The organism is Methanocalculus alkaliphilus (assembly GCF_024170505.1).
Lineage (GTDB): Archaea > Halobacteriota > Methanomicrobia > Methanomicrobiales > Methanocorpusculaceae > Methanocalculus > Methanocalculus alkaliphilus.
Genome location: NZ_JALJYG010000009.1, coordinates 1 through 57671 on the forward strand (window position 1 = coordinate 1; position 57671 = coordinate 57671).

Below are 57671 nucleotides of genomic sequence, written 5' to 3' on the forward strand. Positions count from 1 at the left end.
CGTGTCAGTTACTTGATACTGCTTTGACACGCATTATTTTATGCTTTACTAATATATTGATCTTTTGGCTCAACTAAAATTGTGCGTAAGTCCTATCCTGATATGGCGGCCCCACCAGGATGACGAGCGGATATCCAAGGGATTCTATCGTATGAATGGTCTTCTGGAGGTTTTCATCGTCTCCCGCCCGGAATGCCCATGATCCCTGCCTGAGGAATATAACATCCGGATCAAGCGAGGCAAGGGTTTCATAGTTCATCCCGGTGCCCGTTCCCACGAGGACAGGAAGATCGGCGAGATGCGGTATGAGATACCTGACCGGATTCATACCATTTGTATATTCATATGATTCACCAGTGATTGAATCAAAAGAATAGGTATAATCCTTAATCCATTCGCCGCCAATCCCGACGACCTTCTCATGCTCACCGAACCGGTACATGACACCTTCGACAAATCCGTCGTCGATACAGACAACCCGTTCTATGGTCGAGGGGATCTCCACCGTCCGACCACGCATGTCAGTGATAATCCTGGTATCTGCGGAGTCAGAACCTTCCAAATCTGCTCCCTGTCCCGTGCATCCGGAGATGAACACTCCAGCGATAAGTAGGGAGGCAACAATAAGAAGATATTGTAAACGCTTCATACCTTATCTTTTGTTCCGTATTATTTATGCATGCCGAATTAACACATAATATCAATATTACAAATTTAAATATCATAAATAAGAGATGAAGTGCTTTTATATAACATATAATAAGCATGTATTGTATTTAACTATTATTTAAGAACAGATTATTAGGATTAATTACGATCTCGTATTCTCTTTTTTGAAAAATTATTGGATCAAATGTTATGAATTTATATCAATGTCATACTAAGCATAGTATGCGTCCGGGGGATTTCCTATCTTATGACAGAATCAAAGAATTTACGACAGTTACTCATCAATCTCGGGTACGATCCTGTTGATGGTTTTAATGAAGGAAGAAAAATCGGCATTCTGATTCTACTTGCAGGTTTGCTCCTTCTTACGGCATGCATTGCAGTTGTCATGGGTGCATACAGCATCACAACAACCGATGTATACCGGGTAATTCTCGTCCATCTCACATTCGGTGATGTCAGCACATTACCAAGGCTTCATAACACTATCGTCTGGGATATTCGTGTACCAAGGATCATTCTCGCGATCTCGGTCGGTGGTGCACTGGCCATTGCTGGTGCGGTATTCCAGGGCGTCTTTCGAAATCCGCTTGTTGAGCCCTATATCCTCGGGGTCTCATCAGGAGCGGCCTTTGGAGCGGCACTTGGGATTGTGTTCCCTCATATCTTCTTCTCGATCCAGATCTCTGCCTTCATCTTCGGGGCACTCGCAGTAACACTTGCCTATATGCTTGCCCGGGTACGGGGTGAGACCCCGATCGTCACCCTGATCCTTGCAGGTGTCATCATAGGTTCAATTTTCGCGGCATTTGTCTCACTTCTCAAATATATCTCTGATGATACGGCACTCAGGGAGATCGTCTTCTGGCTGATGGGAGGGTTCTACTATGCAACGTGGAGTGATGTCTGGCTTCTGACACCGTTTGTCATCATCTGCTTCATTATCCTCTGGGGGCTGGGCTGGAAACTGAACATTCTCTCGATGGGTGATGAGGAGGCTCGGACACTTGGTGTAAACCCTGAGCGCTACAAATTCATCGTTGTTGCCCTGGCAACAGCGGTGACCGCATTTGCGGTATCCCTTGTCGGAATCATCGCATGGGTCGGCCTGATGATGCCCCATGCGGCGAGGATGCTGCTGGGTCCTGATAACCGGTATGTCATACCGGCTGCACTGATGATGGGTGGAACGTACCTGATCATCTGTGATACGCTTGCACGAACACTGACGACGGCCGAGATTCCTGTCGGGATTTTAGCTTCCATCCTTGGTGCTCCGTATCTCTGCTACCTGCTCCGCCATAAGGGGAGAGTTATCTTTGGGTGATGAACCATGCTGGATGTAACAAATATCCATTTTAATTACGATGATTTCCCCGTTCTATCGGGTGTCTCGTTTTCAGTCGGAGAAGGAGAGCTCTGTGGTCTCTTTGGTCCAAACGGATCCGGAAAGACGACACTCTTCAAATGCTGCCTGCGCTTTCTCCAGGCACGAGATGGAACGGTGCGTATGTGCGGCGAGGATACATATACCCGTTCAATCGAGGAGATGGCACGGATGGTTGCCTATGTGCCACAGGAGCACAAGCCACCGTTCCCCTACCTTGTCCGTGAAGTTGTCCTGATGGGCAGGACACCTCATCTTGGAGGTTTCTTCGGGGTGAGGAGGCGTGACAAGGAGATCGCAATGGATGCCCTTGCAGAGCTTGGTATTACCGATCTTGCCGATCGTCCGTATAACCAGCTATCCGGAGGTCAGCGACAGATGGTCCTGATGGCCCGTGCACTCGCACAGCAGACACCGGTACTCTTCCTTGACGAGCCGACAAGTGCTCTTGATTTTCAAAATCAGATGCGTATCTGGAAGATTATGCGGGATATTGCGGAGGATGGGAAGACGATCCTTGCCTGCAGCCATGATCCCAACCATGTCGCCTGGTTCTGCGACCGGGTGGTTGTCGTAGGGGATGGGAAGATCGTGGCTGATGGAGCTCCAGCAGATGTCATCTCGGAAGATATTCTCTCACAGATATACCGTGACACCTGCTGTGTCCGGTCAGTCAATGGAGTGCAGATGGTGATGCCCCAGAGTGTCGCAGAACGATGCTGCTGCACAGGGCACCTGCATCACGGAAATGGGCATGACCATCCCTTCCCACCAGACGGAATGAGAGTCGAAGACCAATCATAGAAACTGTGCACAGGAGACTACAATGGAATATAATGAGATTGACTGGAATCAGATCTGGCAGAAGATGTATCAGGAAAACCTCAAATGCCGTGGAACAAATGATTGTGCCTCGATCTGGGTATCAAAAGAGAAGGCACAATCCTTTATGAAGCAGTCCAGGGAGAACCCGGAGCGGATCAGGCACGTGATCGAAGGCCTCCCGATCCATTCGGGCTCCCGTGTGCTTGATATTGGAGCAGGTCCCGGGACGATGGCGGTGCCGATTGCAAAGGTTGCCGCTCACGTCACCGCTGTTGAGCCATCTCCCGGAATGACCTCGGTCCTTGCGGAGTATGCAGAGGAAGAAGGGGTCTCGAATATTCAGATAGTCCAAAAACGATGGGAGGATATTGATCTCTCATCTGATCTGGATGGACAGTATGATGTCGTCGTGGCATCGTACTCGCTTGGGATGCCGGATATTAAAGAGGCAATTTCCGCGATGTACAGTGCCTCCTCTGGCTGGGTCTGCCTCTACTGGTTTGCCGATACGACAAGCTGGGAGCAGGCGATGATCGACCTCTGGCCGAAGCTTCATGGGAGGGAGTACCGATCCGGGCCAAAAGCGGATGTCATCTTTAATCTCCTCTACTCGATGGGTATCTACCCCAATGTGGAGACTGCGGATATGGATCATGTCAGGAGATTCCCGGATATTGCAGCGGCTGTTGACGAGTTCCGGGATCAGTATGGCATACAGACTCCGGAGCAGGAGGCGATCCTGCGGGAGTATCTGAAAGGAGTCCTTGTTCAGAAGGGGGATGAACTGATCCAGTCAGGGATGACGAAGCGGGTGAAGATCTGGTGGAAGGTGAATGGATGCGTGTGATTGGACCATATGCAGGATGGAGCTGTCTGCTCCTTGTCATCATCCTCCTGGTCCTCTCAGCAGGCTGCACTGACCGGGGAGCGGAGCAGGGGAGTACGACAGTAGCCGGAGAAGATTACCGGACAGTCGTCGATTCCCGTGGCGTTGCGGTGCAGGTCCCGATGACTATCGAGCGTGTTGTCACGGTTTCAGATGGTCTCATAGAAGGGACGATGACATCACTTGGGGTTCAGGATACTATTGTTGGACTGGGCTCATCCTGCCTGCAGAGAAACTTTAATTATGAATTTCCAACAGTTCATGGCGAATCGTACTGGTATCGGGATGGTATGAACCCGGTGACATACCTGAACCGCTGGATGATGGATCTTCCTCTTGCCGCTCAGTCCGGAGCTGGAGCAAATTTTGAAACAATCGCTGCATTAGATCCCGATGTTATTATCCTACGCGTTGGATCATGTCCTATGCGTTCACCGGACGATGAAGGAGTAATAATGACCATCCAGACGATAGAATCTCTTGGGTATCCACTCATTGTTATCTATGGTCCGCCTGCATTTGACAACCCGGATCTCACAAAAGTATCTGAGGAAATAAAAATTATTGGAGAGGTCTTTGGGAAGGAAGCAGAAGCAGAAGTACTTGCAAACTATCTGGAATCTCAGACACATATTGTTTATGATCGGACAAAAAATATTCCCGATGCTGAAAAACCAACTGTTCTTGCCTTTGGAGCGTCTCCAAATGCAAGGAATGCTGGTGGGGCAGGGAATGTAAAAGGAACCAATACCTTTGAGTCATACTTTATTGAGGATATCGTACACGCAAAGAATGCATTCCAAAACCCGGGAAGTCCAACAATCTCTGCCGAACAGTTACTTGCTCTTGATCCGGATGTGATTGTCCTGGGCACAGCAAACGGGTATCACCCACCGGAAGAGTTGTACTCTGCTCCGTATTATCAGAATGTGGCAGAGCTTCAGGCAGTGAAAAACCAGCGTGTGTATGCACTTCCCTGGACACCCTGTAATTGTGCAAAACGTCTTGAGTATCCGATTGATATAATGGTATTTGCAAAAGCGGCATATCCTGATCTATTTGAGGATATCATTCTTTCAGAATGGCTGCTCGACTTCTACAAGAATGTGTATGGCGTGGATCATGATACGGCAATTGCGCTTCGTTCAGCCCAGTGGATGGACTGGTGTGTAGAGGATGGAATATAGTATGCGGACATGGCATGTTGAGCAAAAGCGAAAAATTGGTGGGATTTATGAGAAATAAATTATTACTACCAGGATCGATCATTCTGATCGCTCTCCTCCTCTCCACAGGATGTGTCGGATCAACCGATGGCGACCAGTCACAGCAATCTTCGGGTGCAGAGTATCGTACTGTTGTCGATTCCCGTGGCGTTGCGGTACAGGTCCCGGTGAATATCGAGCGTGTTGTTGGTGTCTCTGATGGTTTCATAGAAGGGACAATGACGGTTTTTGGCGTTCAGGATACAATAGTGGGTGTAGGCTCAAAATGTCTTCAGAGGGGGTATGATTATACCTTTCCAACAGTTTCAGGCGATTCATACGAATATACAGGTGGTATGAACCCGGTTACTAATCTTAACCCATGGATCAAAGACCTCCCTCTTGTTGCAGAATGGGGAGGTGCCATGAATTATGAGACACTCGTCTCCCTCGAACCAGATATCGTTATTCTCCGAGTAGGAAGCGGAAGCCTGTTGAGTAAGGATGATGAGAGAACACAAAAGACCATTGATGTCATCGAGTCCCTTGATGTCCCCTTGATTGTCCTTTATAGTCCAAACTGCTATGATTATTCTGAACTGAGGCGTATTTCCGATGAAATACTAATCCTGGGGAAGGTTTTTGGTAAGGATGCAGAAGCCGTTCAGCTTGCACGCTACCTTGAGTCCCAGGTGGATCTCGTGCAGAAAAGGACAGCTGGAATCCCCGAATCGGAGCGTCCGACAGCACTGATCTTCGGACTTTCCCCCAAGCATCGTTCAGAAGGTGCATCGGGCACAGCTCATGGGCTGAAGACAACTGACTCCTATATGCTCGAAGGAATAGTGAATGCAAAGAATGCATTCCAATCTGAAACCGGTATATTTCAGATATTGAGTACGGAACAGGTTCTGGCTCTTGATCCCGATATCATCCTCCTCTGCACTGCATGGGGGTATCATCCGCCAAAGGAGTTGTACACAGCTCCATACTACCTGAATCTTCAGGAATTAACAGCTGTGAAAAACCAGCGTGTGTATGCACTTCCCTGGACGCCCTGTAATAGCGATAAGCGTCTTGAGTATCCAATCGACGTGATGGTCATGGCAAAAGCGGCATATCCTGAGCTCTTTGAGGACATTGTTCTTTCAGAATGGCTGCTTGACTTCTACAAGAATGTGTATGGCGTGGATCATGATACAGCAATTGCGCTTCGTTCAGCCCAGTGGATGGACTGGTGTGTAGAGGATGGAATATAGTATGCGGACATGGCATGTTGGACAAAAGCGAAAAATTGGTGCGATTTATGAGAAATAAATTATTACTATCAGGATCGATCATTCTGATCGCCCTCCTCCTCTCCACAGGATGTGTCGGATCAACCGATGGCGACCAGTCACAGCAATCTTCGGGTGCAGAGTATCGTACTGTTGTCGATTCCCGTGGCGTTGCGGTACAGGTCCCGGTGAATATCGAGCGTGTCGTTACTGTTTCTGATGGCATGATCGAGGGGACAATGACCTATATCGATAAGCAGGATCTGATCGTCGGGCTTGGATCATCCTGTCTTCAACGGAACTTCAACTATGAATTTCCGACGATCCATGGGGAGACATACTGGTATCGGGATGGTATGAATCCTGTTACATACCTCAACCGCTGGATCATGGATCTCCCGCTCGTTGCCCAGTCGGGATCTGCACTCAACTATGAGTCTCTTGTCTCGCTTGACCCTGATGTTGTGATCATGCGGATCGGTTCCTGCACAGTCAGGCATATTGGTGACGAATCGGTGATAAAGACGATCAGCACGATAGAGTCCCTTGGTATTCCTCTTGTCGTCATCTATGGACCGCCTGCATTTGATGATCCCGATCTCTCAAAGATGTCCGATGAAATAAGAATCATCGGGCAGGTCTTTGGAGAAGAGATGAAGGCTATGGAGATTGCTGATTACCTTGAGGAACAGGTCAGCTTCATTTATGAAAGGACGAAGGATATTCCAATGGAAGAACGGCCGACCGTCCTTGTTCTTGGACTGTCGTCACGGGCACGGGATGCCGGGGGCTCCGGGCAGGTCTTTGGGCTTGACACCATCGAGTCCTACTTCATCGAGGAGATCGCTCATGCAAGGAACGCTTATGCCGAACCAGGATACTTCAGGACGGTCTCTGCAGAGCAGCTTCTGAGTATCAACCCCGATGTAATTATCCTCTGTACAGCCAACGGCTACCACCCGCCGGAAGAGCTGTACTCCGCTCCGTATTACCAAAACCTGCAGGAACTTGATGCAGTGAAGAACAGAAATGTCGTCGCATGGCCGTGGACACCCTGCAACTGTGCAAAACGCCTGGAGTATCCGATTGATGTGATGGTTATCGCAAAAGCGGCATATCCGGAGTTATTTGCGGACATCGAACTCTCAGAATGGCTTCTTGATTTCTACAAGAATGTCTATGGGGTGGATCATCAAACGGCGATTGGACTTCGCTCTACCCAGTGGATGGACTGGACTGTTGAGGAGTGCCCTGGCTGCGGGTGATACTCAGAAACAGTAATATGACTGAATTGAAGGGGAGGGAAGAGGCGTAATCTTTACCCCCTGGTGCCCTTCCATATTTTCCAAAGAGAGTTCAGTATCACAATGAGATCCTTTTTTTCGATTCTGTGTATTATTGTCATTCTCCTCTTCAGTGGAACCACTGTTGTCTCAGGTTTGGAAGAAAACCGGGATCAGCAATCCCTCTCCACTGAGGAAGGTGATGAAAGGATACAAGCGTCCTTTTTTTACAGCCTGACCTGCGCAAACTGCAACCGTGTGCGACCACTAATTGAAGAGCTTGAACAGGTATATCCCTGTATTGACGTGAATTATCGTGAGATCGCCCATAGCAGGACGAACCGTGATTATTTCTTTGCCATCTCTGAAAGCTACCAGATAGAAAATCCGCTGATACCTCTCTTTGTGATCGGGGGAGCGGTGATGGTCGGAGAAGAACAGACGAACTCAGGTCTCCGGAGACTTCTGGAAGCAGCAGAGACTGAACCGGTGACCAAAGGGGATACCGACAGAAGAGGTCTTGTACTCCAGGTTATCAATTCGTTTCACGACGGGACGGCTGTGTGCAGGGGGGATGACCTGCCATCCCCCGCCCCTGAGGCCATTTTCCCTGGTGGCAAACCTTCTCACGCCACACAGGTGACAGTGGCGGCTGTTCTCATCGGAGCAGCAGTTGACAGTATCAATCCCTGTGCATTTGCGGTCCTCTTCGTCCTTCTTGCATATCTCTCCAGTCTCAATGACAGAAGACGGATGCTTCAGGTTGGATTGGTCTACATCGGGACGGTATTTATGGTTTATCTTCTTGCAGGGCTTGCTCTCCTTGGCTTTGTCCATTCCCTTGACATATCGAGTCCTTTTTTCTCGCTTGCCGCAATCATCGTCATACTCGCAGGTCTGATCCAGATTGTCGAGGTTCTCAGGCAGAACCATGCCTTCTCACTTTCGATCCCCGAACAGTTCAAAGAGAGAATCGGAAGCTATATCAGGCGTGCCACGATCCCCTCTGCACTTCTTCTCGGTGCGCTTGTCAGCATCGTTGAACTGCCCTGCACCGGAGGGATATATCTGGCCATACTTGCTCTTCTTGCCGACCGGATGACCATGATGGAAGGGCTGCCATATCTCATTCTGTACAACCTCATCTTCGTGCTCCCCCTTCTGATCGTCCTTGCCATTGTATACCGGGGGTCAGCACCTGGGCAGATGGATACATGGAGACAAAAGTACAATCGCCCTGTCCGGCTCGGCATGGGAGTATGTATGATCGTGATCGGGATGATGATGCTTGCCGGTATTGTGTAGAGCACGGGTATCCGGGGTGCTGGTAGGGGTGATCTGAGGATGAGATGGTTGAGCTTAATGAATACTATGCCGCATCGATAATGAACCCCTATTCCAGAAGCTGTTCGATCAAATCTCCACGTCTAAACGTTGCTGCCAACTGCTGGAGTGAAACTTCCCGTGTTCCGTACAGCTTGTGTAGTGCAGAATCAATAGCTACTATAGCACGTTCAAGATAGTCCTCTCCTCTTTCCCTGATGAGCATCTCAGCTTTATTTAGATGTACATGACCAAGATCTTCAAGGACCAGTTTCATATCCTCAAGAAGGTAGTGTCCCATCTGCATTGCAAGAAAACAGGATGCATATCTTATAAATGGTGGATCATTATCTTTTGGTCTTTTACGACGATTCTCAGTTATTCGATATATGAGGGTTGCAATGATAACCTGAGCTCCGGTCAGATCTTCTGAGAAAATATGGTCATAAAGCTTCCCAAAATGTTCTCGGGAGAAGAATTTTGCCTGATGTGGCTTCTGCCTCCAGACCGATAAAACCGCTTCTGCTGCAACTCCTGAGGTGATATCTACGGGTTTAATCGTTGAATCAGTTCTTTTTCTCCGATATGAATAACCGAGTTGTTCGATATCGACCTCAAGGCGTTTCTGGAGTTCGTCATTTGCCCGGAGATCCTTGAGATCAACAGGATTCTGGCTGTTTGTTGCATAGGTTATCTGCCGAATGAGATGATCATTGTCACGAGGAAGTTGGTAGAGGCGAAGAAGTATATATGCATCTGAGGGTGGCTCGAACATATGGTCTTTGAGTGTTTTGTATATTGTCATACAGGTTTGTCCACCATTGATTATCTGAAGATTTTCAACATTCACCTGATAATCCCCTCGCTGTAAAGCGTTATAATCAAACTTCTCACAAACGAGTGTTATACCATTGTTATAGAAATAGAAATTATTACTTTCCTTAGATAAAAGAGTGTCACGAATCGCTTCATTTACCCGGTTACCTTGCAGTCCAAGATAGCGGCGGATATTTCTGTCGAGTAATCGTTCTCCATGTCTATGCATTAGAGAATATATTCCTTTAATATGTATTCTTCCAATTAAAACACGGCTGAAGTTGAAATCCTCGATTATTGCTGAACCTGTGAGATGAAGGGTGTCATTGATGGGTTTTGTTGATTGAAGAATTGAAACCAGACGATCATGGTTGAGATACTCCCATGTAACTTGATTGTTAAAACCTGCCTGTTTGATCAGAATGTCTGCTGCTTCATTCCAGTGCAGGCCGTTATTGCATAGTACTGCTCTGACCTGAGGTATATATCCATCACGAATCAGAGAGCGAACCTCTTCTACACGGGAGAGAAGACGGGGATTAATTGGCTGAAGTTGGGCTTGTGGATCGAAGAGAACCTGTATGGCACGAATCAATGAGCTAACTCCACTCTCAGGAAATGTTGAGTTCCCATCAAGATTCTTATGTTTATACTTTCCCTGAAAAAGAGTTACTACGAATTCCCCATCGAACTCTTCTGAAATCTGCATGGCATCAACTCCGAAATCCTGTGTGCCTTCAGTGAGACAGTCAAATGCCTCATCAGGGGAAATGTCCAGTAGAGTTTGTACAGAGAGGTGGACAAAGGCAAGGGATTTTAATCGAGTAGGATCGGTGATCGATAATTCATCCTGTGCTCGTTGCGCAATAGATGCAGAAACTGCAGAAAGCCTCTGATCAATAATTGATGCGTTAATATTCATCCTATTCTCTCCGATATACATTGGATGTTACTTATAACCTGTTCTTTTTGTAAAAAATAAGTACATCCATATTCGATGCATTTAGTGGCCTTTCGGAATCATGGGTGTTTAAACTTCAAAAGGTTTTACCTTATTGAAGTTGCCAAATGATTTTTTAGTATTGAAAATAAAATATATTATTTATCAGACCGTTTATTTTACATCCATCTTCCCATCAGATATCTCTGCTGCCCCTGAGCGTATCATAAGCGTCTGCTCTGGATCTCCGGGATGCCTTACCTCTCCGATGACCGGTAATTCGTGATGATCAGCTCGTTGATCGCCCCTCTTCCCGCACCATTTGCATTGATCATCCGTGTTGCAGGCACCCGTTCGATGGTGAAGCCGGAGTAGAGATCATCAAAGAAGCAGTCATCGGGATCGGTGTTTTTGGGATCCGAGTTGGAGAGCATGACTTTTGCTCCCTTCCGGTCAAGCTCCCGGAAGAATTCGGCGAGCCGGATCTGGTCCGCTTCGTCAAACCCGTCCTTTGCATATGAGGTGAAGACGGCGGTCTTCTCGTTGAGGGGGCGGTAGGGGGGATCGAAATAGACAAACGTCTTCTCATCCACGACATCCCGGCAGCCCGTGAAGTCCCCCTGCCTGATGGTCGTCCCCGCAAGGAGTTTTGCGACATTGCGCAGGTTCTCTGCATTCAGGATATCGGGGTTTTTGTACTTTCCAAAGGGAACATTGAACCCGCCACTCCGGTTCACCCGGAAGAGTCCGTTGAAACAGGTCCGGTTCAGGAAGATGATCCAGGCCGCACGGGTGATCCAGTCCGGGTTGTATCCTTCAAACGATATTTCGGAGAGCTGCCTGTTGAAGCTGTCACGGATCTCGTAATAGAAGGCTTTCCTCTCCTCCTCGTCACACTGGTAATACGCCGATTTCAGGTGATCCAGTCTCTCGATCAGCGCCTCTGTATCCTTCTGGATGACGGAATAACAGAGGGTGAGCTCGCAGTTGACGTCAGAGAGATACGACTCTTGTATAGTGTGATGCTCATGCAGGGCAAAGAAGAGCGCCCCTCCCCCGATGAACGGCTCGACATATCTGGTGATCTCCCCGCTGGCAATCCCTGGCGGGAGGCGGGAGATGAGGTCGGGCAGAAGCTGCGTTTTGCCGCCCGCCCATTTGAGGAACGGGTGGGCCTGTCCGGGGGTTCGTTTTGGTCGTGGCATGGTTTGTATTTCCGGGGGAGAGGATCTGGTCTCTTTGGTATCTATGTGTCAGGAGAACAAAAAAAGTCACCAGATTGAGATCCGATTGCCAGCTTCCCGGCTGATTGAATACGGCTTCTGATGGAGGAATGCGCGAGCCTACTGCGGTGAAAGTCGCAAGGTGGGTTCCTGGAAGACGGTGTGGGAGTAATCCCACCTTGTTATTCGACTACAGGCAGAAAGCAGATGGCACAAAAAAAGGAAGGGACCTCTCCCCCTCACTCCCGCCGCCTGTATGCAAAGACAAGAAGGGCGGCAGCAACCAGACCAAACGGAGCATACATGATTGGCGCCGGGGTTGGCTCAGGCACCTCTGCGGATGGCAGTTGTGTCGTCTCAACACCAATCTGCTCACCCTCAATGCCGGGCTCTATCTCAATGCTTTCGGTTCCATTCCGCGGCTCTGTACTCTCCACAGGAACCGGTGTTGGGTCAGGGATAGCGACTACAGCCCCATTCTTCTCAAGCACGATGGCAAAGATCGAAAAACCGGGTGTGGTCGCCCTGTATTGTGCCATATCCCCGTCCATACCGATGAAGACCGTCGGCAGTTGTACCCAGGTGCCATCAACAAAATGCATCAGTGCAACATCGGTCATCTTCATCCCGTTTGCGGTCAGATAGCCGACAGGGATATGGAATGTAATCTCTGCCCCCTCCGGGATATGCTCTTTCGTATTGCGGCTCGGGGTGATCATCAGATACCTGTATACTTCCGGCCCCGGCTGAGGGGTGCCATCCGGAAGGAAGCTGATCTGATAAACGGTGATGAGCGCAGTAGCGAGATCTGCATCGGTCGTAAACGCAATCGATCTGATCGGAAGACCGGAGTATGTCAGGACTGTGCCAACACCTGACAGAACACCTGAGGCAACAGCAGTATTATCATGACCGCCTGAGCCATCAGAGGGTTTTGGTGGAGCCGGAGTCTGCTGGAATGAATACCCGGAGAGTGTTGTGAAGACACGTTCAGGCGTTCCTGCTCCGATCTCCCACCAGATGTGGCCATCTTCAGGAACATTCATCCTGAGCGTCGCGGTCCCGTCTGCCCTGGTGGTTTTGATATCCACACCCCCGTAATCTGAGAATTGATCGACGTCGGATACGATATAGGGATTAACACTGGAATAGGTCAGGTAGACGGGAACACCCGCTTCTCCATCGGTCATTCTGACCCGCACATCTACCGTACCTGCACGTGTGATACGCTCAGGAGGTGGAGTCTCAACAACGAGCGGAGTCGCGCCAATCACCTTGTAGTATGACCACCAGTTCCCCTGACTGTATGCCCCTCGGTAGAAGTAATCCTTCAGACTAACAGTGGTCTGATAGGAGCCATGTGGCAGATCAGCCATATATCCGGATGAGCCGGTGATATGCTCCGAGAGAAGAGTGGCTGATTGTGCCAGATACTCGATTCGGAGACCACTATGACTGTAAATATCCTGCCGTGAAACTTCCAGGATTGCAGGCCATGTTGTCTCTTCCGGCCCAAGAATCGAGACACTGCTCGTCAGGAGTCCTCCCGATTCCTGGTTGGTATACGCACCGCTTAAGATCACACGTTCATACGGGGGATATACAGATGCATAGTCATAGGAGTCTCCCGAAAGCCCGACGATCTGGATTTCATTCTTCTTCCATGCATCCTCAAACCGGATCGAGACCGGGAGCGTCGCATACCCGTACCCATCAGACCCGGTCATCACAACAGCAGACTGATCAGCGGTATACAGGTACACCTGCCCCTGTACCGGCAAACCTGTCAGTGGGTCCTCAAGATAACAGGTGACATGCACCCGTTCTCCGGGGACGATACTCCGCAGCTCTGGTGAGTAACTCCCCTGCCATTCAGCACTGAGAGAGAGGAAGCGGGCTGGTTCGGAGGAGGGAGCGATCCCATGATATAAAAATGGCCAGAGATCGACGACGATGTATGTACCACTCTCACCATACAGGGCAACCCCCATATATGCACCAGCAGGTACCGGCAGATCTACCTTTCCGATACCATTCCTCAGCTCAAAAGGAACAACGGTGATATCCAGGTCCATACTCTCAATCTCAGCACTGAGCTCATGATATTTTGGCATCGTCCGTCTGTTGTCACCACTCATAATCCGGGCCATCTCGTCTGGGAACTTGGTCGAGAGGGACTGGACCTCTGCTTCAGAAATCCAGATAACCAGAAGCTCGCGAACCCCGTCCTGAGCTGGTATGGCATTCAGGAAGGAATATTCTTTCACAAGAAGCGTTGCATTGCCCCCTGAAACTGCTCTTGTTATACCAGGGCTCATCACCCTGATGGTGTGATCAGAGTCATAGAGCTCAAGGCGACCTGCAGAGAGAACCTGGGATTCGTCAGCAACTGGTGATATCTCGATTACGCCCTGGCGTGAGGTGATGGTTGATCCATCGATACCAAGCTGAATCATTCCATTGACCGGAGTGAGAACCTCATTTATATACTCCTCATCATCGTGGCGAATAACAACCCGCAGATCACCAGAATAGGGTTCCATAGTCTCTGGATTGACGATGGTATAGCTGATCGGAATAACCGAATCTGCTACTGCCTCGTATACCTTCTCTGGCGTATCGATCAGGAGGGTCCGAACGGGATCCAATGCTTCAGCAGTTATCCGTCCGGAGACTGAGTTGCCATGGGCATCAGTCACCTGGTACAGATATCCTGAAATATCCGGAACAAACGACGCTGTCGCCATACCTGAGGCATCTGTCAGAACGGTTGTGTTGAGATACTCCACTTCCTCATTCCAGATAACGAAGTGAACCGGTTCCCCGGAAGAGGGCATACCATCCCATGAGATTGCTGTGATGGTATTGGGCTCACCAATCTTCAGGATTTCATACCCAAACCCGGCATGAAGACGTGGGCCTTCATAGACAGGGGGATCAAGCGGAACAACCGCATTCACTGCTGCCCATGCACTCACCCGGCCGTGCCCATACGTCACATCAGGGCCGTCATCACCGAGATCAACGGCTGTCGTCGTCAGGATGGATCGGATCTCATCGGGGGTAAGATCAGGGTTCACCTGAAGCAACAACGCCACAATCCCCGAAACATGTGGACACGCCATGGAGGTCCCCGACAACGTCCTATACAATTCGCCGTCCCGTGTGGAGGCAGAAAGGATATATGATCCTGGTGCAACAACGTCAGGTTTAATCCGCATGCCCTCACCCCAGCCTGAGGGGCCCCGACTGCTGTATTCGGCAATATAATCTGCTGAACGATCTGTCGCGCCAACAGCAATCACTTTTTCAGCAGCCGCCGGACCACCGATTGTCCGAAGGCCAGACGCCCCCTTGTTCCCTGCAGACGCTACAAATGTGGTTCCACCACCAACAACAATCTCATTCGCTACTTGGGAAGGAAGACTGGAACCATTATCAGCATAGAAGATGATCCATTCGACCGATACTGGTCGCTCCTCCTGATTCCGGGTCCACCCATCTTCCGGATCAGCTATCCACCCGAGATCTTCTGAAGCATCATCATAAAAGCCAATCTCCGGGATTGCCATCCAGTCGATATACCATCCCTGCTCCACAACTGAATCATCGGTCTCATATCGGAGCCTGAGATCCAGGAATGCCTGATCTTCGGTGGTACGGTTAATGTACTCCATCAGATCGGCAGAGTAGTTCCCCTCACCAACACCGGTAAATTGGAGTACCTGAACCCACTGATCCTCTTCATCTGACCAGACCTCGACAAAACCATAGTCCCAGTCATCCTCGATCTCATATATGGTGTAGAACTCAAACGTAAGACTGTCCAGGGTATCTATCTGATCGGTCAGGTTGAACCTCTGGTGGAGAGTGTTATTGAGATTATTGCCTCTCCCCGAATGCCAGACCAGATTGCTCTCGTTGACAGGGGTACCGGTAAGATGCAGGGTCCATTCACCGTCTGCTAACGGCTCATCTCCAATGTATTTGAGCGTTACTATGTCAGAAGGCAGGAAGAAAACATTCCCGCCAAAACTGACACCAGGATAGACGGATCCATCCGGTTTTTTCATGGTGATTGTGAGATCTTCATCCGATCGCGTATCTGCCCTTAGCAGAATAAATGAGGGATCGAAACCGTCCCCTTCAATATTTATATGGAAGGGTATGTCCATCTCACCCGTGCTGTTGAGGGAACCAGACCACGTATGAAGGTCATACTCTAGCGATCCGCCGCTGAACGAGATAACATCGGCACCAAGCTGAAGAGCGGTTTCAAATCCTTGAATGACGGTGGACATGTGCGCTGACCCGTACTGATTGAATACCTTGATGCCGATCAGATCTGCCCCCGGCGCAACCCCGGTGAGTGTACCCCCGACACCAGTACCGGCAATCGTCCCGGCACAATGAGTGCCGTGCCCGTTGTCATCATAGGGATCTTCCAGCCCGTTGACGAGATCGGCCCAGCCGACGATCTTCCCGGCAAGATCCGGGTGGTTTGGATCAATACCGGTATCTACAACAGCCACCGTCACCCCGGTACCATTAATCCCATTTGACCAGACTGCTGGCGCTTCGATCCAGGAGACACCCCATGCAATATCCTCTGTAACATGGCCAGAGGGATCTATCGAATCAACCGTACTCGAGAATGGTGTAAAAAACCGCGTCATCCCTTTCATCGTCCCGGGGTCAGGTGCCCGATCAAGTGTGATGATTCTATCCCGTACCACTCGTGCAACATCATCCCGTGCAGCAACCTGCTGCTGTTGTTCCGGGGTAAGAGTCGTTGCCAGTGCATTCACAGACCAGAGTGGGGTCACCTCTTCAGCGCCCATGCTTTTGAGAGAATAAACGAGATCTTCTTCTGATGCGACTGCAAATAGAACGATGTCTGATGCTGCCTTCATTGAAGGGGGCTGCTCCTTCATAATAATAATTACATGCTGCGATTCGGAATCAAGCGGTGCAGCAGCCCCAATTCCCACAATAAGCAAAAGAGAGAGGAGAAGAAAACATATTATAATTCGTATGGACATAGAGATCAGATCCCTATAGTATGATAGTTTTATAAGTATCTATACCTTTCAGTCAGGTTAGCGTTTATCTTGAATAAAGCAATTAAATAGCAATAGAATGGAGAAAAGCTATGAGAGTGACATATTATAGCAATATTAAGAAGAAAATTTTATATAAATTATCAACAATCAATAATCTCTCCTTTTTTGCATTCTATACTAAAATTATTTTACCTTCTATACTAAAATTATTTTACCTTCTATACTAAAATTATTTTACCTTCAGGAATCATTTTCAGTGACAGATGGGGATGATCTTTTTGTAGGATACGAACAATTTCATTTCTCGTGTCAATAATATCTTTCCTGAGATAACCAGGCTCATTGGTTGTAATATATATCATAATACTATAGTGACTGCCATTTTTACTTATGAATATATCCTGAATTATCAGGTCTTTTGGCATAGTTGAATAAATGACATCTTCAAACAATTTGCGTTTATCTTTATCCTGCAAAGTCCCACCAGCCATCTCGATTATTGCCTCCCTGATAATTGAAACAGCCTCGCTAATCAGCAGAGATGAAAGAATCAGTACAAATATTGAATCTGCTAAATACAGAACAAAATCGCCGCCACGTTCTGCTCCTCCCATTATTAAGAATATGGCTATTACAACAACGCCCAGAGACAAAGTTCCGTCAACGAAAGAAGACTTTTGCTCTGTGCGTAAAAGTATACTCATATTGCCAATTGACAGGTTTTGTTTCCTGTAAAAATAAACAAGACCATAACTAAGAACGGTGCAAACCACGGCGTAATAGAGAATTGGCTCAAATATAAGCATAGGAATTTCTTCTTTGCGGCCTGTGAAGAACATGGCAATACGGATGAGAGCAGTCGCCATGGACATTAACAGAATTCCGAGTATCATCAAGCCTTTAATGAAGCTGTAGAGTGATTCGTAGAAAAACTTTCCATGTGGAAATGTTTCAGTTGTATGAGTCTTTACTACTGAAATTTTCAGTGCCACTAATATACCCAGAAATATGATAAAGCTATAATTTCCATCTAAAAAAACTGCCTCAGAATTAGAATAATAGTACGCAATCCATGCAACTGCGGCCATGATGAAGTTGGCTGCTGCCCCAAAAAGCAAAGCATGTTTTTCCTTTTTATCTAATTCAGATATTCTTTGAACTCTTTCTTCTCGCTCTTCTTCTCGTTTTGTTGTAGTAACCATTGTTGTACCTTCAACTATTGCTCAAAACCTGTACGTTTCTTCAAACCCAAATTTTAAAATTTGGTTAATTCTTTGCTTAATGTATTGAATTCTTAGTGCCAGTAGATCAGTCACAATCTGGTTTCCAGAACCCTTATGGAGATGGTGGGGGATGTACACCTTCTATCCCAAGATACCTGTACAGCGGCTCGATCCCCGGCTCTTCTCCGAGGAAGTTGGTCAGGAGTACCATGCCGTCTGCCATATTGCCTTGTTCAAGGATCGCGGTTCTGTATGCCATTCCGGTCGTCCGGTTGGTCATACCGTCTTCCTCGAAACGGTCGACGATGTTCATCGCATAGACCTTGGACCAGAGATAGCTGTAGTACCCGGCGTCGTATCCGCCCATCAGGTGGGAGAAACTTGCCGGCTGTTGTGTTCCCTCTGGTGCAGGTATGCCCCGGAACTCTTCATACAGCTCCCGGTAGATCCGGACGGTGTCAACGGGGCCGTCTGTAGTGTGGTAGATCATATCCTGGAGAGAACCGAGGAGGAGTGAGGAGTATGCATATCCTTTTCCAAAATCCTGCGAGGCGATGACCTGGTCCCGAAGTTCAGGCGGGATCACCTGGTGTGGATCTGTATAATGGCCGGAGATCGACTCCATGATGACTGGATCGTATATCCACTCTTCGAATGCCTGGGATGGGGTTTCCACAAAGTCCCACTCGACATAGAATCCTGAGAGTGTGCCATATGGTGCACGGGTGAGGAGGTTATGCGTGGCATGCCCCATCTCGTGGAATAAGATCCAGACTTCATCTGTTGTTAACAGGGCAGGCTTCCCCTCCTGCGGGGGGTTGAAGTTTCCGATGATCGCCGCAGATGGTTCTGCATACCCTTCTTCAGTCATCCGTCCGCCTGTGAGGCCAAAAATGATGAAGTGATTGTACTTCCCCTCACGCGGATAGAGATCAAGATAGAGGTGGCCGATTGTGGTATCATTCACCTCATCGCTGATCCGGAAGAGCCGGACATCGGGATGCCATGCCATCGGATCATGCATCTCCTCAATGGTTATTCCATAGAGGAATTCACAGATCCCAAACATCCCATCAAGCACCCGGTCAAGGGGGAAGTACTCTTTCACCTCATCATTGCTGTACCCGTACTCCTCGGTTCTGTAGATCTCGGTGAGGTAGGTGATATCCCATGGATCGAGTGATTCTGCGCCGGGATCAGTCCGCTGTTTGATGGCAAGAAGGGTGGTAGATTCAGCCTCTCTCTTCTCCTGGAGGGGTTCCCTGAGATCATTGAGGAACACCATCACCGATTCCGCATCTCCTGCCATCCGCCCGTCGATCTGGTAGTCTGCCCAGGTAGCATAACCGAGGTCACGGGCAACCTTCTGGCGAAGCTGGATGGCTTCTTCAAGAAGCGGGATATTGTTCTCTCCCTGTATGGTATGGTCTGCAACAAGCATCCGCCTGCGTGTCTCACTCTCATCTGCATACCTCATGACTGCGATATAATCGGGATAGCTTGTCGTGACGATGTAGTCTCCTGTTTCTGTCCGGCCAAAACCCGCCAGTGCAGATGGGGGGAGGCCGCGGAGTTCTTCCTCTGAGAAGAGAAGGGTTGTGTCATCACTGTTGAGGTTAGCGTTGTACTCTGCCTCGAGTGCAGCAATCCTGTTTTTCATCCCGATGACCCGCTCAAGCCGATCATTGTCGAGGTGGAGCCCCTGCTTCTCGAATCTTCTCACAATAACATCCTGCAGACGTCTCTCATCTGCGGTGCGGGGCACCTGATCTGCTAAAGCAACATAGAGATCCCGCCGTGCATAGGTCTCTGTTGTGAATATCGATGAGGCTTCATCGATGGCCATCCCCTCTTCCCGGACGGTTGCATCGGGATGGACATATCCCATCACTGACATGGGGTATACTGCATCCGTATAATCGGTGATGATGGTATCGAATGCAAGGAAGGTATTCTCAAATGTTCGCTCATCATGTGGGATCCCTGCGATTGCATCGAGCCCGGATCGTGCAGCCGCCTCTGCCTCTGCATAGAGGAGGGGTATCTCATCCGGAGCATAATCAGCCTTCATCGGCTCTTCTGTATGGGTGGCTGGGATCCGGGGCTGCTCATCACTAAGGCATCCCGCTGATCCCACAAATGCACAAAGGAACAGGAGGAGAGAGATCATGAAGATGAGTTTTCCCATGGATCGTCCCGGGTGTATGGGATTCATTGAATAATCATCAGCCCTGAAGATACTTAACTGTAGATCTGAGAACCCTCTCCCTCGTATCCCCGCCCTCTGTATCTTCACCTTCTCAGTCGGTCGGCAGGGGAATCCGAAGAAGATTGACAGGCAGGCATGATCCTGATGAGAAACCCTATCTTCTGCGAAACCAATATTTCTTAATGCTTAATCGTATCTCCATCCGCGAGCGGAAGGAGCTTGGCATCGCCTGGTTCGCCCTCGCAATCGCCTTCTCCATCGCACTCGTCGGAGGCATCTCAGGTGGACGGGTGGACCTCGGGACGGCGGCACTCCTCATCCTCCTCTCGATGCTCACCGTCGGGGTCGGCTTCGTCCTCCATGAACTGGCCCATAAGTTCACCGCCATCCACTATGGCCACTGGGCAGAGTTTCGCAAAGACAACCAGATGCTCCTCGTCGCCGTCGCCCTCGCCGCCCTCGTCGGCGTCGTCTTCGCGGCCCCCGGTGCAACGATGATCTACGGCCCCGGCCTCTCGAAGAAGGAGAACGGGATCATCTCGGCGGCCGGCCCGATCACCAACCTCCTCCTCGCCATACCCTTTGGAATCATCGCCCTTGCAAGCATCACATTCGGCCTCTCCCCGTTCCTCGCCCTCCTCGGCGCAGTCGGGGTCAAGATCAACGGGATGCTCGCCGCCTTCAATATGCTCCCCGTCGGCCCGCTCGATGGGAAGAAGGTCCTTGCATGGAACAAAGGCATCTTCCTGCTCCTGATCGGCCTGTCGTTTGCGCTGCTGATCGGGGCGATGGTGTATCTGTAAATTGTGGGGGGACAAGGACGGTGAGCGTTTCTCACCCATCATTTTTTTGTTGAATCACTGAAAGCCGGCTTTTTATATCCCCAATCTCATGGGTGACAACATCCCATACAATAATCAGGTTTATTGAAAAACAGATGGAACATAAAAGGCATCTGTCTTATATCCAGATAACCTCATCAATGACACCCGGCCGGATTGCGGGATCGAGTGCATGTTCTGCTATCAGCTCGACGTTCTTGCCGAAAATATCCTCAAGATAAAAAATGCATTGCATAAATGTACGAAACCGCTCTTTCTCCCCTTCAAAAGAGACCAGAAGATCGATATCACTCATCTCACCAGCTTCGTTCCGTGCATATGATCCAAACAATCCAATCTTTTTGATACCAAATAATCTCTGAAGTCTCGGCATCTCCTGTTTCAGCCTGTCAATAATCTCCTTTTGACGGAGGGGGCGTCTACCCCCCTCTTCGATTTCATGCATCGCCTCAATTCCCACGATGAAGAGATGCGTATTTCACAGTTAAAAAATCTTCTTCCGGTGAATCGTCACAATGAAGAGGCCCCTCTCCCCGTCATCCAGAAGATCAATATCCGGCCATTCCTGCAGGGCACGCCTGAACCCTGAACCGGGCCCCCGATAGGGAAGCAGCCCCTTAGCAACGAATGATACAAGAATTGGGTTTCTCATGACAGAGTTCCCTGACCGGATTTTTGGAACAGTCAGGTTATTAGGCAGATTGCCGGGACTGACGATCTCAATTCGATTATCAAAGACGAAGAGGCGTATCGGCGCATTGATCAGGTAATCCCGGTGAACGAGAGCGTTTACCAGCAGTTCCTCAAAGACAACCTGCGGAATCTCGGGCACTCCGAGGGCATTGACACTCTGGCCGGCCTGAATTTTATAGAGGCTTCGCATAATGAAGAGGAGTGACCCCCGAAAGATCTCCGGAAGAGGTCCGATAAAATCCTCTGAATCATAAAAGGAACTTTCATGAAAGATCTCCCCGGGATACCGGATTGCTTTTACAATGAATTGCGGTTTGATCCACTCCGGCCGTTCCGTAAAGAACAGAAGACCGGCAAGGGTCAGCATACCGTCCTCCGTCGCCAGGTTCATGTTCCGGAGCAGCCGCAGGAGATCATCATCCGTCTCCGGATACGGGAGATCATAGACACGCTGCAGAAAGGGGCGAAACCGGAGCTTATCAAGGTGATCAATACCTGCCTTCGTCGGCAGCTCATCAGTATGAACCTGGCTGGCACTCTCAAAAATCAAACTGCACACCCAAATCCTCCATAACGATACAGCGGGAATATTCCCGCTTCATCTCCCGGATCCCCCTACTTCTTCCGGATCGTCACCGCGGTCCCAAACGCCACAATCTCTGCCGCACCCGGCATCGTCTCGGCGGTCGTGAACCGGGATGCGACGACGGCATCGGCACCAACCCTGCGGGCCTCCGCAACCATCCGGGAGAGCGCCTCGGCCCTGGCTTCAGCGAGCATCTCGGTATAGGCCCCGATCTCGCCGCCGACGAGGCTTTTGAGACCTGCAAAGATGTCCTTTCCGATATGCTTTGCCCGGACGGTATTGCCAAAGACAACCCCGATTACTTCAACCTCATATCCTGGTATCTCATCGGTCGTGGTGACCAGTATCTCAGTCATACCAGAATATGGACGTATCAGAAAGTAATACCTCCGTTATCAGATCAGGAGAGCTTCGCAAGCTCGGCAGCGATTGCTGCCCCGGCCTTCCGTGCATCCGCAAGGGCTGTCGGGTGGCCGTGTATCCCTTTGAATTCATCCATATTGCCTGCGATGATATTATCCCGGTACTCAAACCCGATATCATTGAAGAAGGCCGTCATCACCGGGTAGGCCGCAGAAAAGACATGATCCCAGTTCTGCCCTGCGGTCGATACGAAGAAGCCCTTATGCCTCCGGGTATGCTCATCATCGAAGGAGAGGTCCTTCTGGATGAACGTCCTCGCCCAGAAGACCTGCCCCCGGTCGATGAACGCTTTCATCTCTGCCGTCACACTCATCGAGTAGATCGGGGAGGCGAGGGCGAGGATATCCAGCGAGAGGATCTCCTCAAAGATTGCGGTCAGATCATCCTCCAGCACACAGACCCCGGTCTTATGGCAGGCATTGCAGCCTTTGCATGATGAAAATTCGAGATCACGGAGGACGATCTTCTCGGTCTCCGCCCCCCCTTCACCGGCACCCTCAAGAAACGCATCAAGGAGCGTCTCGGTGTTGCCGCCCCGCCGGGGGGAGCCTGAGATCCCAAGTGCCTTCATACCCCTTTCATCTCCCGCATCGTCGTGATGACCTCATCTGCAAGGGCGACGGCATCCTTTTCTGCATCCGGGTGATCATGGATCGCCCCCTTCTCATCGACATTATTGACCATCAGATACCGGATATCCTTATTCTTCACATCGATCACATTGAAGAGGCATTTCACCGATGGTATCGCGGCATCAAAGACATAATCCCAGTCCTGGCCGGCGGTTGCAAGGAAGATCCCGATCCGCTTCCCCTTCCGTTCAGGTGGCACAACCGGGAGCTTCAGGACGTACTTCCGGGACCGGAAGACCTGGGCCCGGTCGATGAGGGCTTTTGGCTGTGCGGCAATTCCCATGCAGAAGATCGGTGCCGAAAGGATGATGATATCGGCATTGATGATCTTTCCCTCCACCCAGACGAGATCATCCTTCTGGACGCAGGTGTTGAGCTTCTCGCAGGCGTTACATCCTTTGCAGGGAGCGATGGTGATCTCGTCCAGGGGATACTTCTCCACCTCGACATCAGATTCAGCCCTCATCGCATCGAGGACCCAGTCGAGGAGGATCTCTGAATTGCCATGCCGCCGTGGCGAGCCGGCAAACGCAAGCACCTTGATACCCATACCAGATGGTCATCCTGTACACTGATAAAGACTCGGGATCGCCCTGCCCACCAGGCAGGTAGCCACGAAAAAGAAAAAGGACAGGGTGGAGGTGATCTGGCCTTATGCGAGGTAGTCGTTTGGCGTTGGGATCTGTTCCTTCAGTCCCTTCCGCTTCCGGATACCGATGACGACGTCATTAACGAGGGATGCGGGAACCAGCTGGAACCCGGCAAACTCGGTACTCCACATTGCCCGGCCCTCGGTCGCGGACCTGAGGTCGCCTGCGAACCCGAAGAGTTCGGCAACCGGTGCCACACCGTTGACGACGATCTGGTCGCCTTCGGATTCGGTGGTGGTGAGCTGGCCACGGCGTCCCTGGATCTGGGAGATGGCTGCGCCCATCTGATCCTGGGGGACCGTGATCTGGATCTTCTGGGCCGGCTCAAGGAGCTGGTCATTTGCCATCAGGATACCGGCCTTCACAGCTGCCCTGACCGCCGGGATGACCTGTGCGGGACCACGGTGGATAGCATCCTCGTGGAGCTTGACATCCATCAGACGGATCTTGACGTTCTGAACCTGCTCATCTGCGAGCGGGCCGCCATCAAGTGCCTCATGGAGACCATCAAGGATCAGCTCCATGGTCTCGTTGAGGTACTGGATACCCTTTGTCATGTCAATGAACATGTTCGAGTTGTACATGTCCTTGACGTTCTTTGCCTCATCCTTCTCCATGCCAAGAGCAACAAGAGCATCACGCCGTTCGATGGCGTTCATCGTCATCGAGACGGTACCGGTCTTGATTGCATCGACAATAGTATCCTCAAGAGGCTCAAGTTCGATATAGAACCGGTTGTGACGGTTGGGCGACTTCCCTTCGACAGGCCCTGCCTTCTTCGTGACCGTCTCCCTGTAGACGACGATCGGCTCGGAGGTGACGATATCGACGTTCTTGTCACGGCGGATACGACCGGTGGAGACCTCAAGGTGAAGCTCTCCCATACCGGCGATCAGGTGTTCGCCGGTCTCTTCATTGATATTGACGCGGATCGTCGGATCCTCTTTCGCAACCTGCCGGAGAACCTCGACGAGTTTTGGAAGATCCTTCATATTCTTCGCCTCGACGGCGACGGTCATGACAGGCTCGGAGTAGTGCTTCAGCGACTCAAATGGTACGATATCCTGATTGGAGGTGACGGTTGAGCCGACGAAGGCATCTTTCAGACCGGTGACTGCGGCGATATTGCCACCGACGATCTGCTCCACCTCAACACGGGTCGGACCCATGAAGATACCGACCTGCTGGAGGCGGTTGGGCTTTCCGGCAGTCCCGACAACATAGAGTTCCATTCCACGGCTTATCTTTCCTGAGAAGAGACGGCCTGTTGCCACCTCACCGGCATGAGGGTCAAACGAGATGTCAGTGACCATCATGGTGACCGCACCCTTGTGATCGCAGGAGAGCATCGCCTTGCCTTCAGGGGATTCCTTGTCACCATGCCAGATGATCGGGATACGCCGCTTCTGGGCATCGACAGGGTTGGGAAGGTGCTTGACGACGATGTCAAGGACGACTTCATGGAGCGGGCTTGACTTTGCAAGACCTTTCATATCTCCGGCATTGCACTTGTCAATGACTTCCTTGAAGGAGATACCGCTCTTCTGCATGTACGGGATCGAGACAGCCCAGTTGTAGAGAGCAGATCCGAAGGCGACGGTGCCATTTGCGGCATCCAGTTTCCAGCCACCCTCGTTGTACATCGTCTCGTTCATCCCTTTGATGAGCTTGTTCACCTTGTCAATGACTTTTCCAAGGCGGATCATCATCTGCTGCGGGTCAACCTTCAGCTCGTTGATGAGACGGTCAACCTTGTTGATGAAGAGGATCGGGCGGACACCCTCCTTCAGCGCCTGGCGAAGAACAGTCTCGGTCTGGGGCATCGGCCCTTCAACCGCATCGACAAGGACGATGGCACCATCAACCGCACGCATTGCACGGGTGACATCCCCACCGAAGTCGACGTGGCCAGGGGTATCGATCATGTTGATCAGGTACTCCGTGCCATTGTATTCATGCACCATCGAGACGTTCGATGCATCGATGGTGATACCACGTGCCTGCTCCTCTGCATCGGAATCCATGAAGAGCTGTTTACCGGAGAGCTCCTCTGAGATCATCCCTGCCCCTGAGAGGAGGTTGTCGGAGAAGGTCGTCTTTCCGTGGTCAATATGTGCAACAATACCGATGTTCCGGATGAACTCTGGTTTGTCCATCAGTTCCGAAACTTTCTCTACCATCTTTTTGCCGCGTGACATAGATCACCTAAAAAAGGTATGGATTAGCGGGCGGACTTTGCGATCCGCTCAACCTCTTCTTTCTTTCCGACAGAGAAGCACTTTGAGTCGCCCTTTGCCGCTGCAATAAGCTCATCGGCGAGAACCTGTGATGCAGACCGCTTCGTCTTGTGCGAGCCTCTCCAGACGCCGGTTGCGATATACTTCAGCGCAGTGTTCACCCTGCGGATCGGTGCGGTATCGACCGACTTGGGGACATTGATACCACCGTACTTCAGCCTGACCGTCTCCTCACGGGGTCCGGTGTTGCCGATTGCATCGACGAGAACCTGAATCGGGTTCTGCTTCGTCTTCTGGTTGATGATATCGAAGGCCTCCATGACGGTCCGCGTGCAGAGCTGCTTCTTGCCGGAGTTGTGCTCTACCTGCATCAGCCTGTTGATGAGCCGCTCGACGATCGCCATCGAGGACTTGGTAAACTGCTGCTGGGTGAGCCGGCCGCAGGAGTGCGGAACTGCCGTTGAGGTGATGGTGACGTACCGCTCAAGGCCCGGGTCCTTAATGACGACTTCTGATGGATCCCACTTGTTGAAGAGGAGGATGGAGTTTGCAACAACCTGCTGCTCTTCTTCCTGTACCATGACTTCTTCTGTCACCATGATCACCTGCGCGCCTTCTCCTTGCGTCCCATAACAAGTTCATTGAGTGAGACGTTGTTCACTGCGGTGACGACGAACCGGACACCGGGAATATCTCCCATGGAACGGCCCATACGACCGCCGATTCCCTCTACTGTGACCTCATCGTGTTCATCGATGAAGTTAATCGCACCGTCGCCGACCGCAAAGGCGGTCACCTGACGACCGTTCTTGATGAGCTGAACACGCACACACTTCCTGATAGCCGAGTTTGGCTGTTTTGCCTCGACACCGACCTTCTCAAGGACGATACCGCGTCCCTGTGGCGATCCCTTCAGCGGATCGGCCTTCAGTTTGAGTTCAAGTGCACGGCGTGCGTATTTCGGATCACTCCAGCGGAACTTCTTTGAGTCGCGCTGAAGCTTTCTCGCTGCAAATTTTCCCTGTCCCATGTATATACCTCGATATGCTGGTTTTTGATCCGGTGGAGGTTCCAGAATCTGGAATACTTATTGCGCGGAGGTGTTTTATATACTATCCGCAGACCACACGTTCCTACATTCATGAGTGGTCTTCAATAATAACCTTATACATCCTCTCCGCCAACTGATAACCACATGTCCACCCGCATCTACAAAGAGGTCCACTTCGATGCAAGCCACCGTCTGCTCCATTACGACGGGAAATGCGCCCGATTACACGGACACCGATGGCGCACCGAGGTCTGGCTCGAGGGGACTGTGGATCCACGGACGCAGATCCTCATTGATTACAATTGCATAAAAAAACTTGTTGAGATCTATGATCATCAGGTGATCCTCAATGCAGAGGACCCGATGGTCGCGTGCCTCTCGGAGTTCCAGGATGTCGTGGTAACAGACGGCGATCCGACGAGCGAGCTCCTGTGTGTCCTGATCGCCGATCAGATCGATGAGGCATGCCGGATGATGGGCCTTGACTGCAGGATTACCACGGTCCGTGTATGGGAAGGGGCAACCTGCTACTCCGAGGTCTCCCGGTGAGAGTCTCTGAGATCTTCGTCAGTTTCCAGGGAGAAGGGAGGGAGCAGGGGAAGCGCTGCACCTTCCTCCGGCTTGCGGGATGCAACCTCGCCTGCCGGTGGTGCGACACCCCGGCGACGCAGGACCCCGCAGGTGGGGAGGAGCGCTCAGCAGATGCGATCCTCGATGAGATACGGTCACCGGGAGTCCGGCGGATCTGCATCACCGGCGGCGAGCCGCTCCTCCAGGCAGATGAACTCCTCCCCCTTCTCATGGACCTGGCAGGCGAGGGGTACAAAATCGATATCGAGACGAACGGCACGGTGCCGTTTGGTCCGGTGCTCCCCTGGGCGACGATCTGTATGGATATCAAGTGTCCGTCATCAGGAGAGGAGAGCGATCTCTCCCTCCTCCCCCTCATCCGGCCGGCTGATACCGTCAAGTTCGTCGTCGCTGATCAGGGAGATCTCGATTATGCCGCCGGGATACTCAGGGAGCACCCGATCGCCGGAGAGGTGATCATCTCCCCGGTTCATGGCGCAGACTACCATGCCGTGGCACAGGAGATCATCGGATGGACCCATGATATCCGGCTTCAGCTCCAGCTTCACAAACAGATAGGGATGCGATAAGATGAAAGCAGTATGTCTCCTCTCAGGAGGGATGGACTCGGCCACCCTCGCGTATTATGCACGGGATATGGGATATGCACTCCTCCCCCTCCACATCAGGTACGGCCAGAGGACAGAGTCAAAAGAGCTTGGATGCGCCCGGAGGCTCGCCGCACGCCTGGATGCGGAGCCCCCGGTCGTCATCTCCCTCGACTACTTCAGGGTATTTGGCGCAAGCAGCCTCACCGATCCGGAGATGGCCGTCGAGCGCCATGAGGATGCATCGCCACAGCATCCGACCACCTATGTACCCTTCCGGAATGCGAACCTCCTCGCCATCGCCACAAGCTTTGCCGAGGCACGCGGTGCAGAGGCGATCTTCATCGGTGTCCAGGCAGGCGACTATGCAGGATACCCGGACTGCCGGCCGGAGTTCATCGAGGCATTCCGGAAGGTCATCGATCTCGGGACGATGACGGATACCCCGATACGCCTCTTCGCCCCCTTCGTCGGGATGAACAAGACAGAGATCCTCAGGACCGGTTTTGCCCTTGATGTCCCCTATGAAGAGACCTGGTCCTGTTACGGGGAGGAGGAGCTCGCCTGTGGAACCTGCTCCTCCTGCCACTACCGGCTGGAGGCATTTGCAGAAACCGGCCGGCCGGATCCCATACAGTACCAGGAGCGGCAATGACGACGATCTACCAGGGGAAGAGGCTCTCGGTCGAGCTGCGGAGGGTGGACCTTCCAAACGGGACCAGCAGGGAGACGATCATCATCCACCCCGGCGGCGCCGTGGTGATGCTCCCCCGTGACGGCGATGACTGCTATCTCATCAGGCAGTATCGCCCGGCACTCGGGGATTATATCTACGAGGCACCCGCCGGGACGATGGAGGATGGGGAACGCCCCGAGGAGACGGCAGACCGGGAGATGGTCGAGGAGACACGGCTCCGGGCAGGCACCCTCATCCCCCGGGGTGTCATCAACACGACCCCCGGATACACCGATGAGGTCCTCCACCTCTATGAGGCACGCGATCTCACACCGGCTGATCATCACCATCCCGACGAGGATGAGGTGATAGAGGTCATCCGCCTCCCATTTGCCGAGGCTGAGGAGATGGCTCGGGACGGGCGGATCACTGACGCAAAGACGATCTGCCTCCTCTTCCGCTGCCGCGACTGAGGAATACTCACCTTTATTGGATGAGAAAGAAAAATTATGAACAGTTTTTAATGGTGACTGACCCCCATGGCTGAGACAGAACAGACAGGAAAGGATGAGGCACGGCGCCGGTATGAGTTCAGGAAGATGCTTGAACGACTCCAGGAGAAGGAGGGGAGCGGAACTGAACTCATATCACTGTACATCCCCCCGGATAAACAGATATACGATGTGACGGCACAGCTCCGCGACGAGTTTGGCCAGTGTGCGAACATCAAGAGCAAACAGACGAAGACGAATGTCCAGAGCGCCCTCTCCTCTATCCTCGCACGGTTAAAGAATGTCAAAAGCCCTCCACCACACGGGATGGCGGTATTCTCGGGTGCTGTCAATACCGGAGGGGACAAGAGCACGTTTGAGACGATCATCGTCGACCCCCCCGAGCCGCTTGGTACCTATCTGTACCGGTGCAGCTCAAGCTTCGAGCTTGAGCCTCTCAGGCAGATGCTGGAGGAGAAGTTCGTCTATGGCCTCCTCGTCCTGGATCGGCGGGAGTCGTACTGGGGGTTCCTCCGTGGAAACAGGATCGAGCCGATCAGCGGAACGACCTCCACGGTTCCGGGGAAACAGCGGAAAGGTGGTCAGTCGGCGGCCCGTTTCGAGCGGCTCCGTCTCATCGCCATCAATGAATACTATAAGAAGGTCGGAGAGCGTGCAAGCGAGACCTTCCTTGCGGAGAAGGACTTCTTTGAACGGTTCAAAGGAGTGCTCATCGGGGGGCCGACACCGACGAAGGAGGAGTTTGCCGCCGGCGACTATCTCCATCATGAGGTGAAGAAGAAGATGCTCGGCCTCTTCGATGTGGCATATACCAATGAGAGCGGCCTTGCCGAACTCGTCGATGCCGCCGGGGAGGCCCTCAAGGGTGTCGACCTGATGCGGGAGAAGGCGATCATGTCGAAGTTCTTCAAGGAGCTGACGAAGGACAATGGTGTCGCCGCATATGGTGAGGAGAGCATCAGGAAGAACCTGGAAGCGGGAGCGGTCGATATCCTCCTCCTCTCGACAAAGCTCCGTGAGTCACGCCTTGAGATACGGTGCGGAGCCTGTGGATATACGGAAGAGCGGACCATCCGGATGGAGCCGGGGAAGAAGGTCTCTGATATCGACTTTGGGAACTGCCCGAAATGCACATCGCCGCTCATCCTTGATGCCGAGACCGATATTATCGAGGAGCTGACGAACCTTGCCGATCAGAGCAGCACCACCGTTGAGATCATCTCCGACGACTTTGAGGAGGGGGCGATGCTCGTCAACGCATTCGGTGGAATCGCCGCGATACTACGATACAGGACGGGATTATAGATGTACTTTGAGACAGTTGAACGGATCAGCCGGATACTGAAGGCATGCACCGGTGAGGACGAGCCGCTCCTCGTCGATGGAGGGGACCATGCGGATATCGCATCGACGATCGCCTTCTCCCTTGCAAAGAAGCAGAAGAGGGCACCTGCACAGATAGCAGCCGACCTTGCAGAGAAGATACAGGCGATGCCCGAGGCGGAGGGGATGGGGGTCCTCGCCGTCGGGCCGTACCTGAACTTCACCTTCGGGACGGACTATATCGCCGGATCGGTCGCCGCCGCCCAGATTCCGGGGTATGGCAACCTCCAGAAGAAGCATGAGCGGGTGCTGATCGAGCATACAAGTGCCAATCCCAACGGCCCCCTGCATGTCGGCCATATCAGAAACACCATCATCGGCGACTCGCTCGCCCGGGCGTTCCGCAAAGCCGGCTATCCGTCCGAGGTGCAGTACTATCTCAATGATATGGGCCGCCAGATCGCCATCGTCGTCTGGGGGCTGGAGAACCTTGGGATCGTTCGGAACGAAGGGGAGAAGCCGGATCATTACATCGCCCGCGTCTATATCCAGGCAAATCGTGCCATCGAGGCAGATCCATCGATCGGATCTGAGATTGAGCGATTGATGCGCGAGATCGAGCGGGGGGAGAAGAAGGCGGAGGAGAGCTTCCGCACGGCGGTCGATACCTGTATGGAGGGGATCAGGGAGACGCTCCTTGCCCTCAATACCGTCCATGACCGGACCGTCAGGGAGAGTACATTTGTCAGGATCGGCGATATGGAACGGGCACTCGTCACCCTCTCCCGGCTGGATGAGGCCGAGAATGACGGTGAGCTCTTCTCCCTCAACCTGGCGGCATTCGGGTTTGAGAAGAAGTATGTCCTCCGGCGTGCGGATGGAACAAGCGTCTATGCAGCCCGTGATATCGCCTACCATATCTGGAAGGACAGAAACTATGACCGCGTCATCGATGTCCTCGGAGCCGACCACAAACTGATCGGAGCACAGCTCTGCGCAGCCATGAAGCTGATGGGGGAGCGGCCACCCGAGATCCTCCACTTCGAGTTCGTCTCGCTCCCGGAGGGGTCGATGAGCACCCGTGCAGGGAAGTTCATCACCGCCGATGAGCTGATCGGTGAGGTGACCATCCGCGCCCTTGAAGAGGTGACGAAGCGGCGGCCGGAGCTATCAGAGGAGGAGCGTGCCGCGATTGCCCGGTCGGTCGCCATCGGTGCGATCCGGTATGATATCGTCCGGGTCTCGCCGGAGAAGAGCACCGTCTTTGACTGGAAGGCTGCACTCGACTTCGAACGGCAGAGCGCCCCGTATATCCAGTATGCCCATGCACGGGCATCGTCCATCCTTGCAAAAGCCGGGGAGTTTGAGGAGGTGTACGAGTATGAGGAGCCGCATGAGATCGCCCTTGCAAAGGCGATTGCACGGTTCCCGGCGGTCCTCGATGCCGTCGTCACCGATCTCCGGCCCCACCTTCTTGCAACCTATATCCGGGATCTCGCCGACCTCTTCAACACCTTCTACCGGTTTGTCCCTGTGCTGAAGGCAGAGGGCCGGAGCCGGGATGCACGGCTCTGCCTGGTGCGGGCGACGAAGAACACGCTGAAAGAGTCGCTTCTGACCCTCGGTATCGATGCACTCGAAAGCATGTGATGCCCTGCGCAGGCAGGGATACAACTTCATCTCCCCCCTCTCTTCTGCCGCGGTCAAACCGTGTCTCTGGAGCAAGCGTGCCCTGGCCGGGGGAGATATGTGTTATAAACACCAGTTTTACGGTATCGAGAGCCACCGGTGCATCCAGATGACACCGACACTCCGGTGCAACCAGCGCTGCCTCTTCTGCTGGCGATCCCATGAGCTGCCGGCAGAGGAGGAGAAGGAGCTCCTGCCGGAGGAGATCGTCGCCAGTGTCAGAAAACTCCATAAAAAAGGGCTCTCAGGATACAAAACCCATGCCGGCACGACAGAGGAACGATGGCAGGAGGCGACGGAGAGGCCAAACCAGGTCGCCATCTCGCTCTCGGGTGAGCCGACCTGCTACTCCCACCTCCCCCAGCTTGTTGATCAGTTCATGGAGACGGGCCATACCGTCTTTGTCGTCTCAAACGGAACCCGTCCGTGGGTCATCCGGGATCTCCATCCCACCCAGCTCTATATCTCGCTCGATGCGCCGGACGAGGAGACCTACCGGCTGGTATGCCGGCCGATGGGCGATTATTGGGGGCGGATCCAGGAGAGCCTCTCGTATCTGGCTACCCGGCGATCCGCTCTCCGGGTGACGGTTGTCAAAGGGATCAACGATCACTCGCCGGAGAAGTACGGGCGGATCATCCGTGATGCCGCCCCGACGTTTGTCGAGATCAAAGGATATATGTATCTCGGATACAGTCGAAGCAGATTAGCAGCAGAGCAGATGCCCGACCATGCATATCTCCGATCCTTCGCCGAGGAGGTCGGCCGCCATGCCGGATACAGGATACGGGATGAGAGTCCCGTCTCCCGGGTCGTCTGCCTTGAGGAGGAACCATGAGATTTGATCCGGAAGAGTTCAGGAGACGCGGGAAAGAGGATTTTGAAGGGGCATGGCATGCCGGGACGACGGTGCTCTCAAAGCCGCCGTCCGGCCGGAAGTACCCCCGGTACACCTATACCCGTGCAGAACCGCACCCGGTCTTTGATACCATCCAGAGACTGCGGCAGGCATATCTTTCGATGGGTTTTTCCGAGGCGATGAACCCGGTCATCGTGGAGGAGCAGGAGGTATACCGGCAGTTCGGACCCGAGGCGATGGCTGTTCTTGATCGCGTCTTCTATCTCGGCGGCCTGCCACGGCCGAATGTCGGGATAGCGCGGAAACAGATCGAGGAGATCGAGGCGATTGCCGGGATAGCCATCACTTCTGAGAAGGAAGAGGCGCTCCGGACAACCCTTCATGCCTACAAGAAGGGCGACTTCGATGGCGATGATCTCGCCCATGAGATGGCGGCGGTCCTTGCTATCGATGATGCGGTCGTCGTCCATATCCTCGATGCGGTCTTCCCCGAGTTCCGTGAGCTCGCCCCCGAGTCATCCCGGTCCACCCTCCGGTCGCATATGACGAGCGGCTGGTTCATGTCCCTTGAAGAGTGCTGGAACCGGATGCCCCATCCGATCCGCCTCTTCTCGATCGACCGGTGCTTCCGGCGGGAGCAGGAGGAGGGGGCGACCCGCCTGATGAGCTACCACTCCGCATCCTGTATCGTCGCAGATCCGGATGTCACCATCGATGAGGGGATGGCGGTTGCCGAAGGGCTGTTATCCGCATTCGGGTTCACCGACTTTGAGTTCCGGCCCGATGAGAAGCGGTCGAAGTACTATATGCCGGGAACGCAGACCGAGGTCTATGCCCGCCACCCGGTCCATGACTGGGTGGAGGTGGCGACTTTTGGGATCTACTCCCCGTCCGCCCTCGGCGGATATGGTGTCGGCATCCCGGTGATGAACCTCGGCCTTGGTGTCGAGCGGCTTGCGATGATCATCCATAACGCCGATGATGTCCGCAAGCTCAGCTACGCCCAGTTCTATCCGCCGGTGCTCAGTGACCGGGATCTCGTCCGTGCCATCTCCGTCCGTGAGGAGCCGGCGACGGAGACGGGCCGGGTGCTTGCAGAGGCGATTGCGGCGGTTGCCACCGAGCATGCGGCCGACCCGTCCCCCTGCTCATTCCCGGCGTGGTCGGGTGAGATCGCCGGAACCACCGTCGATGTCACGGTCACTGAGCCGGAGGAGAACTCAAAGCTCCTTGGGCCGGCCTGCGGAAATGAGATCTTCATCCACGAGGGGGCGATCCTCGGGGTGCCGGATACCGAGAAATTTGCAAAGATCAGGGCGGACGGCACCCCGACGGGCATCCGGTTCATCGATACAGTCGCACTCCTCGCCGCCGCCAGGATCGAAGAGGCGGCACGGTGCGGGGAAGGGACGACGGTGCAGGTGAAGATGGCAAAGCTCCCCTCGGATGTGAATATCCGGATCGCCGATCATGCGATGCGGTTTGCCACCGATAATCACAAGAAGATCGATCTCCGGGGTCCTATCTTTATGACGGTGGAGAGCCGGGTGCAGGGAGAATAGGCAATATTTTTTATTTAAATAAAGATCTACGCATAGATAACATCCCTCAGAATCGGCTCGCGGATGAGGGGCTTCAGTGCCGCTTCCGTTACGAGATCGACCTTCCGACCGAAGAGATCTTCAAGATAGAACTTGACACCCATGAAGTTGTCAAAGGTCTTCTTCCCCTCTTCAAATGAGACGAGTATGTCAATATCGCTCAGAGGCCGCTCCTCTCCGCGTGCAAAAGATCCAAAGATGCCGATCCTGGCAATACCAAAGCGCTCTTTCAGGAGAGGTTCGTGCCTGCGCAGGAGATCAAGGGCATTCATTTTCTTCACGATCTAACAGGCAGGAAGCCCACGACTTCAGTCGTGGGGGGAATGCCGTTAAATCTAAATATTCAATAGTCGATGCTAATGTGTGCAAGGCACTTCCTCTAGGGAGACAACGGTTATCATGCACATATCTACGGGCTGTCTATCAACCAGCCTATCGCACTCCGCTCTGTTCCAACCCGGATCAGAGAGATGGAAGGGCAAACCAACGACTTTAGTCGTTGGTAGTTGATAACAACGACTCTTTGGTGGTTTTTGTAGTAAGAGCTATCCCGACTCTGGTTCTGAGGCGGATAGCAACTCCACTTCACCTCTCTGCTGCCTGACTGATATTACCTCGATGATCAGGCGGTTGTGGAGAATAAAGAAGATGAGACGGTAGTTGCCGGAATGCATCCGGTACCGTGGAAGAACGACGCATGATTCCCTGAGTTTTCGGACATTATACCGATGGTAATCAAGGCCATCTGCAAACCCTTCCAGATCGTCAAGAACTGCTGATACAGACTCCGCTGGCATCTCCCCGATCTTTTGTTCCACACGGTATGAGACATGGATTCTGTATTTCATTGCGGTCTCCTCAGATCCCTCGCTCTCTGCGAAGCGCCTCAAGCGTCTTCACCCTGCCAGCCTCGATATCCGCAAGGCTCGCTCTCATATCCTCAATCTCCTCAGCCGAGAGAGGGTCGCCATCATGGGCCATTGTTGCCAGACGGGAGATGAGGTCATCATAGCTCTCCCGTGGATGCAGTTTCAGGGCATCCAGGATCGCTTTTGTCTCACGTGAGATCCTGATGGTCGTCGGGATGGGGGCGGCCATATATGTGTATACAGATGTAGACATTATCAGTTTTACCCTCATGGCACTCAGGCAGTGGGGGGTGCGGATTCGCTGAGAGGGGAGCCGGAGCCGGCCACCCATTGATCAGCATCTCCGGATACTGCTCCGGGTTCTTATGCAATCGTCCTCACGATCCGCTCTTTTGAGAGACGGCCGGCCCACCGCCTCCCCACCAGAAGCAATACGATCCCCATGAGTCCGAAGAAGACCTCTGTCAGGATCGTGATCCCGCCTTCAGGGGAGATGAGCACCTGGAGCCCAAAGACCATGAAGATGAAGAGGAAGATGAAGCCCATCCCGAGGAACTGGTTCTCCCGCATCCCAAGATAGAGCTGTGCTGCTCCGATGACCCCTGCCGATGCGGCGGCATAGATCGGCAGAATGACGAATACATGCACGAGGAGGAGCAGGGGCAGGGTGATCCCGACAGGGGAGAGGAGGATGGCGACGGCGACGGTGATCAGGACTGAGAGGATGGTCATCCCATACGCGGCCATCGAGACACCGATGACCTTCCCCTCCCAGATCTGCCGGAGCGAGACCGGGGCGCAGAGGAAGGTCATGATCGTCCCGTCCTTCTTCTCGCGGAAGAAGGCATCAGAGGAGAAGAGATAGCCCATGAAGATCGCAAGGACCACCGAGAGGTTCGCAAGATGGCCGCCAAGAGCAGTGCCGGGATCGCCGGAGATGCCTGTTAGAACCCCGAGGGTGGTGAAGACCGGGAACCAGATGGCGAAGATGAATGCGGCGACCATGACCCCTTTGTTTCTGATCGCCTGGAGGAACTCCTTCCGTGCGATGACGAGCAGGAGTTTCATGATGCCTCCTCCGCAGAATGAACATACCGGAGATAGATCTCCTCAAGGCTCGCAGACCGCTTCTTCGCCTCCTCGATCCGGTATCCTGCCGCAACCAGGGCGGAGATGAGATCAGCCGCCCGCCCTTCGCCTCCCAGGGTGCAGGCAACCCCACCATCCTCCCGCTCAGCGGCACGCACCATCGGGAGGGACCGGAGAAAGAGGAACGCATCATCGGTTGCCTGCCCCTCCTCAAAGACAACTAGGACCGTCTGTTCCATCCCTGAGGCAGTGAGCCGGGCAACAGAATCTTCAGCCCGGATACGGCCCCCTGCCAGGATCGCTACCCGGGTGCAGATCCGCTGCACCTCGTCGAGATGATGGGAGTTTATGAAGACCGTCATCCCCCCGGACGCAGAGAGGGAGAGGATCAGATCACGGACCATCCGCTGTGCATCAGGATCAAGGCCGGATGAGGGTTCATCAAGGAAGAGGATATCGGGTGTATGGAGGATCGCCCGGGCGATCCCGAGCTTCCGTTTCATGCCGGTCGAGAACGTCCCGACGGGATCATCCTTCCGCTCGAGAAGATCGGTCATCACGAGGAGCTCCTCGATCCGGTCCCCGGGATCAGCAACCTCATAGAGATCGGCATAGAACCGGAGATTCTCAACAGCAGTCTGCCGTTCTGCAAAACCGTTATTTTCAAGGAGGACACCCACCGAGCGGCGGGCTTCATCATCGGTGGCAAGATCGGACCCATTGACGAGGGCTCTCCCGGTATCCGGGGAGAGGAGGCCGAGGAAGAGGTTCATCGTCGTCGTCTTGCCTGCCCCGTTCGGGCCGAGGTACCCGAAGATCTCACCTTTCTCAACGGAGAATGAGACGTCGGAGAGGACATTTCGTCCATCAAAAGATTTGGTCAGGTTTTCTGCTCGTATCATACGCCGCTCCCGTCCAGATGAATGGAAGATACATCATACATCCCCACCCGTATCAAACGAACGGAGCAGCACCGCCGATCCCCCTTTATCCAGGGGTTTGTTGTCGCTGCCGCACTTCGGGGAGAAGATGCAGGCCGGGCAGCCGTCATAACACCGGCATTCCCCGACGATCGTCGCGGCGAGGTCCGCGATCTCCCTGGTGAGATGGTACGCTTTTGCAGCGAGCCCGGCACCCCCGGTATAGCCGTCATAGATGATGATGGCAGGTCCGTCCGCCGCAGGGTGGTACCGGGTCGAGATGCCGCCGATATCGTTTCGATCACAGATGACGAGCCCCGGCATCGCGGCGATGAGGGCATGCTCGGCGGCATGGAGGGTGCCGTCGGGATCGGCGATGCCGTGATCCTCAAGGAGGGAGGGATCAATTGCCAGCAGAAGTGCCTGTGTCGGGAAGGAGTTTGCCGGGAGATCGAGGGTCTCAGAGCCGATGATCCGGTCATACCGGACCATCTGGTACCCGGTGATCGCCTCGGTGACGGTCACCTCGGCAAAGGAGATGACGAGTCCGGACTGGCTGCGGGACTCCAGAATCCGGTCGACCGAGACGGAGGTCGTGGTGAGGGGGCGGGTGAAGTAGTCGGCCTCGAAGAGATCAACCCGGATCACCCCGGCCTCCCCATCCACCGACCGGACAATATAGCTTGTATCCTGGTGGAGGAGGACCGCCCCCGGATACGCCTCCCGGTATGCCTGGGCCGCATCCATCGTCTCGACGAGGCGGCCCTTCTCCATGATCCGGTATCCCCCCGATGCCGAGCCGGTGAGGGTGACGGCCTCGGCGGGGCGGCGGGCTCCGGCATAGACATACCCTTTCCGGGTCCAGGCGAGGAGGCCTTCATCTGCGAGCTCCCGGAGGTGTTCCATCATCTCATCCCCGAAGTACGTGATATCCCCGTCACCGAGCGGGATCTCGGCGGCCGCACAGAGGAGATGGCCGGAGAGGATGATCGGGTTTCGCATATCGACGGCGGCATGTTCGGCGGTGGCGGCGAAGAAGCGGTCGGGGTGGTGCATATAGTACTGATCGATGGGGTCATACCGGGCGACCATCGTCACAAGGCTCTCATCCCCGCTCCTGCCTGCCCGCCCCGCCTGCTGCCAGAAGGAGATGGTGGCACCGGGATAGCCGGCCATCAGGACCGCATCAAGGGTGCCGATATCGACACCGAGCTCGAGGGCGTTTGTGGATACCACCCCCCGGAGATGGCCGGCCTTCAGCCCGGCCTCGATCTCCCGCCGTTCGTCGGCAAGGTAGCCTGCCCGGTATGCACGGAGCCGGTCTGCGAGGGCGGGATCACCGGCAAGCTCCTCCCTGGTCCTCCGGGCGATCACCTCCGCGAGCCGCCGGGACGGGGAGAAGCAGATCGTCTGGTGGTGATGCCGCATATGGATCGCAAGGAGGCGGGAGACCTCGGAGGTGAGGGATGCCCCCGGATTTTGGAGATAAGGATTATAGAAGACGATATTCTTCCGGCTCTGCGGCGATCCGTCCTCTGCGATGATGCGGACCCGCCGGCCGCAGAGCCGTTTTGCAAACTCTTCCGGGTTTCCAAGGGTGGCGGATGCGAGGATGAAGACCGGGGATGCGTCATAGTATGCGAGGACGCGGGTGAGCCTCCGCATCAGGAGGGCGATATGGGAGCCAAAGACCCCCCGGTACCGGTGTGCCTCGTCGATGACGACGAATGCGGTACCTGAGAAGAAATCCGCCCACTGTCGCCGCCATGAGAGGATATGATGGATCTCATGCATATTCGAGATGATGATCCGCGACCCCGACCGGATCCCCGGCCGGGCATCCCGTGGCGTATCGCCGTCATAGACAGCCGGGGAGAGGCCGGCCCCGATGGCCCTGTCAATAGCCTGGAATGCGGCGAGCTGATCGCGGGCGAGGGCCTTCGTCGGATAGAGAAGAAGTGCCCGGCTATCGGGGTCGGAGAGGAGGCGGTCGATGATCGGGAGGGCGAACGCAAGGGTCTTTCCGGAAGCTGTCCGGGTCGCAAGGAGGATATCCTCACCGGCTGATGCCCGTTGATACGCCTCTGCCTGGTGGATATACGGCCGGATCCCTTCATCGATGAGCCAGGACCGGAGGCGGGGATGGAGACGGGCGGGGATCTCCGCATACCGTGCCTCCCTCCCGGAGATACCGTGGATGAAGAGGGCATCCTCGGGGGTGCCGCACTCCTCCCGTATTTTGGTGAGGATCGGAGGCTGCGTCACCGGTACATCTCCAGGTACCGGCGGTGGAGATCGACGAGGGAGAGGACATCCTGCCGGTTGTGCCGGATGATCGGGATGAGGGGGCCGGGGTTTCTGGATCGCCGGTAGGTATCATACCATCCGGGCACCAGCGCACCCGGGAGATCAAAGCCCCTCGAAAGGCCGAGGACCGTCTCCTCGATGGTGGCGAGGCGGCAGTCGGAGAGATCCCGGCCGAGGGTCCGGCGGGTGATATGGAGGAGGTCGAGCTGGTGGGCACCAAAGGGATACTCCTCCCCGTAGTACGCACACCGGTCCGCGAGATAGGGGACATCGAAGCACCGGCCATTGTAGCTGAGGATGAGGGGATCGTCGGGGAGGCTCTCCTGCCATGCAAGGAGGGCGGGGAGCTCCTCGTCAATGTCGCGGGCGAGGAACTGCCGGAGACGGACGGAACCCCCTTCGACTGTTGCGGACCCGATGAGGAAGACCGGCCGGGAAAAGACCCCGAGGGTCTCGATATCAAGGAAGACGAGCCTGCCGGGATCGAAGAGGGCGGATGCCCGGATCACATCCGGGTGGGTCGGGGAGAGGCGTGATCGTGCCCATGCCATCACCGCCCCGGGATCGCCATCGGTGATGAGGGAGAGGGCTTCCCCGGCAGCAGGACGGTACCGCCGGATATGGAGGAGATCGCGGATCGTCCGGCACCCCTTCTGCTTCAGGCTCCGTTCAAGGGCAGGCCCGATCCCCGGCACCAGCCGGAGAGAGCGGAGGAGGTGGGCCCGGGCGGCATCCGGATCAAGGGGGAGGGGTGGGAAGGAGACCGACTCGGCAATCCCGAAGCATTCGCCCTCGGGGGTATCGATCGGATCGCCTGCGATGATCTCGCTGAGATCCGATCCTGCATGGAGATCGCATAACCGCTCCTTCTCTTCCTCGAACCTGCTGTACTCCGAGGAGAAGATGCCGGTCCTCCCGATCCCCGCCCTGAACCGGTTATCATGCTCGATGACCCGGTACTCGTGCCGTGGATCGAGCCGCTCCCTCCAGAGTGAGCGTGCCGTCCTGAAGCCCCCCGCTGTCCCTGCCATTACGTACACCTCGCACGCCTTTACAATTAAACCCGGGGAGCGGGGGGTGAAAGTAAGAGGAGGTTTATGGGACCAGAACGAGAAGAGAGAATACTACTATTTCAGTATGCCATACGAGTGAGGAGACGATGCAGATAGAGGCACTCATCATCGATATCGACGGCGTGGTTGCCATCGGGGGGGATCCGATCCCTGGTGCGGCGGAGGCCATCGGCTGGCTGGAGGAAGCGGGGGTCCCGTACCGGTTCCTCTCAAACTCGACACAGCGGAGCCGGGAGGGGATAGCGGAGAGGCTGAACCGAAACGGCCTTTCGATACACCCGGAGCTGATCTCAACACCCATCGTCGCTGCCATCCGGCTGCTCAAAGAGAAGGGCATCTCATCGGCCAGAATGCTGGTGACGGATGCAGCGAAGGAGGCGTTCCATACCGCAGGCATCAGCGATGGCGACGGTGCGGTCATCATCGGGGATGCCGGAGAGGCATTCACCTTTCAGAAGCTGAACGAGGCGTTCCGGCTGATCACCGATGGCGCACCGCTCATCGCGCTTGAACGGGACCGGTACTGGATGGCCGAAGACGGCCTCACCCTCTCGGCAGGGCCGTTTGTCGCGGCACTCGAATATGCAGCCGGGAGGGAGGCGGAGGTCCTTGGCAAACCCTCTCCGGACGCCTTCCTCTCGGCATGCTCCATCATGGGCGTCTCACCGGATGCCACCGCAATGATCGGCGATGACATCAGGAGTGATGTCGGGGGTGCACAGGCGGCCGGCCTCACCGGGGTCCTCGTCCGGACCGGGAAGTACTCGGCCGCGGCTGTACAGGAATCAGGGATCACCCCGGATCTGATCCTGGGATCGATTGCGGATATCCCGGAAATCTTCAGGCGACGATGATCCGGTTCTCAGGGTGGCGGATCTCTGCTTCGGTCTGCCGCCCGCCGGACCGAACCCCTTCTGATCTCCGGTATCCATGCCGGATGGCGGTCCTGTACTCTTCTGCACGCTCAACCAGATAGACGAAGGTCATCTTCTTCATACTCGTCTCAATCGCACCCGGGGCCATATCAATCCTCGGCGCGGAGGGTGAAAGTGAAATGCTAATAGGAAAAGACCACCTGCCACCGTTTTTGGGAGATGGGCGTCCTGAGGGGGCAGGGGTATCTCCGGCCATCCTGAAACAATCCTTTTTTACATCCCCATGCGGAATAGATCATGATTTCGTATGCTTGAGATAGAGGACCTCCATGTCGAGGTCGAAGGCAGAGAGGTACTTCATGATATCAATCTGACCATCCGGGAGGGTGAGACCCACGTCCTGATGGGGCCGAACGGGTCCGGGAAGACGACGCTCCTCCGTGCATTGATGGGATTTGGGAGCTCCCGCATCACCGACGGAACGATCACCTTCAAAGGCCATGATATCACGAAGATGCCGATCCATGAGCGGGCACAGCTCGGTATCGGCCTCCTCTTCCAGCGGCCGCCGACGATCTCGGGGCTGAAACTCGGCAAACTGCTCAATGTCACCTCCCACGGGGATACCAGCCATGTTGAGGAGTACGCACGCAGGATGAATATGGATACCTTCCTCGAACGTGATGTCAACAAGGGCTTCTCAGGCGGTGAGATCAAGCGGAGCGAGGTGCTCCAGCTGATGATCCAGAAGCCGGACTTCGTGATGCTCGATGAACCTGAGAGCGGGGTCGATCTCGAGAATATGGCCCTCGTCGGCAATGCAATCGCCGGCCTCATCGAGAAAGACCAGCATATCATCAACCGGAAGAAGAGCGGGCTCATCATCACCCATACCGGGTATATCCTCGACTACATCGATGCCGACTTCGGCCATGTGATGTGTGACGGGACCTTCAAGTGCCATGGCAATCCCCGTGAGATCCTCAGGAGCATCCAGAGCAAGGGATATAAGGAGTGTATCGAATGTCAGAGAATATGAAGGGATTTGCCGAGATCAGTGATGAGGACAGGAAACGGATCGAGATGACCGGCCTTCAGACCGGAACCCTTGAGGGGCGATCCGGGAGTTTCCTCCAGGTCGATGAGCATATCCATCATGCAGCCACCGATGCAAAAGGGATCGAGATCCTCCCGATAGCCGATGCCCTTGAACGCTATGCATGGCTTGAGGACTATTACTGGAAGGCGGTGCCCCGTGACAAGGATGAGATCACGAAGTACATCGCCGCCCGGGAACCGAAGGGATATGTCCTGATCGCACGGAAAGGAAGCCAGACCACCTTCCCGCTCCAGACCTGCCTCTTCCTGGCAAAAGAGGATATCCAGTATGTCCATAACATCATCATCGCAGAGGAGGGGGCAGAACTCCATCTCATCGCCGGCTGTGCAAGCTCGGCACAGAATAAGGACGGCAAACACTATGGCGTCACCGAGATCTATGTCGGGAAAGATGCAAAGGTCACCTCCACGATGATTCATACCTGGGGCGAGACGATTGAGGTCTATCCACGGAGTGTGACGATCATCGAGGAACGGGGCGTCTTCCTCTCAAACTATGTCTGCATGGTCCCGGCAAAGAAGGTACAGATGTACCCGACCGCAGAACTCCGGGGAGAAGGGGCGGTTGCACGATTCTCAAGCATTATGCTTGCGACACCGGGATCCCATCTCGACACCGGATCCCGTGCCCTCCTCTCTGCCAAAGGGGCAACCGCAGAGTTGATCACCCGGGCGATCACCACCGGCGGAACGATCATCTCCCGCGGCCATATCCTCGGATCGGTCAAGGATACCAAAGGCCATATCGAGTGCCGGGCGCTCATCCTCAAAGACGGTATCATCCATGCCATCCCTGAGATCGAAGGCCGGGTCGTCGATTGTGAACTCTCCCATGAAGCCGCCGTCGGAAAGATTGCCCAGGAGGAGATCGAGTACCTGATGGCACGGGGCCTCTCCGAGGACGAGGCGACGGCGACGATCATCAGGGGCTTCCTTGATGTGAAGATCAGCGGCCTGCCGGAGAGCCTGCAGCGCCAGATCGATACCGCAATCGATGCGGCCGAAAAAGGATTCTGAGCATGAACGACCCGTTTGAGACCCGGCGAAAGGCGATGGTCAATGACCAGATCCGGCGGCGCGGGGTCTCAGACGAACGGGTCCTCAAAGCGATGGAGGAGGTGGCCCGGCATCTCTTCGTCCCCCAGGGCATGGAGGAGGAGGCGTACCAGGACCGGCCGCTCCCCATCGGATCAGGCCAGACGATTTCCCAGCCCTATATCGTCGCGGTGATGACCGCACTCCTCCGGCTCACCCCCTCTGATGCGGTCCTTGAGATCGGCTGCGGGAGCGGGTACCAGGCGGCGATCCTCAGCAGGATCGCAGCGAGTGTCATCTCAGTCGAGCGGATCGAAGACGTTGCAGAGCATGCGAAAGAGAATTTTCGGAGAGCCGGGGTCACCGGGATCAGGATCATCATCGGCGACGGGACGGAAGGCTGTCCCGAGGGTGCACCCTATGATGCCATTCTGGTCACCGCAGCGGCTCCTTTTGTTCCTCAGCCCCTCCTCGACCAGCTTGCCGACGGGGGGAGGCTCGTCGCTCCGGTCGGGGATACCGATATCCAGCACCTGACCAGGGTCACGAGGCGTGGATCGGAGTATATCCGGGAATCGTTTGAACCGGTCCGTTTCGTCCCGCTCCTCGGCCGATACGGATGGCCGGAGCGATGACGATCCACGATATCACCCGCCAACTCTCCCCGGAGACCTTTATCTGGCCCGGGGATCCGGCGGTCTCCTATTCTCAGAGGGTGCAGGACGGCTTTACCATAACAGAGATCCGCATGGGGAGCCATAGCGGGACACATATCGATGCCCCGCTTCATGCGATTCCGGGTGGAGCAGGAATTGAGAAGGTGCCGCTTGAGGCATGCGTCGGCCCGGTCCTCCTCAAAGACATCCCTCCGGGGCCGGTTCCGGCCGGAGTAGTCGATACGATCAGCCTCCCCAGGGTGATCATCCGCTCGGGATGGTCGGCAGATGAGCCGGACCGTTATGGATACCTTCAGGCAGAGGATGCACGGGCCCTTGTTGAAGGGGGGATCGTTGCCATCGGGACCGATGCCCCGTCGATCGAGGCCCCGGACGGCGATGGGAGCGTCCACAGAATTCTGCTCGCCGCCGGGGTTGTCATCATCGAGCTGCTTGATCCCGGCGATCTCCCGGGGGGAGAATATATGATGGTTGCCCTCCCGATCTCATGCAGAGGTCTTGACGGGTCCCCTGCACGGGTGATCCTGATCGAGGATATGCTACCATGACAATTATACACAGAGCAGTGCAGAAACTGAAGAGTTCCCTGGAGGGGAGCGGCTGCGACCATGGGGTCGTCTCCCTCTGGGTAAATAAGGATGTCCCGGTCTGCCAGTATCCGCGAGGTGTCTGCCTCGAAGGAGTCTATGGCGGCCGGACCGCAGAGATGGTCACCACAACGCCGCTTGAGGCGAAGACGAAACTCTCGTTCCTCTATGATGCGGCGCTCAAAAAGCCGAAGACACGGGCGGCCGCGGTTGCGATCATCAATGTCATCACCGGCTTCACCTGCCAGTCCCGGAAACTCCACGCCTGCCCCCCCTCCTCCCATGCAGAATGCAGGGAGATGCTCGCAACATTGTATGACGGCGGGATGATCTACCCTGTCGGCAACCTGAAGGAGATTCCTGATATCTTCCGGGGGCGGATCGCGGAGAGCCCGGAGAAGGCGGATATTATCATCATCGCAGGAGACGGGCTGATCAGCGACGAGGGGATCGAGATTCAGGAGAAGTACCAGGATACAAAAGAGATAATCTATCTTGGCCCCTCCACCGCAGGGGTTGCCACGCTCCTCGACCTGAAGCACTTCTGCCCCTTCGGCAGATGAGTAAGCATAATATCTTATCTCTCAAATAAATCCGTATGCTCTTTGGCTCATCCGGTATCAGGATGCCATATGGAAGGACCCTCCTTGACCTCTCCCTCTCTGTCGGCGCATCTGTCGGTATGGACAGAAAGAGGGTGGTTATGGGGAGCGATACCCGCTCCACACGGCATATTCTGACAGAATCCATTACTGCCGGCCTCCTCTCCGCAGGTGCCGATGTCATCTCCGGCGGGGTGGCACCGACCCCGACCGTCGCCTATGCGGCGCGGAATGCAGATGCAGGCTGTATGGTGACCGCATCACACAATCCCGAGGAGTATAACGGGATAAAACTTTTCAATCCGAACGGATCCCCCTATACCCTGGCAGAACAGTCCCGGATCGAGGAGACGGTACATAATCCCATCTGGAATGGCTGGGATCAGGTCGGTACCCGGATCGATGCCGATATCATCACCCCGCACCGGGATGCCATCCTCTCCACCATCTCCCCAAAGAGCGGGATGACGGTCGTCCTCGACTGCGGCGGGGGGGCAGGAACCGCGATCACCCCCGGACTCCTCGCCGAGGCCGGTGTAACAACGGTCACCCTGAACGGGGATCCGACATCGACGTTTCCCCGCCCATCCGAGCCACTCCCCGGAAACCTCGCCTATATGCCCGCGATCATCCGGAAATCCGGGGCCTCAGGCGGGATCGCCCATGATGGCGATGCCGATCGCTGTGTCGCCTTTGATAACAGAGGGAGGTTCATCGCCGGTGAACACCTCCTGATCCTCTTCTCAAAATACCTTGATCTGAACGAGGTGGTAACAACGGTCGATGCGTCAATGGCAATCGAAGAGGTGGCAACCGTCCACCGGACCCCTGTCGGCGACAGCTATGTCTCCGAAGAGCTCCTCGCCTGGGGCGGGATCGGGGGCGAACCATCCGGAAGCTGGATCTTTCCCTCCCACTCCCTCTGTGCGGACGGCATCTATGCAGCCGCCCTCTTCTGCGAGATCGCAGGGGAATGGGATGTCGCCGAGGAGATCGACGGGCTGCCACAGTACCCGATCCTCCGATCCTCCATCCCCACACCCCATGGCCAGGCCGCCCTCAGCCATCTGGGTGCAGCAAAGCCGACCGACGGCCTCAGGGTTGCAATGGAAGACGGCTGGTACCTTATCCGGGCAAGCGGCACCGAGCCGAAGGTCCGGGTCACCGCTGAAGGAAGAACGAAGGAGACTGCCGCCGCCCTCCTCGCAGAAGGGGAGTCGCGACTGAAGGCGGCCATCCGGGAGGTCTCCTGATGGCACGACCAACAGAGTGCGTCCTCCTCGCAGCCGGCGAGGGGAAGCGGATGCGGCCGCTCACCACCAACCGGCCGAAGGTGATGATCCCGCTTGCCAACCGTCCGATGCTTGAGCATCTCATCATCGCGGCACGGGATGCAGGGATCGAACGGTTCATCATCGTCGTCGGATATGGCGAGGAGGTCGTCAGGGAGTACTTCGGGGATGGATCGGGGTTGTCTGTCACCATCGAGTATGTCGTCCAGAGGCACCAGCGGGGGACCGCCGATGCACTTGCCGCAGCCGAAGGGCTTGTGACCGGGGATTTCCTCCTGATGAACGGAGATATGATCCTGAGTCACGCTGAGATCGGTTCCTTCTGTGAGATGGAGGCTCCTGCCCTTGCTGTTGCGGAGGTTGAGAATCCCGCAGGCTACGGTGTTGTCGTCCTTGAGGGAGACCGGGTGGCGGGCCTTGAGGAGAAGTCACGGGCACCGAAGAGCAGGATGATCAATGCCGGGGCATACCTCTTTGCACCTGAGATCTTCGATCTCATCAGGAGGATCGGCATCTCCGGGAGAGGCGAGTATGAACTCACCGATGCCCTCAGCGGGTATATCGGGGAAAAAAGGCTTGGAGCCATGGCACTTGCGTCATGGAGGGATGTCGGGTATCCCTGGGACATCCTTGCTGCCAACGAATCCCTCCTCAGCACCACCAGCGGCACCCGGGAAGGGACGGTTGAAGAAGGGGTTGTTCTGAAAGGGCCGGTCACCATCGGGAAGGGGACGGTCATCCGATCCGGGAGCTACATCGAAGGGCCGGTCATCATCGGCCGGGACTGTATCATCGGGCCCGGTGCGTATATCAGGCCGGGAACGGCGGTCGGGGACCGGTGCCACATCGGCCATGCCGTCGAGCTGAAGAACTCGGTCATCTTCAGCGGCACGAAGATTCCGCACTTCAACTATATCGGAGACAGTGTCATCGGTTCAGACTGCAACTTCGGTGCCGGGACGAAGATCGCAAATCTCCGCCATGATCATGGGAATGTCGCCGTCGGGGGAGCCGATACCGGCAGGAAGAAATTTGGGGCGGTCATCGGGGATGATGTCCTCTTCGGGATAAACTGTTCGATCAATACCGGCTCATCCATCGGATCAGGAACCCGGGTTGCCCCTCATTCCTATGTCGAAGGGGTCTATGATGACGAGAGTGTCATAACGAGGTGAAGAAGAGATGCAGGCAGTAATTCTGGCAGGCGGGGAGGGGTGGCGGCTCCGCCCCCTCACAAAGAACCGTCCAAAAGCACTGATACCGGTCGGCAACCGGCCGATCATCGATTACGTCATCGATGCCCTCCTTGAGGCAGGGGTCCGTGACATCACCGTCGTCGTCGGATACAGAAAGGAGCAGGTGATCCGGCATCTCAATACCCTTGACCATGAAGTAAACGTCGTCGTTCAGGAACGGCAGCTCGGCAGCGCCCATGCACTCGCCTGTGCCATGCCAAAGATACATGACACCACCCTCGTCCTCTCAGGTGACAACTACATCGATACCGCATCCGTCCTGATGATGCAGGGGAAGGAGAACGCCATCCGTGTCACCCCGTCCATCTCTCCTGTCCATTACGGGGTCGTGACGGTCAATAACGGCCTTGTCACCTCATTTGTCGAGAAGCCGGAGGAGAAGGGGATCGCCCTTGTCAGCAGCGGCCTCTACCTCTTCACCCCGGAGGTGATCAGATCCATCCAGGAACGTGAGCTCCCCGAGCTCCTCAACCGGCTCATTGCAGAGAAGGTGCCGATCCGGGCGATCGAAGGGGGAGAGTGGGGCGATGCGATCCATGCATGGGATCTCATCTCCCAGAACAACCATCTCCTCAGGCTCACCACACCGGGGAGGAGCGGGACGATCAGCCGTCTTGCCACCATCACCGGGAAGGTCTCCATCGGACCGCGGAGCAGCATCGGCCCCGGCACCGTCATCACCGGTCCGGTCAGGATAGGGGAGGATACGACCATCGGCCCCAATGTCGTCATCGGCCCGGATGTCAGTATCGGGGATCGCACCGTCATCGAGCCGTTCTCCTATCTGAAGAGCAGTATCATCATGGATGATGTCCGGATCGGATCGCACAGCAGGATCGCCGATACCACCATCGGGGATGGCTGCAGTATCGGAGATCACCTCTCCACCATCACCGGTGAAGGGTACTTCGGCCTGGGTGAAGGCGAGGCAAAGGTCTTCCATCGGGGAAGGTTTGGTGCCATCCTCGGCGATAACGTCACCATCGGATCATCGGTCGTCCTCAATGCCTGTATCATCGGGAACAACAGCACCGTCCGGTCCGGCAGACGGCTCGACGGAGAGATCCCGGATGGGTCACGGGTGATATGAATGTGTGGAATCGTCGGATACATCGGCCGCCGTCCGGCAGAGGCTATCGTCACCGAAGGGCTCAAGCGCCTCGAGTACCGGGGATATGATTCGTTCGGGGTCGCCACACTGGATACGATGATCACCATCGCCAAGAAGAGCGGCCGGATATCCGACGCAGGCAGATCACGTGTCAGCCTGAAGGGGAGTATCGGGATCGGCCATACCCGGTGGGCGACGCATGGAGAGCCCAGTGATCGCAACGCCCACCCCCACCTCGACTGTGCCGAACGGATCGCCGTCGTCCATAACGGGATCATCGAAAACTATGCGGAGCTTCGGCGTGAACTGATCGACCGGGGCCATTCGTTCAGATCCGAGACCGATACCGAGGTGATCGCCCATCTTCTCGAGGAGCGGTACAATGGCGATCTTCTTACAACACTGGAGGAGATCCTCCCCCTCCTCACGGGATCCTTTGCCATCCTCCTTCTTGCCGAAGGGGAGGATCGGATCGTCGCCGCCCGGATGGCAAGCCCGCTCGTCATCGGGATTGGGGATCGCGAACTCCTCACCGCATCCGATGTCACCCCGCTCGTCGAGCATACACGGCGGGTCATCTACCTCGAAGACGGGGACTGCGTTGAACTGACCAGGAGCGGGTACCGGATACGGAACGGTGGTATGCCGGTGGAGCGGGAGATCACCGAGGTGGACTGGGATATCGAGGATGCACGCCTCGGCGGCTTCCCCCATTACATGCAGAAGGAGATCTTCGAGCAGCCCCAGGTCTTCTACAACACCCTCCAGGCGGTCCGGGAGTCCCCGGATGCACTTGATCTCCTCAGAGGCCGGGACCGGCTCACCATCGTCGCCTGCGGATCCTCCTATCATGCGGGGCTCCTCTACAAGTACCTCCTTGAGATGTCCTGTGGCATGGCGGTGCGGGTGGAGCAGGGATCCGAGTTCAAGTACTATCCCCCACCCCTCTCGGGGACGGTCATCGGGATATCCCAGTCCGGGGAGACGGCAGACACACTCGCCGCCCTGAAGATGGCGCAGAGCAGGGGATGCAGAACGGTTGCCGTCACCAATGTCGTCGGATCAACGATAACACGGATGACGGATGCGACCATCCATCTCCGGGCAGGACCTGAGATGAGCGTCGCCGCAACGAAATCATTTATCGCCCAGCTCGCCGCCGGCCTCGGGATCACGGATGCCCTCACCGATGACAGCCACGCAGAAGAGAACAGACGGGTTAATGTCAGTATCGAGGAGATCCTGACGATCCCGATCACCGAAGCCGTTGAGCTCTGCAGATCGGCATCCTCGCTCTTCTACATCGGCCGGGGGCTCTTCTACCCGGCGGCACTTGAGGGTGCACTGAAGATGAAGGAGATCTCCTATATCCATGCCGAGGGGTATGCTGCCGGGGAGCTGAAGCACGGCCCCTTTGCCCTCCTCTCCGGTGAGACCCCGGTCATCGCCATCGCCATCCCGGGTGCCGCGTACCCGGTGATGCTCTCAAATATCAAGGAGATCAAGGCGAGGGGTGCACCGGTGATCGCTGTTGGGATCGCCGGGGATATCGAGCTTGTGGAGCTTGCCGATATCTTCATCGGGCTTCCAAAGACCCCCGAACTGACAGCCGTCGCCACCGTCTCGGTCCTCCTCCAGCGGCTCGCCTATGAGACCGCTGATGCACTCGGCCGCGATATCGACAAGCCACGAAACCTTGCAAAGAGTGTCACGGTAGAGTAGGTGAGGGAGAATGTCCGGTGTCTGTGCCATCATGGGGGATATCTTCTCGCTCCATCATATCGAGAAGCACCCCGAGGCGGCACCCCGGCTCAGCAGGACCGGGGGGGGAATCCCGCCGGGGGTTGCCGTCTGCCAGCCGGTTGCTGCATCCGAAGAGGAGCTCCGGCTGATCCATACGCCCGAGCATGTCCGGATGATCCGGCAGTTCTCGGAGTTTGGGGGTGTTAGGTTCATCGATCCCGATACCTATGTCACCTCACGCTCGTTTGAAGTCGCCTCATATGCCGCCGGATCATCAATCAATGCGGCAGAACGCGCCCTTGATGGGGAGCGGCCGTTTGCGCTCGTCCGGCCTCCGGGCCACCATGCCGAACCGGACAGGGCGATGGGGTTCTGCCTCTTCAATAATGCCGCGATAGCCGCCGCCTCCATCCTGACGACGATGGACCGGGTCGCGATCCTCGACTGGGATGTCCATCATGGCAACGGCACCCAGAAGGCCTTCTACCGGAGTGACCGTGCCCTCTTCCTCTCGATCCACCAGAGTAACAGCTTCCCCCGGACCGGGTGGATCGATGAGATCGGGGAGGGGCCGGGGCGGGGGTACACCCTCAATGCACCGATTCATCCGGGGGGGACGATCACCGATTTCCGTCACATCATCTCGGAGATCTTCATCCCTGCGATTCAGCGGTTCCGGCCTGATGCCCTGATCATCTCGGCAGGCCAGGATGCACTTGACGATGATCCCCTCGCTGAGATGCATCTCGTTCCTGAGGATTACGGGGTGCTGACCCGTCTTGTGACCGATGCCCTCGACATCCCGACTGCCCTCATCCTCGAAGGGGGGTACGGGCCTTCGATGGGGAGATCCCTCGATGCCATCTTCTCTGCGCTGAAGGGGGATCCCGTCAGGATTCCTGATATCGGAGAGGTGCGATCAAGTACCAGGCGGATAGGAGAACTTCTCAAACGGGTGCAGATGTAGCAAAGGTTTATTGACTTTGGTACTAACAATGCGGGTATGGCAGATGCTATCATGCCCGGCCAGGCGGTCCGGTACGGCCCGACCGGGACAGTCGGGACGATCATCAGGATCGAAGAGATTGGTGGCCGGAAATTTGGCCTCATCGATACGACAGATCTCCTCTATCGTCTCGATCTCCTTGTCCCGGTCATAATAAGGGATGGAAAAGCGAAGAAAGCCCCCACCGACGCGCGAGAGGCGATCACTGAAGAGAGGATCCGCGAGAAGGTTGCCGCGGAGAGCGCCTGGCTCAATGTCGATGGGAGCTGTGAGGGAGGGGGATAACCCCTTACCTGTTTATCGGGATCGTCGTCAGTTTCACCGACTCAACCCCTTTCTGTGACATCAGGCGTTCTGCAACGGCTTTGATCTCTCCTGCATCCCCCCTGACCAGGATCACCTCAAGGCAGCGGTCATGGGTGACATGGGAATGGAGCGATGCCTGGATGAGGCTCATATAGTCGTGCTGGATCTCGGTGAGTGTCTGGATGAGGCCACGGTGTTCGTGTTCATAGACGATGGTGATGACACCCTGCCGTTCACCCTTGACGTCACTCATCCACTGGTAGTAGGTGATGTAGCTCCTGATGGCATCCCTGATCCCCTCGGACCGTGATGAGTACCCGCGTACACCGATGATGTCATCGAACCTGTCAAGGAGGTTCTTTGGAAGTGATATTCCAATACGTGATAATTCTGAATCTCCAGTCATAGACCTTCCTTAAAGTATCTACTGCCTGATGGGTTATTACAATTTCGGAAAAAACAGGGAGTATATGACATACAATGTATGTAGTGGCAGACCGGTGGGCGGCATCCCTCCCCCCCGCGGACACACTGAGATATTATCTATGAGAAGAACGATTATATAGGCTAGGGAGGTTTGAATTTCTTTGCATGATCCAACAATACCAACGATAAATATAGGCGTCGTCGGCCACGTCGACCACGGAAAAACGACGCTCGTCTCCGGGGTGACCGGCACATGGACCGATCGCCACAGTGAAGAGTTAAAACGGGGGATCTCGATCCGTCTCGGGTACGCCGATGCGACGTTTTATAAATGCGAGAACTGTGAAGGGCCGGAGATCTATTCGGCAGATGGCACCTGCCGCTCCTGCGGAGGAAAGGCAGAGCCGTTCCGGTCGATCTCGTTTGTGGATGCTCCGGGCCACGAGACCCTGATGGCAACGATGCTCTCGGGTTCTGCGATCATGGATGGTGCGATGCTCGTCATCGCGGCGAACGAGCCATGCCCGCAGCCCCAGACGAAAGAGCACCTGATGGCCCTTGAACTGACCGGGATCACCAGGATCATCATCGTCCAGAACAAGATCGATGTCGTCACCCAGCAGGCGGCACTTGAGAACTATAAGCAGATCAAGAAGTTCGTCAAGGGAACCGTTGCAGAGAATGCACCGATTGTTCCGGTCTCCGCCCAGAAGGGGATCAACTTCTCAGCCCTCATCGGTGCCCTCGATGAGACGATCCCGGAGATGGATCGTGACCCCGATGCATCGCCGCTTCTTCTCCTCGCGCGCTCGTTTGATATCAACAAGCCGGGTGTCGGGTGGAAGGATATCCGGGGCGGTGTCATCGGCGGGTCGCTCATCAGAGGTATCCTCCGCGATGGCGATGATATCGAGATCCGGCCCGGGCGACAGCATACCATCGAGAACAGGACCATCTGGGAGCCGATCCGCACCAGGATCACCTCGATGCATATGGGTGTGAAGAAGATCAGCGTCGCAACACCAGGCGGCCTGACCGGGATTGCAACCAAGCTCGATCCGGCGATCACAAAGAGCGATACCCTCGTCGGCCAGGTGGCAGGCCATCCGGATGCACTCCCCCCTGTCTGGGAGAAGATGAAGTTTAAGGTCACCCTGATGGAGCGGGTCGTCGGTGCCAGCTCCGAGCAGGTGATCGAGCCGCTGAAGCATAAGGAGCCGCTGATGCTCTCCGTCGGGACGGCGGTGACGGTCGGTATCGTCACCGGGGCGAAGAAGGATATCGTCGATGTCATCCTGAAGCGTCCCGTCTGTGCCGAGCTTGGATCCCGTATCGCCATCTCGCGGCAGGTGGGTGGACGATGGCGACTGATCGGGATGGGAATCCTCACCGAGTAGTGATTCTGCTGGATACAAATGCACTCCTCATCCCGTCGCGATCCGGTGTTGATATCTTCTCCGGCCTCCTTGAGATCGTCGGGGCATTTGAGCCGGTCGTTCCGGCCGAGGTGGTGAGTGAGCTGCACGGGCTTGCACAGGGAAGGGGGAAGTCGGCAGCGGCGGCACGTTTCGGCCTCACGCTCGCCTCCCGGTGCAGAATCCTCCCGAAACGGGATGAAGAGGTGCCGGCCGATGCGATCATCTCCCTCCATGCAGGAGAGCTCTCCTGCCCGGTACTGACAAACGACCGAGAGTTAAAGGAACGCCTCTTTGAAGAGGGGGTTCCTGTTATAGTATTACGAAACCAGAAACGATTGGAACTCATCAGAAAGTAGGAGAGCCTATGTATTACAAACTGAAACTGAACGATAAGGTTCGTGTTCCTGCCCACCGCCTGGGAGAGGATCTCAGGGTCGTCCTCCTTGATGTCCTTCAGGAGCAGCTCGAAGGGAGTATCGACAAGGATCTTGGGATCTTCATCGCCGTCACCGCAATCGACCAGATCGGTGAGGGGGAGATCATCCCGGGTGACGGGTCCGTCTACTTTGATACAACCTTCGAGGCGATTGCGCTGCGGATCGCCCTCCAGGAGATCCTTGAGGGGCTCGTCGTCGAGACGACCGGGTTTGGCGCTTTTGTGAGCCTCGGCCCCATCGATGCGATGCTCCACGTCAGCCAGATCTCAGATGACTATATCAGCCATGATGAGAAGAACTCCCGCCTCGTCTGCCAGCAGACGAACCGGACGATCGGTGTCGGCGACACCGTCAGGGCACGGATCGTCGCATTATCCCTCAACGAGCGGGAGCCGCGTGAAAGTAAGATCGGCCTGACGATGCGGCAGGCAGGCCTTGGATCCGCGCAATGGCTTGAGGACGAACACCAGAAAGAGCTTTCGGAGAAGACAGACCATGGCCGCACGTAAGAAGGTCGATCATGTCTGCCGGAAGTGCCACCGGGTTCTTGACGCAGATAAGGAGGCATGCATCATCTGTGGTGACAGCAGCCTCTCCACAGACTGGCAGGGATACCTGATCATCATCGACCCGAAGCGATCCGCGATCGCAGAGAGGATGAATATCGACCTTCCAGGAAGGTATGCATTGAAGGTTCGTTGATGCTCAGGCTTCCCGATGAGTTCCGCGACCTCTTCAAGAGGCCTTTTGGAATACTTTTTGCAACCATCGACGAGGTGATCCCCCACCTCTCCGGGCGAACAGTCTGCACCGTCGGGGATGTCGTCACCGACTCGCTCCTCTCGCGCGGCATCTACCCCGATATTGCGATCATCGACGGGTACACGATGCGGTCACCGTTTCTGAAGACGCCGCTGTATGCAGGGGCGCGGACGATCAACGTCGCCAATCCTGCAGGAATGATCACAGACGAGCTCATCTCCGGGCTTCAGGATGCCGTCTCTGATACACCGGCTCTCGTCTTCGTCGATGGTGAGGAGGATCTCGCCGTGATCCCCCTCGTCCTGGCTGCCTCCGATGGGACGGTCATCCTCTACGGCCAGCCGAATGAAGGGGTCGTCATGCGGGTCGTCGATGAAGAGGCCCGGATGGAGGCGAGGAAGCTCCTCACCTTCTTCGTCGAGGTTAACGCCACTTTTAAATAACTACCATGTCAATAGTTCTGGGATACCGATGGAGATCACTATCACAAACGATACAAGGAACGAGCTCCTCTACCGCAAAGAAGTGGAGTTCACCATGACCTATGAGGGCGCAACCCCTTCAAGGAAACAGATCATCGGGAAGATTGCCGCACTTCTCAATGCAAAGGAAGAGACGATGGTCCTTGACCCCGTCAGAACACGGTTTGGATCCGGTGATGCAGCCGGGAATGCACGTATCTATGATACCGTCGAGGCACGTGACCGGACCGAGCGTTCATATCTGATCAACCGTGGCCAGCCGAAGGCAGAAGCGGAGGAGTAAGGGATGGTAGCACGTTACAAGCTCTACTCCATCGAAGGTGAGAAGGCAGTCGCAGGAAAGCGCCACTGCCCACGCTGCGGACCCGGCGTCTTCCTTGCCGAGCATGCCGACCGTCAGGCATGTGGAAAATGCGGTTTTACCGAATTTAAGAAGTAACAATACATGCCTCGCATCGGGCAGGTACTGGGGATTGAAGGGACAGCATGGAACCTCAGTGCCGCTGTTTTTGATGATGATCTTATCTCACTGAGATCATCTCCATATATTCCACCTCATGGCGGTATTCACCCCCGTGAGGCCGCGCAGCATCATGCATCGGTTATGAAGGAGGTCATCGCGGATGCCCTTGCCGATGCTGGTGAGATCACCGGGGTCGCCTTCTCACAGGGACCGGGGCTTGGCCCCTGTCTCAGGACGGTTGCGACCGCCGCCCGATCGCTCGCCCTCTCTCTGGATGTTCCGCTGATCGGCGTCAACCACTGTGTCGCGCATATCGAGATCGGGAGGTTTGCAACCGGCTATACCGATCCGATCGTCCTCTATGCAAGCGGCGCCAATACCCAGGTCCTCGGCTATCTCAACGGGAGGTACCGGATCTTTGGGGAGACGCTGGATATCGGGATCGGGAATGGCCTGGATAAGTTCGCACGGTATCACGACCTCCCCCACCCGGGAGGGCCGGCCATCGAGGAGTTTGCGAAGGAGGGGTCGTATA

The 57671-nt window shown here is 55.1% G+C and carries 59 protein-coding genes (1 of these 59 running past the window's edge); 36 read left to right on the forward strand and 23 right to left on the reverse strand.

Features of this window, described 5'->3' with window-relative positions; all coding sequences use genetic code 11:
* Positions 1–73 precede the first annotated feature (73 nt).
* On the reverse strand, positions 74–562 hold the full coding sequence (locus tag J2T58_RS07280; RefSeq protein ID WP_253488453.1) for a TroA family protein: 489 nt from the start codon (positions 560–562) through the stop codon (positions 74–76).
* Between the two features lie 462 nt (positions 563–1024).
* Between J2T58_RS07280 and J2T58_RS07285 the strand changes: the two genes are divergently transcribed.
* The 7 genes from J2T58_RS07285 (at position 1025) to J2T58_RS07315 (ending at position 8837) form a co-directional block, all read left to right on the forward strand.
* A complete protein-coding gene (locus tag J2T58_RS07285) occupies positions 1025–1996 on the forward strand; it encodes a FecCD family ABC transporter permease (protein ID WP_253488454.1) in 972 nt (323 codons plus the stop codon).
* Positions 1997–2002: 6 nt separating this feature from the next.
* A complete protein-coding gene (locus tag J2T58_RS07290) occupies positions 2003–2860 on the forward strand; it encodes an ABC transporter ATP-binding protein (protein ID WP_253488455.1) in 858 nt (285 codons plus the stop codon).
* 22 nt (positions 2861–2882) lie between these two features.
* The gene (locus J2T58_RS07295) at positions 2883–3728 is read left to right on the forward strand and encodes a class I SAM-dependent methyltransferase (protein WP_253488456.1); all 846 of its coding nucleotides are present in this window, start codon (positions 2883–2885) and stop codon (positions 3726–3728) included.
* A complete protein-coding gene (locus J2T58_RS07300) occupies positions 3719–4954 on the forward strand; it encodes an ABC transporter substrate-binding protein (RefSeq protein ID WP_253488457.1) in 1236 nt (411 codons plus the stop codon). Before J2T58_RS07295 ends, J2T58_RS07300 begins: the two co-directional genes overlap by 10 nt.
* Complete coding sequence (locus J2T58_RS07305; RefSeq protein WP_253488458.1) at positions 4921–6231, forward strand: ABC transporter substrate-binding protein; 1311 nt, start codon at positions 4921–4923, stop codon at positions 6229–6231. Before J2T58_RS07300 ends, J2T58_RS07305 begins: the two co-directional genes overlap by 34 nt.
* Positions 6232–6278: 47 nt before the next feature.
* A complete protein-coding gene (locus J2T58_RS07310) occupies positions 6279–7514 on the forward strand; it encodes an ABC transporter substrate-binding protein (RefSeq protein WP_253488459.1) in 1236 nt (411 codons plus the stop codon).
* Positions 7515–7790: 276 nt separating this feature from the next.
* Entirely contained in the window at positions 7791–8837 is a 1047-nt protein-coding gene (locus J2T58_RS07315; protein ID WP_253488460.1) for a cytochrome c biogenesis CcdA family protein, read from the forward strand.
* Positions 8838–8925: 88 nt separating this feature from the next.
* Here J2T58_RS07315 and J2T58_RS07320 read toward each other — a convergent pair whose 3' ends face one another.
* The 5 genes from J2T58_RS07320 to J2T58_RS07340 all read right to left on the reverse strand — a co-directional run bounded on the left by J2T58_RS07320 (position 8926) and on the right by J2T58_RS07340 (position 20290).
* Positions 8926–10593, reverse strand: a complete 1668-nt coding sequence (locus J2T58_RS07320) for an AIPR family protein (RefSeq protein ID WP_253488461.1) — start codon at positions 10591–10593, stop codon at positions 8926–8928.
* Positions 10594–10868: 275 nt separating this feature from the next.
* A complete protein-coding gene (locus J2T58_RS07325; protein ID WP_253488462.1) occupies positions 10869–11816 on the reverse strand; it encodes a DNA adenine methylase in 948 nt (315 codons plus the stop codon).
* A gap of 257 nt (positions 11817–12073) precedes the next feature.
* Positions 12074–16768 (reverse strand): S8 family serine peptidase, encoded by a 4695-nt coding sequence (locus J2T58_RS07330; protein ID WP_253488463.1) that lies wholly within the window; start codon positions 16766–16768, stop codon positions 12074–12076.
* 347 nt (positions 16769–17115) lie between these two features.
* Positions 17116–18099, reverse strand: coding sequence for a cation transporter (locus J2T58_RS07335; RefSeq protein ID WP_253488464.1), 984 nt, complete (start codon positions 18097–18099; stop codon positions 17116–17118).
* A gap of 133 nt (positions 18100–18232) precedes the next feature.
* On the reverse strand, positions 18233–20290 hold the full coding sequence (locus J2T58_RS07340; RefSeq protein WP_253488465.1) for a M3 family metallopeptidase: 2058 nt from the start codon (positions 20288–20290) through the stop codon (positions 18233–18235).
* Positions 20291–20511: 221 nt separating this feature from the next.
* On the opposite strand from J2T58_RS07340, the gene J2T58_RS07345 reads away from it, so the two are divergent.
* Positions 20512–21132: a zinc metalloprotease gene (locus J2T58_RS07345; RefSeq protein ID WP_253488466.1), complete on the forward strand. Its 621-nt coding sequence runs from the start codon at positions 20512–20514 to the stop codon at positions 21130–21132.
* A gap of 157 nt (positions 21133–21289) precedes the next feature.
* On the opposite strand, the gene J2T58_RS07350 is transcribed toward J2T58_RS07345, so the two are convergent.
* The 8 genes from J2T58_RS07350 to J2T58_RS07385 all read right to left on the reverse strand — a co-directional run bounded on the left by J2T58_RS07350 (position 21290) and on the right by J2T58_RS07385 (position 27422).
* On the reverse strand, positions 21290–21616 hold the full coding sequence (locus J2T58_RS07350) for a nucleotidyltransferase family protein (RefSeq protein WP_253488467.1): 327 nt from the start codon (positions 21614–21616) through the stop codon (positions 21290–21292).
* Positions 21617–21655: 39 nt separating this feature from the next.
* Entirely contained in the window at positions 21656–22423 is a 768-nt protein-coding gene (locus J2T58_RS07355) for an ATP-binding protein (protein WP_253488468.1), read from the reverse strand.
* Between the two features lie 56 nt (positions 22424–22479).
* Positions 22480–22806: a YbjQ family protein gene (locus J2T58_RS07360; protein WP_253488469.1), complete on the reverse strand. Its 327-nt coding sequence runs from the start codon at positions 22804–22806 to the stop codon at positions 22480–22482.
* Between the two features lie 44 nt (positions 22807–22850).
* On the reverse strand, positions 22851–23444 hold the full coding sequence (locus J2T58_RS07365) for a flavodoxin family protein (RefSeq protein WP_253488470.1): 594 nt from the start codon (positions 23442–23444) through the stop codon (positions 22851–22853).
* The gene (locus tag J2T58_RS07370; RefSeq protein ID WP_253488471.1) at positions 23441–24055 is read right to left on the reverse strand and encodes a flavodoxin family protein; all 615 of its coding nucleotides are present in this window, start codon (positions 24053–24055) and stop codon (positions 23441–23443) included. Before J2T58_RS07370 ends, J2T58_RS07365 begins: the two co-directional genes overlap by 4 nt.
* A 102-nt stretch (positions 24056–24157) precedes the next feature.
* Complete coding sequence (locus J2T58_RS07375; RefSeq protein WP_253488472.1) at positions 24158–26353, reverse strand: elongation factor EF-2; 2196 nt, start codon at positions 26351–26353, stop codon at positions 24158–24160.
* A gap of 23 nt (positions 26354–26376) precedes the next feature.
* Entirely contained in the window at positions 26377–26991 is a 615-nt protein-coding gene (locus J2T58_RS07380) for a 30S ribosomal protein S7 (RefSeq protein WP_253488473.1), read from the reverse strand.
* Positions 26992–26993: 2 nt separating this feature from the next.
* Positions 26994–27422, reverse strand: a complete 429-nt coding sequence (locus J2T58_RS07385) for a 30S ribosomal protein S12 (RefSeq protein WP_253488474.1) — start codon at positions 27420–27422, stop codon at positions 26994–26996.
* A gap of 165 nt (positions 27423–27587) precedes the next feature.
* Between J2T58_RS07385 and J2T58_RS07390 the strand changes: the two genes are divergently transcribed.
* The 8 genes from J2T58_RS07390 (at position 27588) to sepS (ending at position 35242) form a co-directional block, all read left to right on the forward strand.
* The gene (locus tag J2T58_RS07390) at positions 27588–27992 is read left to right on the forward strand and encodes a 6-carboxytetrahydropterin synthase (RefSeq protein WP_253488475.1); all 405 of its coding nucleotides are present in this window, start codon (positions 27588–27590) and stop codon (positions 27990–27992) included.
* Complete coding sequence (locus J2T58_RS07395) at positions 27989–28603, forward strand: 7-carboxy-7-deazaguanine synthase QueE (protein ID WP_253488476.1); 615 nt, start codon at positions 27989–27991, stop codon at positions 28601–28603. Before J2T58_RS07390 ends, J2T58_RS07395 begins: the two co-directional genes overlap by 4 nt.
* Position 28604: 1 nt before the next feature.
* On the forward strand, positions 28605–29276 hold the full coding sequence (gene queC / locus J2T58_RS07400; RefSeq protein ID WP_253488477.1) for a 7-cyano-7-deazaguanine synthase QueC: 672 nt from the start codon (positions 28605–28607) through the stop codon (positions 29274–29276).
* Positions 29273–29770, forward strand: a complete 498-nt coding sequence (locus J2T58_RS07405; RefSeq protein WP_253488478.1) for an NUDIX hydrolase — start codon at positions 29273–29275, stop codon at positions 29768–29770. The genes queC and J2T58_RS07405 overlap by 4 nt, the downstream gene beginning before the upstream one ends.
* A 66-nt stretch (positions 29771–29836) precedes the next feature.
* Entirely contained in the window at positions 29837–31114 is a 1278-nt protein-coding gene (gene prf1, locus J2T58_RS07410; RefSeq protein WP_253488479.1) for a peptide chain release factor aRF-1, read from the forward strand.
* Positions 31115–32782, forward strand: coding sequence for an arginine--tRNA ligase (gene argS, locus J2T58_RS07415; protein WP_253488480.1), 1668 nt, complete (start codon positions 31115–31117; stop codon positions 32780–32782). It begins immediately after the preceding gene.
* Positions 32763–33659, forward strand: a complete 897-nt coding sequence (twy1, locus tag J2T58_RS07420) for a 4-demethylwyosine synthase TYW1 (RefSeq protein WP_253488481.1) — start codon at positions 32763–32765, stop codon at positions 33657–33659. Before argS ends, twy1 begins: the two co-directional genes overlap by 20 nt.
* Positions 33656–35242 (forward strand): O-phosphoserine--tRNA ligase, encoded by a 1587-nt coding sequence (sepS, locus tag J2T58_RS07425; RefSeq protein WP_253488482.1) that lies wholly within the window; start codon positions 33656–33658, stop codon positions 35240–35242. The genes twy1 and sepS overlap by 4 nt, the downstream gene beginning before the upstream one ends.
* Positions 35243–35268: 26 nt before the next feature.
* Here sepS and J2T58_RS07430 read toward each other — a convergent pair whose 3' ends face one another.
* The 7 genes from J2T58_RS07430 to J2T58_RS07460 all read right to left on the reverse strand — a co-directional run bounded on the left by J2T58_RS07430 (position 35269) and on the right by J2T58_RS07460 (position 41497).
* Positions 35269–35553 (reverse strand): nucleotidyltransferase family protein, encoded by a 285-nt coding sequence (locus J2T58_RS07430; RefSeq protein ID WP_253488483.1) that lies wholly within the window; start codon positions 35551–35553, stop codon positions 35269–35271.
* Positions 35554–35826: 273 nt separating this feature from the next.
* Entirely contained in the window at positions 35827–36129 is a 303-nt protein-coding gene (locus J2T58_RS07435) for a type II toxin-antitoxin system RelE family toxin (protein ID WP_253488484.1), read from the reverse strand.
* A 10-nt stretch (positions 36130–36139) separates the two neighbouring features.
* The gene (locus tag J2T58_RS07440; protein ID WP_253488485.1) at positions 36140–36379 is read right to left on the reverse strand and encodes a DUF7557 family protein; all 240 of its coding nucleotides are present in this window, start codon (positions 36377–36379) and stop codon (positions 36140–36142) included.
* Positions 36380–36513: 134 nt separating this feature from the next.
* Positions 36514–37218, reverse strand: a complete 705-nt coding sequence (locus J2T58_RS07445; RefSeq protein ID WP_253488486.1) for an ABC transporter permease — start codon at positions 37216–37218, stop codon at positions 36514–36516.
* The gene (locus J2T58_RS07450; RefSeq protein WP_253488487.1) at positions 37215–38141 is read right to left on the reverse strand and encodes an ABC transporter ATP-binding protein; all 927 of its coding nucleotides are present in this window, start codon (positions 38139–38141) and stop codon (positions 37215–37217) included. The genes J2T58_RS07445 and J2T58_RS07450 overlap by 4 nt, the downstream gene beginning before the upstream one ends.
* Positions 38142–38174: 33 nt before the next feature.
* A complete protein-coding gene (locus J2T58_RS11225; RefSeq protein WP_253488488.1) occupies positions 38175–40424 on the reverse strand; it encodes a DEAD/DEAH box helicase in 2250 nt (749 codons plus the stop codon).
* The gene (locus tag J2T58_RS07460; protein ID WP_253488489.1) at positions 40421–41497 is read right to left on the reverse strand and encodes a ribonuclease H-like domain-containing protein; all 1077 of its coding nucleotides are present in this window, start codon (positions 41495–41497) and stop codon (positions 40421–40423) included. Before J2T58_RS07460 ends, J2T58_RS11225 begins: the two co-directional genes overlap by 4 nt.
* Before the next feature lie 128 nt (positions 41498–41625).
* Between J2T58_RS07460 and J2T58_RS07465 the strand changes: the two genes are divergently transcribed.
* On the forward strand, positions 41626–42393 hold the full coding sequence (locus J2T58_RS07465; protein WP_253488490.1) for a TIGR01458 family HAD-type hydrolase: 768 nt from the start codon (positions 41626–41628) through the stop codon (positions 42391–42393).
* On the opposite strand, the gene J2T58_RS07470 is transcribed toward J2T58_RS07465, so the two are convergent.
* On the reverse strand, positions 42380–42562 hold the full coding sequence (locus J2T58_RS07470; RefSeq protein ID WP_253488491.1) for a hypothetical protein: 183 nt from the start codon (positions 42560–42562) through the stop codon (positions 42380–42382). The two genes, J2T58_RS07465 and J2T58_RS07470, sit on opposite strands and share 14 nt — an antisense overlap.
* A gap of 159 nt (positions 42563–42721) precedes the next feature.
* Between J2T58_RS07470 and J2T58_RS07475 the strand changes: the two genes are divergently transcribed.
* Genes J2T58_RS07475 through J2T58_RS07525 form a run of 11 tightly spaced genes read left to right on the forward strand, consistent with a single transcriptional unit; the run spans position 42722 to position 53127 of the window.
* Entirely contained in the window at positions 42722–43453 is a 732-nt protein-coding gene (locus tag J2T58_RS07475) for an ABC transporter ATP-binding protein (protein ID WP_253488492.1), read from the forward strand.
* Complete coding sequence (locus tag J2T58_RS07480; RefSeq protein ID WP_253488493.1) at positions 43438–44550, forward strand: SufB/SufD family protein; 1113 nt, start codon at positions 43438–43440, stop codon at positions 44548–44550. The genes J2T58_RS07475 and J2T58_RS07480 overlap by 16 nt, the downstream gene beginning before the upstream one ends.
* Before the next feature lie 2 nt (positions 44551–44552).
* Complete coding sequence (locus J2T58_RS07485) at positions 44553–45203, forward strand: protein-L-isoaspartate(D-aspartate) O-methyltransferase (RefSeq protein ID WP_253488494.1); 651 nt, start codon at positions 44553–44555, stop codon at positions 45201–45203.
* Positions 45200–45793, forward strand: a complete 594-nt coding sequence (locus tag J2T58_RS07490; RefSeq protein ID WP_253488495.1) for a cyclase family protein — start codon at positions 45200–45202, stop codon at positions 45791–45793. The genes J2T58_RS07485 and J2T58_RS07490 overlap by 4 nt, the downstream gene beginning before the upstream one ends.
* On the forward strand, positions 45790–46395 hold the full coding sequence (locus J2T58_RS07495) for a hypothetical protein (protein WP_253488496.1): 606 nt from the start codon (positions 45790–45792) through the stop codon (positions 46393–46395). Before J2T58_RS07490 ends, J2T58_RS07495 begins: the two co-directional genes overlap by 4 nt.
* A 35-nt stretch (positions 46396–46430) precedes the next feature.
* Positions 46431–47687 (forward strand): phosphopentomutase/phosphoglucosamine mutase, encoded by a 1257-nt coding sequence (locus J2T58_RS07500; protein WP_253488497.1) that lies wholly within the window; start codon positions 46431–46433, stop codon positions 47685–47687.
* The gene (gene glmU / locus J2T58_RS07505) at positions 47687–48901 is read left to right on the forward strand and encodes a bifunctional sugar-1-phosphate nucleotidylyltransferase/acetyltransferase (RefSeq protein ID WP_253488498.1); all 1215 of its coding nucleotides are present in this window, start codon (positions 47687–47689) and stop codon (positions 48899–48901) included. Before J2T58_RS07500 ends, glmU begins: the two co-directional genes overlap by 1 nt.
* A gap of 7 nt (positions 48902–48908) precedes the next feature.
* On the forward strand, positions 48909–50072 hold the full coding sequence (locus J2T58_RS07510) for a sugar phosphate nucleotidyltransferase (RefSeq protein WP_253488499.1): 1164 nt from the start codon (positions 48909–48911) through the stop codon (positions 50070–50072).
* The gene (gene glmS, locus J2T58_RS07515) at positions 50073–51815 is read left to right on the forward strand and encodes a glutamine--fructose-6-phosphate transaminase (isomerizing) (RefSeq protein WP_253488500.1); all 1743 of its coding nucleotides are present in this window, start codon (positions 50073–50075) and stop codon (positions 51813–51815) included.
* A gap of 10 nt (positions 51816–51825) precedes the next feature.
* A complete protein-coding gene (locus tag J2T58_RS07520; protein WP_253488501.1) occupies positions 51826–52803 on the forward strand; it encodes a histone deacetylase family protein in 978 nt (325 codons plus the stop codon).
* Positions 52804–52839: 36 nt separating this feature from the next.
* Complete coding sequence (locus J2T58_RS07525) at positions 52840–53127, forward strand: DUF2098 domain-containing protein (protein WP_253488502.1); 288 nt, start codon at positions 52840–52842, stop codon at positions 53125–53127.
* A gap of 4 nt (positions 53128–53131) precedes the next feature.
* On the opposite strand, the gene nikR is transcribed toward J2T58_RS07525, so the two are convergent.
* A complete protein-coding gene (nikR, locus tag J2T58_RS07530) occupies positions 53132–53554 on the reverse strand; it encodes a nickel-responsive transcriptional regulator NikR (RefSeq protein WP_253488503.1) in 423 nt (140 codons plus the stop codon).
* A 181-nt stretch (positions 53555–53735) separates the two neighbouring features.
* Here nikR and J2T58_RS07535 point away from each other — a divergent pair, with 181 nt between their 5' ends.
* The 8 genes in view from J2T58_RS07535 to J2T58_RS07570 are tightly spaced (at most 28 nt apart) and all read left to right on the forward strand, a layout consistent with a single transcriptional unit that may run on beyond the window.
* Positions 53736–54971, forward strand: coding sequence for a translation initiation factor IF-2 subunit gamma (locus J2T58_RS07535; protein WP_253488504.1), 1236 nt, complete (start codon positions 53736–53738; stop codon positions 54969–54971).
* Positions 54935–55348, forward strand: a complete 414-nt coding sequence (locus J2T58_RS07540; RefSeq protein WP_253488505.1) for a type II toxin-antitoxin system VapC family toxin — start codon at positions 54935–54937, stop codon at positions 55346–55348. The genes J2T58_RS07535 and J2T58_RS07540 overlap by 37 nt, the downstream gene beginning before the upstream one ends.
* A gap of 8 nt (positions 55349–55356) precedes the next feature.
* Positions 55357–55938, forward strand: a complete 582-nt coding sequence (locus J2T58_RS07545; RefSeq protein ID WP_253488506.1) for a DNA-directed RNA polymerase — start codon at positions 55357–55359, stop codon at positions 55936–55938.
* Positions 55925–56131, forward strand: coding sequence for a transcription elongation factor subunit Spt4 (spt4, locus tag J2T58_RS07550; protein ID WP_253488507.1), 207 nt, complete (start codon positions 55925–55927; stop codon positions 56129–56131). Before J2T58_RS07545 ends, spt4 begins: the two co-directional genes overlap by 14 nt.
* Positions 56131–56634, forward strand: coding sequence for a GTP-dependent dephospho-CoA kinase family protein (locus J2T58_RS07555; protein WP_253488508.1), 504 nt, complete (start codon positions 56131–56133; stop codon positions 56632–56634). The genes spt4 and J2T58_RS07555 overlap by 1 nt, the downstream gene beginning before the upstream one ends.
* Before the next feature lie 28 nt (positions 56635–56662).
* On the forward strand, positions 56663–56956 hold the full coding sequence (locus J2T58_RS07560; RefSeq protein ID WP_253488509.1) for a 30S ribosomal protein S24e: 294 nt from the start codon (positions 56663–56665) through the stop codon (positions 56954–56956).
* Between the two features lie 3 nt (positions 56957–56959).
* The gene (locus tag J2T58_RS07565; RefSeq protein WP_253488510.1) at positions 56960–57112 is read left to right on the forward strand and encodes a 30S ribosomal protein S27ae; all 153 of its coding nucleotides are present in this window, start codon (positions 56960–56962) and stop codon (positions 57110–57112) included.
* Between the two features lie 6 nt (positions 57113–57118).
* Positions 57119–57671 carry the start of a bifunctional N(6)-L-threonylcarbamoyladenine synthase/serine/threonine protein kinase gene (locus tag J2T58_RS07570; RefSeq protein ID WP_253488511.1) on the forward strand. It continues 1016 nt past the right edge of the window, so 553 of the gene's 1569 nt are visible here — the first part of the coding sequence; its start codon is at positions 57119–57121; its stop codon lies beyond the right edge, outside the window.

Bases quoted from the DNA above. Each gene is read 5' to 3' on its own strand.
- J2T58_RS07290 (WP_253488455.1), top strand. From the start codon at position 2,003: ATGCTGGATGTAACAAATATCCATTTTAATTACGATGATTTCCCCGTT.
- J2T58_RS07295 (WP_253488456.1), top strand. From the start codon at position 2,883: ATGGAATATAATGAGATTGACTGGAATCAGATCTGGCAGAAGATGTAT.
- J2T58_RS07300 (WP_253488457.1), top strand. From the start codon at position 3,719: ATGCGTGTGATTGGACCATATGCAGGATGGAGCTGTCTGCTCCTTGTC.
- J2T58_RS07310 (WP_253488459.1), top strand. From the start codon at position 6,279: ATGAGAAATAAATTATTACTATCAGGATCGATCATTCTGATCGCCCTC.
- J2T58_RS07320 (WP_253488461.1), bottom strand. From the start codon at position 10,593: ATGAATATTAACGCATCAATTATTGATCAGAGGCTTTCTGCAGTTTCT.
- J2T58_RS07325 (WP_253488462.1), bottom strand. From the start codon at position 11,816: ATGCCACGACCAAAACGAACCCCCGGACAGGCCCACCCGTTCCTCAAA.
- J2T58_RS07330 (WP_253488463.1), bottom strand. From the start codon at position 16,768: ATGAAGGAGCAGCCCCCTTCAATGAAGGCAGCATCAGACATCGTTCTA.
- J2T58_RS07335 (WP_253488464.1), bottom strand. From the start codon at position 18,099: ATGGTTACTACAACAAAACGAGAAGAAGAGCGAGAAGAAAGAGTTCAA.
- J2T58_RS07340 (WP_253488465.1), bottom strand. From the start codon at position 20,290: ATGATCTCTCTCCTCCTGTTCCTTTGTGCATTTGTGGGATCAGCGGGA.
- J2T58_RS07345 (WP_253488466.1), top strand. From the start codon at position 20,512: ATGCTTAATCGTATCTCCATCCGCGAGCGGAAGGAGCTTGGCATCGCC.
- J2T58_RS07350 (WP_253488467.1), bottom strand. From the start codon at position 21,616: ATGCATGAAATCGAAGAGGGGGGTAGACGCCCCCTCCGTCAAAAGGAG.
- J2T58_RS07360 (WP_253488469.1), bottom strand. From the start codon at position 22,806: ATGACTGAGATACTGGTCACCACGACCGATGAGATACCAGGATATGAG.
- J2T58_RS07365 (WP_253488470.1), bottom strand. From the start codon at position 23,444: ATGAAGGCACTTGGGATCTCAGGCTCCCCCCGGCGGGGCGGCAACACC.
- J2T58_RS07370 (WP_253488471.1), bottom strand. From the start codon at position 24,055: ATGGGTATCAAGGTGCTTGCGTTTGCCGGCTCGCCACGGCGGCATGGC.
- J2T58_RS07375 (WP_253488472.1), bottom strand. From the start codon at position 26,353: ATGTCACGCGGCAAAAAGATGGTAGAGAAAGTTTCGGAACTGATGGAC.
- J2T58_RS07380 (WP_253488473.1), bottom strand. From the start codon at position 26,991: ATGGTGACAGAAGAAGTCATGGTACAGGAAGAAGAGCAGCAGGTTGTT.
- J2T58_RS07385 (WP_253488474.1), bottom strand. From the start codon at position 27,422: ATGGGACAGGGAAAATTTGCAGCGAGAAAGCTTCAGCGCGACTCAAAG.
- J2T58_RS07390 (WP_253488475.1), top strand. From the start codon at position 27,588: ATGTCCACCCGCATCTACAAAGAGGTCCACTTCGATGCAAGCCACCGT.
- queC (WP_253488477.1), top strand. From the start codon at position 28,605: ATGAAAGCAGTATGTCTCCTCTCAGGAGGGATGGACTCGGCCACCCTC.
- J2T58_RS07405 (WP_253488478.1), top strand. From the start codon at position 29,273: ATGACGACGATCTACCAGGGGAAGAGGCTCTCGGTCGAGCTGCGGAGG.
- prf1 (WP_253488479.1), top strand. From the start codon at position 29,837: ATGGCTGAGACAGAACAGACAGGAAAGGATGAGGCACGGCGCCGGTAT.
- argS (WP_253488480.1), top strand. From the start codon at position 31,115: ATGTACTTTGAGACAGTTGAACGGATCAGCCGGATACTGAAGGCATGC.
- twy1 (WP_253488481.1), top strand. From the start codon at position 32,763: ATGCACTCGAAAGCATGTGATGCCCTGCGCAGGCAGGGATACAACTTC.
- sepS (WP_253488482.1), top strand. From the start codon at position 33,656: ATGAGATTTGATCCGGAAGAGTTCAGGAGACGCGGGAAAGAGGATTTT.
- J2T58_RS07430 (WP_253488483.1), bottom strand. From the start codon at position 35,553: ATGAATGCCCTTGATCTCCTGCGCAGGCACGAACCTCTCCTGAAAGAG.
- J2T58_RS07435 (WP_253488484.1), bottom strand. From the start codon at position 36,129: ATGAAATACAGAATCCATGTCTCATACCGTGTGGAACAAAAGATCGGG.
- J2T58_RS07440 (WP_253488485.1), bottom strand. From the start codon at position 36,379: ATGGCCGCCCCCATCCCGACGACCATCAGGATCTCACGTGAGACAAAA.
- J2T58_RS07445 (WP_253488486.1), bottom strand. From the start codon at position 37,218: ATGAAACTCCTGCTCGTCATCGCACGGAAGGAGTTCCTCCAGGCGATC.
- J2T58_RS07450 (WP_253488487.1), bottom strand. From the start codon at position 38,141: ATGATACGAGCAGAAAACCTGACCAAATCTTTTGATGGACGAAATGTC.
- J2T58_RS07460 (WP_253488489.1), bottom strand. From the start codon at position 41,497: ATGGCAGGGACAGCGGGGGGCTTCAGGACGGCACGCTCACTCTGGAGG.
- J2T58_RS07465 (WP_253488490.1), top strand. From the start codon at position 41,626: ATGCAGATAGAGGCACTCATCATCGATATCGACGGCGTGGTTGCCATC.
- J2T58_RS07470 (WP_253488491.1), bottom strand. From the start codon at position 42,562: ATGGCCCCGGGTGCGATTGAGACGAGTATGAAGAAGATGACCTTCGTC.
- J2T58_RS07475 (WP_253488492.1), top strand. From the start codon at position 42,722: ATGCTTGAGATAGAGGACCTCCATGTCGAGGTCGAAGGCAGAGAGGTA.
- J2T58_RS07480 (WP_253488493.1), top strand. From the start codon at position 43,438: ATGTCAGAGAATATGAAGGGATTTGCCGAGATCAGTGATGAGGACAGG.
- J2T58_RS07485 (WP_253488494.1), top strand. From the start codon at position 44,553: ATGAACGACCCGTTTGAGACCCGGCGAAAGGCGATGGTCAATGACCAG.
- J2T58_RS07490 (WP_253488495.1), top strand. From the start codon at position 45,200: ATGACGATCCACGATATCACCCGCCAACTCTCCCCGGAGACCTTTATC.
- J2T58_RS07495 (WP_253488496.1), top strand. From the start codon at position 45,790: ATGACAATTATACACAGAGCAGTGCAGAAACTGAAGAGTTCCCTGGAG.
- J2T58_RS07500 (WP_253488497.1), top strand. From the start codon at position 46,431: ATGCTCTTTGGCTCATCCGGTATCAGGATGCCATATGGAAGGACCCTC.
- glmU (WP_253488498.1), top strand. From the start codon at position 47,687: ATGGCACGACCAACAGAGTGCGTCCTCCTCGCAGCCGGCGAGGGGAAG.
- J2T58_RS07510 (WP_253488499.1), top strand. From the start codon at position 48,909: ATGCAGGCAGTAATTCTGGCAGGCGGGGAGGGGTGGCGGCTCCGCCCC.
- glmS (WP_253488500.1), top strand. From the start codon at position 50,073: ATGTGTGGAATCGTCGGATACATCGGCCGCCGTCCGGCAGAGGCTATC.
- J2T58_RS07520 (WP_253488501.1), top strand. From the start codon at position 51,826: ATGTCCGGTGTCTGTGCCATCATGGGGGATATCTTCTCGCTCCATCAT.
- J2T58_RS07525 (WP_253488502.1), top strand. From the start codon at position 52,840: ATGGCAGATGCTATCATGCCCGGCCAGGCGGTCCGGTACGGCCCGACC.
- nikR (WP_253488503.1), bottom strand. From the start codon at position 53,554: ATGACTGGAGATTCAGAATTATCACGTATTGGAATATCACTTCCAAAG.
- J2T58_RS07540 (WP_253488505.1), top strand. From the start codon at position 54,935: ATGGCGACTGATCGGGATGGGAATCCTCACCGAGTAGTGATTCTGCTG.
- J2T58_RS07545 (WP_253488506.1), top strand. From the start codon at position 55,357: ATGTATTACAAACTGAAACTGAACGATAAGGTTCGTGTTCCTGCCCAC.
- spt4 (WP_253488507.1), top strand. From the start codon at position 55,925: ATGGCCGCACGTAAGAAGGTCGATCATGTCTGCCGGAAGTGCCACCGG.
- J2T58_RS07555 (WP_253488508.1), top strand. From the start codon at position 56,131: ATGCTCAGGCTTCCCGATGAGTTCCGCGACCTCTTCAAGAGGCCTTTT.
- J2T58_RS07560 (WP_253488509.1), top strand. From the start codon at position 56,663: ATGGAGATCACTATCACAAACGATACAAGGAACGAGCTCCTCTACCGC.
- J2T58_RS07565 (WP_253488510.1), top strand. From the start codon at position 56,960: ATGGTAGCACGTTACAAGCTCTACTCCATCGAAGGTGAGAAGGCAGTC.